The organism is Actinotignum schaalii (assembly GCF_028864145.1).
GTDB classification, from domain to species: Bacteria; Actinomycetota; Actinomycetes; order Actinomycetales; family Actinomycetaceae; genus Actinotignum; species Actinotignum schaalii_B.
Genome location: NZ_JARBHJ010000005.1, coordinates 1 through 57,671, shown reverse-complemented (window position 1 = coordinate 57,671; position 57,671 = coordinate 1). Strand labels below are relative to the sequence as shown.

At 61.9% G+C, this 57,671-nt stretch carries 46 protein-coding genes (1 of these 46 running past the window's edge); 14 read left to right on the top strand and 32 right to left on the bottom strand.

The features are described from left to right. The 8 genes from PWJ82_RS01990 to rpsP form a co-directional block, all read right to left on the bottom strand. Positions 1 to 165, bottom strand: partial view of a DUF2469 domain-containing protein gene (locus PWJ82_RS01990; protein ID WP_016442473.1) — the 5' portion only. Its footprint begins 159 nt before the window's first position; the window shows 165 of its 324 coding nt (coding positions 1-165); it begins with the start codon at positions 163 to 165; the stop codon falls past the left edge of the window. Next, on the bottom strand, positions 165 to 842 hold the full coding sequence (locus tag PWJ82_RS01985) for a ribonuclease HII (protein WP_274735080.1): 678 nt from the start codon (positions 840 to 842) through the stop codon (positions 165 to 167). Before PWJ82_RS01985 ends, PWJ82_RS01990 begins: the two co-directional genes overlap by 1 nt. A gap of 5 nt (positions 843 to 847) precedes the next feature. Next, complete coding sequence (lepB, locus tag PWJ82_RS01980; protein ID WP_274735079.1) at positions 848 to 2,059, bottom strand: signal peptidase I; 1,212 nt, start codon at positions 2,057 to 2,059, stop codon at positions 848 to 850. 402 nt (positions 2,060 to 2,461) lie between these two features. Next, complete coding sequence (rplS, locus tag PWJ82_RS01975; protein WP_016442470.1) at positions 2,462 to 2,815, bottom strand: 50S ribosomal protein L19; 354 nt, start codon at positions 2,813 to 2,815, stop codon at positions 2,462 to 2,464. 120 nt (positions 2,816 to 2,935) lie between these two features. Further along, positions 2,936 to 4,444 carry a tRNA (guanosine(37)-N1)-methyltransferase TrmD gene (trmD, locus tag PWJ82_RS01970; protein ID WP_274735096.1) on the bottom strand — a complete coding sequence of 503 codons (1,509 nt, stop codon included), beginning with the start codon at positions 4,442 to 4,444 and terminating at the stop codon, positions 2,936 to 2,938. A gap of 8 nt (positions 4,445 to 4,452) precedes the next feature. Beyond that, positions 4,453 to 5,115, bottom strand: coding sequence for a ribosome maturation factor RimM (gene rimM / locus PWJ82_RS01965; RefSeq protein WP_274735077.1), 663 nt, complete (start codon positions 5,113 to 5,115; stop codon positions 4,453 to 4,455). Between the two features lie 100 nt (positions 5,116 to 5,215). Continuing rightward, positions 5,216 to 5,455, bottom strand: coding sequence for an RNA-binding protein (locus tag PWJ82_RS01960; protein WP_016442467.1), 240 nt, complete (start codon positions 5,453 to 5,455; stop codon positions 5,216 to 5,218). After that, positions 5,455 to 5,934 carry a 30S ribosomal protein S16 gene (gene rpsP, locus PWJ82_RS01955; protein ID WP_016442466.1) on the bottom strand — a complete coding sequence of 160 codons (480 nt, stop codon included), beginning with the start codon at positions 5,932 to 5,934 and terminating at the stop codon, positions 5,455 to 5,457. Before rpsP ends, PWJ82_RS01960 begins: the two co-directional genes overlap by 1 nt. 292 nt (positions 5,935 to 6,226) lie before the next feature. On the opposite strand from rpsP, the gene PWJ82_RS01950 reads away from it, so the two are divergent. Further along, positions 6,227 to 7,300, top strand: a complete 1,074-nt coding sequence (locus PWJ82_RS01950; RefSeq protein WP_274735076.1) for a cation diffusion facilitator family transporter — start codon at positions 6,227 to 6,229, stop codon at positions 7,298 to 7,300. Positions 7,301 to 7,364: 64 nt separating this feature from the next. Here the strand turns inward: PWJ82_RS01950 and ffh are convergent, their stop codons facing one another. The 12 genes from ffh to PWJ82_RS01890 form a co-directional block, all read right to left on the bottom strand. After that, the gene (gene ffh / locus PWJ82_RS01945; protein WP_274735075.1) at positions 7,365 to 8,927 is read right to left on the bottom strand and encodes a signal recognition particle protein; all 1,563 of its coding nucleotides are present in this window, start codon (positions 8,925 to 8,927) and stop codon (positions 7,365 to 7,367) included. A 171-nt stretch (positions 8,928 to 9,098) separates the two neighbouring features. After that, positions 9,099 to 10,277, bottom strand: coding sequence for a signal recognition particle-docking protein FtsY (gene ftsY / locus PWJ82_RS01940; RefSeq protein WP_274735074.1), 1,179 nt, complete (start codon positions 10,275 to 10,277; stop codon positions 9,099 to 9,101). Between the two features lie 47 nt (positions 10,278 to 10,324). Then, entirely contained in the window at positions 10,325 to 10,951 is a 627-nt protein-coding gene (locus PWJ82_RS01935) for a hypothetical protein (protein ID WP_274735073.1), read from the bottom strand. A gap of 36 nt (positions 10,952 to 10,987) precedes the next feature. Next, positions 10,988 to 14,521 carry a chromosome segregation protein SMC gene (gene smc, locus PWJ82_RS01930; protein WP_417774589.1) on the bottom strand — a complete coding sequence of 1,178 codons (3,534 nt, stop codon included), beginning with the start codon at positions 14,519 to 14,521 and terminating at the stop codon, positions 10,988 to 10,990. Between the two features lie 141 nt (positions 14,522 to 14,662). Next, a complete protein-coding gene (locus PWJ82_RS01925) occupies positions 14,663 to 16,222 on the bottom strand; it encodes an aspartate:alanine exchanger family transporter (protein ID WP_274735069.1) in 1,560 nt (519 codons plus the stop codon). A gap of 95 nt (positions 16,223 to 16,317) precedes the next feature. After that, positions 16,318 to 17,856, bottom strand: a complete 1,539-nt coding sequence (locus PWJ82_RS01920; RefSeq protein ID WP_274735068.1) for a bifunctional folylpolyglutamate synthase/dihydrofolate synthase — start codon at positions 17,854 to 17,856, stop codon at positions 16,318 to 16,320. A gap of 124 nt (positions 17,857 to 17,980) precedes the next feature. Further along, positions 17,981 to 19,420, bottom strand: a complete 1,440-nt coding sequence (locus tag PWJ82_RS01915; RefSeq protein ID WP_274735067.1) for an MFS transporter — start codon at positions 19,418 to 19,420, stop codon at positions 17,981 to 17,983. 94 nt (positions 19,421 to 19,514) lie between these two features. Then, entirely contained in the window at positions 19,515 to 20,483 is a 969-nt protein-coding gene (locus PWJ82_RS01910; protein ID WP_274735066.1) for a nucleoside hydrolase, read from the bottom strand. Positions 20,484 to 20,588: 105 nt separating this feature from the next. Continuing rightward, positions 20,589 to 21,962, bottom strand: coding sequence for a branched-chain amino acid transport system II carrier protein (brnQ, locus tag PWJ82_RS01905; protein ID WP_274735064.1), 1,374 nt, complete (start codon positions 21,960 to 21,962; stop codon positions 20,589 to 20,591). Between the two features lie 129 nt (positions 21,963 to 22,091). Next, positions 22,092 to 25,301: an isoleucine--tRNA ligase gene (gene ileS / locus PWJ82_RS01900; RefSeq protein WP_274735095.1), complete on the bottom strand. Its 3,210-nt coding sequence runs from the start codon at positions 25,299 to 25,301 to the stop codon at positions 22,092 to 22,094. Between the two features lie 266 nt (positions 25,302 to 25,567). After that, positions 25,568 to 27,502: an alpha/beta hydrolase gene (locus tag PWJ82_RS01895; RefSeq protein WP_274735063.1), complete on the bottom strand. Its 1,935-nt coding sequence runs from the start codon at positions 27,500 to 27,502 to the stop codon at positions 25,568 to 25,570. Beyond that, a complete protein-coding gene (locus PWJ82_RS01890) occupies positions 27,499 to 27,837 on the bottom strand; it encodes a hypothetical protein (RefSeq protein WP_126134993.1) in 339 nt (112 codons plus the stop codon). Before PWJ82_RS01890 ends, PWJ82_RS01895 begins: the two co-directional genes overlap by 4 nt. A 208-nt stretch (positions 27,838 to 28,045) precedes the next feature. Here PWJ82_RS01890 and PWJ82_RS01885 point away from each other — a divergent pair, with 208 nt between their 5' ends. Continuing rightward, the gene (locus tag PWJ82_RS01885) at positions 28,046 to 28,774 is read left to right on the top strand and encodes a pyroglutamyl-peptidase I (RefSeq protein WP_274734008.1); all 729 of its coding nucleotides are present in this window, start codon (positions 28,046 to 28,048) and stop codon (positions 28,772 to 28,774) included. Between the two features lie 75 nt (positions 28,775 to 28,849). Here the strand turns inward: PWJ82_RS01885 and PWJ82_RS01880 are convergent, their stop codons facing one another. Continuing rightward, positions 28,850 to 29,632 (bottom strand): SDR family oxidoreductase, encoded by a 783-nt coding sequence (locus PWJ82_RS01880; protein WP_274734007.1) that lies wholly within the window; start codon positions 29,630 to 29,632, stop codon positions 28,850 to 28,852. Between the two features lie 146 nt (positions 29,633 to 29,778). On the opposite strand from PWJ82_RS01880, the gene proC reads away from it, so the two are divergent. From proC to valS, 10 genes are all read left to right on the top strand, one after another. Continuing rightward, a complete protein-coding gene (proC, locus tag PWJ82_RS01875; RefSeq protein ID WP_274734006.1) occupies positions 29,779 to 30,579 on the top strand; it encodes a pyrroline-5-carboxylate reductase in 801 nt (266 codons plus the stop codon). Beyond that, positions 30,580 to 30,921, top strand: coding sequence for a hypothetical protein (locus PWJ82_RS01870; RefSeq protein ID WP_126134989.1), 342 nt, complete (start codon positions 30,580 to 30,582; stop codon positions 30,919 to 30,921). Between the two features lie 123 nt (positions 30,922 to 31,044). Next, positions 31,045 to 32,574: an ABC transporter substrate-binding protein gene (locus PWJ82_RS01865; RefSeq protein WP_274734003.1), complete on the top strand. Its 1,530-nt coding sequence runs from the start codon at positions 31,045 to 31,047 to the stop codon at positions 32,572 to 32,574. After that, entirely contained in the window at positions 32,574 to 33,614 is a 1,041-nt protein-coding gene (locus PWJ82_RS01860; protein WP_274734001.1) for an ABC transporter permease, read from the top strand. Before PWJ82_RS01865 ends, PWJ82_RS01860 begins: the two co-directional genes overlap by 1 nt. Then, positions 33,611 to 34,495 (top strand): ABC transporter permease, encoded by an 885-nt coding sequence (locus tag PWJ82_RS01855; protein WP_274734000.1) that lies wholly within the window; start codon positions 33,611 to 33,613, stop codon positions 34,493 to 34,495. Before PWJ82_RS01860 ends, PWJ82_RS01855 begins: the two co-directional genes overlap by 4 nt. After that, positions 34,492 to 35,298, top strand: coding sequence for an ABC transporter ATP-binding protein (locus PWJ82_RS01850; RefSeq protein WP_274733999.1), 807 nt, complete (start codon positions 34,492 to 34,494; stop codon positions 35,296 to 35,298). Before PWJ82_RS01855 ends, PWJ82_RS01850 begins: the two co-directional genes overlap by 4 nt. Beyond that, entirely contained in the window at positions 35,295 to 36,200 is a 906-nt protein-coding gene (locus tag PWJ82_RS01845; RefSeq protein ID WP_274733997.1) for an ABC transporter ATP-binding protein, read from the top strand. Before PWJ82_RS01850 ends, PWJ82_RS01845 begins: the two co-directional genes overlap by 4 nt. Further along, positions 36,197 to 37,213 (top strand): metallophosphoesterase, encoded by a 1,017-nt coding sequence (locus PWJ82_RS01840; protein WP_274733995.1) that lies wholly within the window; start codon positions 36,197 to 36,199, stop codon positions 37,211 to 37,213. The genes PWJ82_RS01845 and PWJ82_RS01840 overlap by 4 nt, the downstream gene beginning before the upstream one ends. Beyond that, complete coding sequence (locus PWJ82_RS01835; protein ID WP_126134982.1) at positions 37,213 to 37,938, top strand: tyrosine-protein phosphatase; 726 nt, start codon at positions 37,213 to 37,215, stop codon at positions 37,936 to 37,938. The genes PWJ82_RS01840 and PWJ82_RS01835 overlap by 1 nt, the downstream gene beginning before the upstream one ends. A 159-nt stretch (positions 37,939 to 38,097) precedes the next feature. After that, positions 38,098 to 40,740, top strand: a complete 2,643-nt coding sequence (gene valS / locus PWJ82_RS01830) for a valine--tRNA ligase (protein WP_274733993.1) — start codon at positions 38,098 to 38,100, stop codon at positions 40,738 to 40,740. A gap of 33 nt (positions 40,741 to 40,773) precedes the next feature. Here the strand turns inward: valS and PWJ82_RS01825 are convergent, their stop codons facing one another. Continuing rightward, entirely contained in the window at positions 40,774 to 40,971 is a 198-nt protein-coding gene (locus tag PWJ82_RS01825; protein ID WP_274735061.1) for a hypothetical protein, read from the bottom strand. Here PWJ82_RS01825 and PWJ82_RS01820 point away from each other — a divergent pair. Continuing rightward, positions 40,970 to 41,524 (top strand): hypothetical protein, encoded by a 555-nt coding sequence (locus tag PWJ82_RS01820; RefSeq protein ID WP_274732788.1) that lies wholly within the window; start codon positions 40,970 to 40,972, stop codon positions 41,522 to 41,524. The genes PWJ82_RS01825 and PWJ82_RS01820 overlap by 2 nt on opposite strands. Positions 41,525 to 41,594: 70 nt before the next feature. Here the strand turns inward: PWJ82_RS01820 and PWJ82_RS01815 are convergent, their stop codons facing one another. The 5 genes from PWJ82_RS01815 to PWJ82_RS01795 form a co-directional block, all read right to left on the bottom strand. Further along, the gene (locus PWJ82_RS01815; protein WP_274735059.1) at positions 41,595 to 42,266 is read right to left on the bottom strand and encodes a response regulator transcription factor; all 672 of its coding nucleotides are present in this window, start codon (positions 42,264 to 42,266) and stop codon (positions 41,595 to 41,597) included. Between the two features lie 28 nt (positions 42,267 to 42,294). Beyond that, positions 42,295 to 43,713: a sensor histidine kinase gene (locus tag PWJ82_RS01810; RefSeq protein WP_274735058.1), complete on the bottom strand. Its 1,419-nt coding sequence runs from the start codon at positions 43,711 to 43,713 to the stop codon at positions 42,295 to 42,297. Beyond that, positions 43,710 to 44,936: a glycosyltransferase gene (locus PWJ82_RS01805; protein ID WP_274735056.1), complete on the bottom strand. Its 1,227-nt coding sequence runs from the start codon at positions 44,934 to 44,936 to the stop codon at positions 43,710 to 43,712. Before PWJ82_RS01805 ends, PWJ82_RS01810 begins: the two co-directional genes overlap by 4 nt. Further along, positions 44,933 to 45,907, bottom strand: a complete 975-nt coding sequence (locus PWJ82_RS01800) for a hypothetical protein (protein WP_274735054.1) — start codon at positions 45,905 to 45,907, stop codon at positions 44,933 to 44,935. Before PWJ82_RS01800 ends, PWJ82_RS01805 begins: the two co-directional genes overlap by 4 nt. A 214-nt stretch (positions 45,908 to 46,121) precedes the next feature. After that, a complete protein-coding gene (locus tag PWJ82_RS01795) occupies positions 46,122 to 47,027 on the bottom strand; it encodes a PIG-L deacetylase family protein (RefSeq protein ID WP_274735053.1) in 906 nt (301 codons plus the stop codon). Between the two features lie 130 nt (positions 47,028 to 47,157). Between PWJ82_RS01795 and PWJ82_RS01790 the strand changes: the two genes are divergently transcribed. After that, a complete protein-coding gene (locus PWJ82_RS01790) occupies positions 47,158 to 48,993 on the top strand; it encodes an AMP-dependent synthetase/ligase (RefSeq protein WP_274735052.1) in 1,836 nt (611 codons plus the stop codon). Positions 48,994 to 49,070: 77 nt separating this feature from the next. Here the strand turns inward: PWJ82_RS01790 and PWJ82_RS01785 are convergent, their stop codons facing one another. The 5 genes from PWJ82_RS01785 to PWJ82_RS01765 all read right to left on the bottom strand — a co-directional run bounded on the left by PWJ82_RS01785 (position 49,071) and on the right by PWJ82_RS01765 (position 57,286). Beyond that, positions 49,071 to 49,451, bottom strand: coding sequence for a chorismate mutase (locus PWJ82_RS01785; RefSeq protein ID WP_274735051.1), 381 nt, complete (start codon positions 49,449 to 49,451; stop codon positions 49,071 to 49,073). A 14-nt stretch (positions 49,452 to 49,465) separates the two neighbouring features. Further along, positions 49,466 to 50,725 (bottom strand): ATP-dependent Clp protease ATP-binding subunit ClpX, encoded by a 1,260-nt coding sequence (gene clpX, locus PWJ82_RS01780; RefSeq protein ID WP_274735049.1) that lies wholly within the window; start codon positions 50,723 to 50,725, stop codon positions 49,466 to 49,468. A 238-nt stretch (positions 50,726 to 50,963) separates the two neighbouring features. Continuing rightward, positions 50,964 to 51,653: an ATP-dependent Clp protease proteolytic subunit gene (locus tag PWJ82_RS01775; protein WP_081637309.1), complete on the bottom strand. Its 690-nt coding sequence runs from the start codon at positions 51,651 to 51,653 to the stop codon at positions 50,964 to 50,966. A gap of 38 nt (positions 51,654 to 51,691) precedes the next feature. Further along, the gene (locus PWJ82_RS01770; protein WP_039898292.1) at positions 51,692 to 52,339 is read right to left on the bottom strand and encodes a ClpP family protease; all 648 of its coding nucleotides are present in this window, start codon (positions 52,337 to 52,339) and stop codon (positions 51,692 to 51,694) included. A 243-nt stretch (positions 52,340 to 52,582) separates the two neighbouring features. After that, positions 52,583 to 57,286, bottom strand: a complete 4,704-nt coding sequence (locus PWJ82_RS01765; RefSeq protein ID WP_274735048.1) for a metallophosphoesterase — start codon at positions 57,284 to 57,286, stop codon at positions 52,583 to 52,585. Between the last annotated feature and the right edge of the window lie 385 nt (positions 57,287 to 57,671).

Here is a 57,671-nt window from a genome sequence, read left to right as displayed (position 1 = left end):
AAACACGTCACCTGCAGTTGAGGATCGTACTTTCACGTCTACGTCATTGGCCAAGTAAAAACGCCGTTCGGTTTCCACCACGTAGCGGAAAATCTTCACAACATCGCGGTACTCGCGATATAACGCGAGTTCCAATTCGGCTTCGTAGCCGTCAATCTCGCTCATTATTCACTCCTTACCGCGGGCAAATGCCACGACGTTCGATGATACGGGCTCGGCCCCACCTGCGCGATAGCATCGAGGTGAGCACGCGTACCGTACCCTTTATTATGTTCCCAATCGTAATCGGGGAATTCTTTTGCGAGTGCCTCCATATAGCGGTCTCGCTCAACTTTCGCGACGACGGATGCTGCGGCGATCCCCGCGCAGGAAGCATCCCCTTTAATCACGGTGGTGACCGGAAGCTGCGGGACCGTCTGTTCGGCATCGAAGAGGGAATCCTGGGCCCACCAATTGTGTTTTCCGTCTAAGAGAACAGCATCGGGGCATAATCCGGATTTCTCCAGCTGCGCGAGAGCATCCGCAGCCGCACATCGCAAGGCTTCAATAATTCCCACCGTGTCGACCACACTGGCGGCTGCGCTTCCCACCGCCACCGCGAGCGGCCAGTCGCGGGCCGCCTGGTAGATCGTTTCCCGCCGGTGCGCGCTCAGCATTTTCGAATCGCGTAATCCGGGCGGGAAGTCATCCGGGGTGCTCCTATCCAGGAGGGCTATACCGACGCAGACCGGTCCGGCGATGGCGCCGCGACCCACTTCATCCACGGCAGCGAGAATACCCCCGCCGTGTGCCTCGAGCCGAGCCAACAGTTCTTTTTCAACGGTACGATCAGGTTCCTGCACGGGTGCTACCCACCCTGCCCGGAGAACGCAGCAAGAGGGTTCCCGGTTTGGGTCGCCGTAGCCGCGTATAAGGAGCGTGGATCAACCGGGTTGTCCGGCAGTGCCACCCGCGCACCCGCGGGCGCGGCAGGTTCGGGGACACCGGCGAAAACATGGCTCATATCAGGTAGGCGCCCGTGGCGGCTCCACGGTGAGAAAACGTACCAGGCCCGGCCCACCACGTTTTCTACCGGCACGAATCCGTTTCCGGATTCACGCTGATGCCACCGCGAATCTTTGGAATTGGCGCGGTTATCCCCCATCATCCACAGGTACCCTTCCGGAACCTTCACCTCAAATTTCTGCAAGGAGGGCGACACCCCGTAATTGAGATATTCCTCCGTGATCGGCACGCCATTGACCTGCACGCGGCCGTCTTCCCCGCAGCAACTGACAGTATCTCCACCTTTCGCGATAATTCGTTTCACCAGGTAGTGACCAGAGTCTGCCGGAAGCAGCCCGATACCTTGCAGGATTCGAGTGCCGGTTTGAGCAATCCAGGAGCGGTTTTCTTCCACATCATCAAGCCACCCGCCCGGATCCACAAAGACCACGATATCGCCGCGGCGTAGCTCCTCGTTATCGGTCACCATCCGGTTGACGAAAAACTTATCCCCGGTACTCAACGTAGTTTCCATAGAACCGGAGGGCACATTAAAAGCTTGAATAAAGAAAGTTTTGATAATGACGGAGACGAGAAGAACGACGGCGACGGTGAGCGCCATCTCCACTACGCTACGCAGACGCGAGTTACGCACGGGGGCTTCCCGGGTGTCCGCCTCCGGGCGCACCGGGGCCACTTCGGGAGGGTAGGAGGGAGGCTGCTCCGTATTGGCAGCGGAGGAGTGACCGTCCGTTGTATTCATGGTTGTTCCTCCGTGGTTCACATGTGCTTCCGCTCGGGCCAGTTCATCTCGCAAAGCATCGGCATAGAGACCTTCATCCGCGTTCGAGAGCTGTTCCGTGAGCGTTAGCCGCAAGCGGGCTTCAGCTGCACTTATCTTAGCCGGCCCCTCCGACACGTTTTTTGTCTCGTTGGACTCCGGTGGTGCAGGCGGGCACGGCACCGGCTGCGGCTCTGACTCTGGAGCCGGTTGCTCCGCTGCGCTCACCGCAGTTTGCGGTGCCTGCGATTCCTCCCCATCAAAGAGGTCGTCAAGCTCGGGTAACTCATCCACGCCCGGTGCCGCGTGCAGGTTTTGTACCTCAGGTGCGGGAGCTGCCCGGCGGCCTCGGGCCTGGCTCCGGTGGGTCCGCCCTGCTGGCCACCGCGAGGCATCCTCCGACGCCCGTGACCCGCCTGACGTGCCCTCGCCCATACGCCCCTCCGCCCCTGCATTCGATAAAAGATACGCGTATTCCATGCTACCAGCGCACGTGAACGTACCTAAGGTTATCCGCGCCGTCACGCCACGTTATTTTGGCGGGGCTCCAGGAATACTCCAGCTCTTGCCCACGGTTATGGGCGGTTATCTTCGGTTAGTGGCTGCCGTCGGCTATTGGTCAAGATCCGCGCGGATAAAAAATGGACCCGCACCGGGGCGCGGGTCCATATGTGAACGAGAACTTCGTACCGTTCCTTACTTGGAATCGGTGCGACGTTCGCGAATCTTCGCTGCCTTACCGTGGCGATCACGCAGGTAGTACAGCTTGGCGCGACGCACCCGGCCGCGGGTAATCACTTCGATGGATTCGATGGAAGGCGAATGCACCGGGAACTTACGCTCCACGCCCACCCCGAAAGAAATCTTGCGGACATCGAAGGTGGCGCGCAGGCCATCACCCTGGCGGGCAATAACAACACCCTGGAACGCCTGGGTACGGGTGCGGTTACCTTCCACGACGCGCACGTTCACACGCACGGTGTCACCGGCGCGGAAATCGGGGATATCGTCGCGCAAACGCGAAGCATCAACTACATCAAGAGTCTGCATTATTCATTCACTTTCCGCCTCTGCACGCAGGCCAGGGGCGCTGTTATCGGTTAAGATCTCGCCGATGCGCGACCCCCTGCGGCAGGCACAGCGCATTATGAAAGCGAGGAAACTCCACTATTATGCCACAGTCAGCGGATAGGCAAAAATGAGATCCGAGTTGATTACCTCACCCACCCGGAATTCTCGGGTTGCTACCTTTCGGAAACCGCACCGTTTGTAGAATCGTTGCGCGCGTCGGTTGTCTTTATTTGTTCCGAGCCACAGGTACGGTGCGGACGCCACCTCGGCATCAAGTATTCTGTCTCGGCACGCCTCCACCGTTGCCCGCCAGAGCAGATCCGCTACCCCGCTCCCGTGCCAGCTGCGCTCCACGTAGAACTTTGAGAGCTCAAGCAACGGGCCCTTCCGCTCCGGGAGGTGCATAACTGGCGCACCGTCCTCACGCCCGGCGACGTCGTCGCCGCCCATTCCCACCGCGCTATCGGGAAGCAACGTGAGACTGTACCCCAGCAATTCCCCGCGCGACTCTCCGCTCGCGGCACGCACTACCACCGTCACCCAGTGGGGGTCGGCAAGATATTTTTCGAAAGCCTCCAAGGAAAGGTTCACCGCCGCGAACTCAGTAATATCCGCTTCACGAAGATAACGCGGGCACGCGTCCGGGAAGGTGCGGGTGGCCAGCTGCGCCAGCTCGGTTGCGGTGCGCCGCCGTGCTCCGTTGAGAACATCGCGGCCCGGTAGTACCCCGTTCTCGAGCGTCCCGCCCGAAAGCACTTCACCCGAGGACACCCCGTCCCCGGAACCAGCAGCGCCCGCCACCCCCAGGACCTCAGTATCCACCGCCACCGGGTGGGCGTCACTGGCGCGCCATACATAGCCCGCCGCCGCGAGCGCCGGCCGGTCGTATTTGTCCAGCTGCGAGGTATCTAACTCCGCGATCATATCGGGACGGCGCGCAGCGGTGCGCGTAAGAGCTTCGTCTCTACGGTAGCGCGCCACCGCCCCGTGATTGCCGCTGAGCAGTACTGCGGGCACCTCGAGCTCGCGCCAGCGCACCGGGCGGGTGTAGACACGGTATTCGAGCAAACCGGCCGCACCGTGCGATTCTTCCACCAGAGACTCCGGGTTCCCCACCATCCCGGGAATAAGACGGGTAACCGCCTCCACGAGGGCCACTGCCGCCACTTCCCCACCGTTGAGAACATAATCTCCTAGAGAAAACTCCTCTACGCGCACATCCCGCCCACGATAGTGCTCAGCTACCCGCGCATCAATTCCCTCATAGCGCCCGCAGGCGATAATGATGCGCTCCCGGGTGGCCAGGTCTTCCACGAGGCGCTGAGTGAGGGGCCGACCGGACGGGGTGGGCATCGCGAGAGTAATTGTTTCCGGAGAGCTCGGGCCGATGAGGTCATCGAGAGCACGACCCCAAACATCCGGTTTCATGACCATGCCAGCCCCGCCTCCGATGGGGGTATCGTCCACGGTGCGGTGGATGTCGCTGGTCCAGTCGCGCAGATTGTGGGTGCGAATATCGACGACGCCGCGACGGCGCGCCTTGCCCACCAGCGATAAATCGAGCACGTCGAAGAATTCTGGAAAAACGGAAACGAGGTCAATGCGCAAGCTCGCCATTACTTCACTTCCTCAGCGCTGTTTTCCTCCGTCACACTTTCTTCGACAGCGCTAAGGGCGCCTTCGGCCGCGCTGGGTGCATCTTCGGCAGAGGTGAGTTCGTCTTCAGCTGCGCTGAGGGCGCCGGCCAGGTCATCACCTTCCACCACGATCATGTCATCTTCGGAGAAAAGCCCGGCAGGAGCGTCCACCACAACGCAATGATCATCCAGATCCACCGCCGTCACGATCTCACGCACGAAGGGCACGCGGGTAATCCGGCCATCCGGCTCACGCACCACCAGGATATCCTGGGCGGGGCCGTTTTCTAAGCCGGTAATAATACCGAGCTCGTAGCCTTCTGGGTCGAGGACTTCCAGACCGCGTAGCTCATGGGCATAATAGGCATCTTCTTCGGGCTCATCCTCATCAGTTTCCACGACGAGACGCACCCCTCGCAGCGCTTCTGCGGTGTCACGAGTGGTGGATTCAGCGAAGAGCGCGTAGGTAATTCCCCGATATTCTCGAGTGCGGGTGATGGTGAGCGGCCCGAAATCCGCCGGATCTGTTTCCAGCTGGGCCCCCACAGCGAGGCGGCGGGCGGGCGAATCTGTGCGAACGTCCAAACGGACTTCCCCTTTAAGCCCGTGCGGCGCCCCGATAATAGCTACCGTCAGTTGCATCGTGTCCTTCTCTCAGTTCCCGCACGCGGTGGGGAACGGTGGTGGCTCATACAAAACCGGCCCGCAACCCCGAAAGGTTGAGGGCCGGTATGCCGCTACGTTAGTTACGGTCCGTTTCGATAACGTCCACGCGCACGGATCCTTCGTCCGAAAGCGCGTTGACGACGGTCCGCAGCGCCTTGGCGGTACGCCCGCCACGGCCGATCACCCGACCGAGATCGTCAGGGTTCACCCGAACTTCCAGAAGTTCGCCACGACGATTACGCGATGCCGAGACGTTGACATCATCCGGGTAATCAACAATTCCCTTGACCAGGTGTTCCAGAGCGTCCGTCAGCATTAGGCTTCCTCGGTTTCCGCTTCGGTAGCTTCACCGGTTTCGGCTTCCCCAGCTTCAGCGGCGGCAGCAGCTGCGGCTTCCGCTTCGGCCTTCGCCTTTGCTTCAGCGGCGGCAGCGCGGCGCTTTTCAGCGTCGTCCTGGACCTTCTTGACCGCTGCGGCGCGCGCTTCTTCAGCATTCACCGTTTCCGGAACACGCAGGCGACCTTCCTGGCCATCCTTGTATCCCTTGAACTTCTGCCAGTCACCGGTCACCTTAAGCTGCGCGAGCACGGCTTCGGTGGGCTGAGCACCCACGCCGAGCCAGTACTGAGCCCGATCAGAATCGATGCGGATGGTAGAGGGCTGCGTATTGGGATCGTAGTAACCGATTTCCTCAATAACCTTGCCGTCACGCTTGACGCGAGAATCCGCCACGACAATACGGTACTGGGCCGCACGGATCTTACCCATGCGCTTCAAACGAATTTTGACTGCCACTTTTGTGGTCAATCCTTTCTCATTGGGGTGGATTACCCGGCCGGTTGGGGGACGCGCACCGTGCAATCCGTGAACACGGACAATACCGGGTTGAGAGGGACCCGGCATCCTCCAAGTACATCTAGCCATTCTGCCAGAATTTTCCGGAGGAGGAAACAGGCATCGCACCGCTGCGCGGTGATATCACTTACGCCGTCGCTCCGCTGCGGTGCCGATGCGGACGGGGGGACAGCTACGGCGCGCACCCCTATCCCGCCGTTTCAACCTGACAAGCCCCGCCGCGCCTGGCAAGATGGGAGGCGTGAATAATCCCGCTCCCGCCACCGCAGCCTGCACCGTTGGCACCGTTAGCGCCGTGGGTTCGCCCGCGGTTGTGCCCGCACCTACCTCCAAGCTCGTGCGCTACGCCTGGCTCTCCGTTGCGGCCGCCCTCGTCACCATTGCGCTCAAAGCGGCTGGCTACTGGCTCACCGATTCGGTGGGCCTTCTCTCCGACGCCACAGAATCCTTAGTTAATCTGGCAGCGGCGGTGGTCGCGGTGCTGGCCCTCTCGGCGGCCGCGAAACCCGCAAATGCACGCTATACCTACGGACGCTCGAAAGCCGAGTACTTTTCTTCCGCCGTGGAAGGGGCCATGATTTTTGCGGCAGCCGGTTTTATTATTTTTTCCGCCATTGACCGCATTATTCACCCCCAGCCGCTGGCGGCGCTGGGATGGGGCTTGGGCATTGTGGCGCTCGCATCCTTAGTCAATGGAATTGTCGGTGTCGTGTTGCTGCGCGCCGGGGCGAAGCACCGTTCGCCCACCTTGCGTGCCGATGGTAAACACCTCCTCACGGATGTCATCACTTCCGTCGGGGTGATCGCGGGTGTGGGATTGGTGGCGCTCACCGATGAACCGCTGCTCGATCCCATCGTCGCTATCCTCGTTGCGGTCAATATTCTGGCCACCGGGGTTAAGCTGCTGCGCGAGTCACTCGCGGGACTCATGGACGCAGCCCTGTCTGAGCCGGATACCGAAAAAATCGTGGCTATTCTACGTTCGCACACCCGCCGTGAGGTACGTTTCCACGGGCTGCAGACCCGAGTGGCCGGGCGCGAGTCGTTTTGTAATTTTGATTTGTTGGTCCCCTCCACGTGGACGGTGCGCGAGGGCCACGAGCTCGCCGAAGATATCGCGGAGGAATTACGCGCCGCGGTGCCTCACCTCCGCGCCCTCATCCACGTGGAGCCACTGGAGGACCCGCGATCCTATGAGGATATTCCGGAAGGTTACGTGCCGCTGGGCGGTATTTCCGATGCGGTTCCGGATATTGTGGTGGAGGCTTTAACCACAGGGAAGAACGACGACGCCGCTACCTCCTAAAAATAACCACTCTGCCAAAACATCGCAGCGGGCAAGATTCCTCCTGCCCGCTGCGCCGTCGTCGTTACTTAAGGAAGCGCTTGAGCTCTTCCATGCTTGCCATATCGGGCGCCGCTGGAGCGGAGCCGGGAAGCTGGGCCCCCGTACCGAAAGCCGAGCCTCGTTCGGCACGCTGCCGTGCCGCCGCTGCTTCGGCTTCCTGGCGGGCGCGTTTCGCCGGATTACCCGAACGTCCCTTCTTACCGCCCGAAACATTCTTCTTCGCGCGTTTCTGCTTGCGTGATCCCCCGCCAACGCCGGGCATACCGGGCATTCCCGGCATGCCGCCGCCGCGGCTCATCTGCGTCATCATCTTGGCGGCGCCCTCAAAGCGCTGCACCAGTTGATTGACTTCCTGGACGGTGGTTCCCGAGCCGCGAGCGATGCGCTGGCGGCGCGAACCGTTGAGGATTTTCGGGGTACGGCGCTCAGCGGGCGTCATGGATTGGATAATAGCTTCCACGCGCCCCATCGAGGATTCATCCCACTGCTCGAGGGCTTCGCGGTACTGCCCCATTCCGGGCAGCATCCCCATGAGTTTCTTGAGCGAACCCATCCGCTTAATTTGGTTCATTTGCACGAGGAAGTCATTGAGGTCGAAGGACCCCTCGCTCATTTTCTCGGAAAGTTCGCGCTGCTGCTCTTGCGTCCAGGTGGCTTCAGCGCGTTCGATGAGGGAGAGAATATCGCCCATATCGAGGATACGGGAGGCCATGCGGTCGGCGTGGAAGCGTTCGAAATCTTCCAGTTTTTCACCGGTGGAGGCGAAAAGGATTGGTTTGCCGGTCACGCCGCGCACCGAGAGCGCCGCGCCACCGCGGGTGTCCCCGTCGAGCTTGGTAATAACCACGCCGGTGAAGCCCACCCCATCTTGGAAGGCCTTCGCGGTGGCGACCGCGTCCTGACCGATCATGGCATCGATAACGAAGAGGACTTCGTCGGGGTTGACGGCAGCCCGAATATCAGCGGCCTGCTGCATGAGAACATCGTCGATACCCAAGCGTCCGGCGGTATCCACCACGACGGCGCCGTAGCCGTTCGCGGCCGCGTAATCTACACCGCTGGCGGCCACCTGGATCGGGTCCCCCACCCCATTACCGGGTTCGGGAGCCCATACGTCCACACCGGCACGCTCGCCCACCACCTGGAGCTGCTGCACCGCATTAGGCCGCTGCAGATCGGAGGCGACGAGGAGCGCCTTGCGGCCCCCGCGCGCGAACCAGCGCCCGAGCTTACCTGCCAGCGTGGTTTTACCCGCACCTTGGAGGCCGGCGAGCATCACCACGGTGGGTCGCCCCTGCGCAAAATTCAGTTCCCGAGTCTCCCCACCGAGAATCTCGATGAGTTCGTCATTAACAATTTTGACGATCTGCTGAGAGGGGTTGAGAGCTTGGGAGCGTACCGCACCGGTGGCGCGTTCGCGCACCGCTGCGGTGAACTCGCGCACCACGGGAAGCGCGACGTCGGCGTCCAAGAGGGCACGCCGAATCTCGCTAATGGTGGTCTCTACATCCGCTTGGGTGAGCACACCCTTGGAGCGCAGATTCTTGAATGCACCGGAAATCCGGTCGGAAAGATTATTAAACACTGGCCAGCCTTCGCGTCAACAAACTCGTTCCATTGTAAAGCAGGGTGCGCGAGCACGCATATTCACCCATTATCGCGCGTCAAACTAGAATCTAACGGCGGTGGATCTGCTCCGCAGCACCGTCGCGCTATAGCTCAGCTATGCATGTCCTTGGCTCGGCTATGCATACCTTTAGCTGAGCAGCGAATCGACGAAAGCTTCCGGATCGAAGGGTGCCAGATCGTCCGGTCCCTCCCCCAGGCCCACCAGCTTGACGGGCACGCCGAGTTCGCGCTGCACCGAAATAACAATGCCGCCCTTGGCGGTGCCGTCCAGTTTGGTCAGCACGATCCCGGTTAGTCCTGTCACCTCCGCGAAAACACGGGCCTGCTGCATCCCGTTTTGTCCCGTCGTGGCGTCCAGAACAAGGAGAACTTCATTGACCGGCGTGGTGCGTTCCATGACACGCTTGATTTTTCCGAGCTCATCCATGAGTCCGGCCTTATTTTGGAGGCGCCCGGCGGTGTCCACGATAATCACGTCCACACCGGTTGCATCGGCCTGCGCCACCGCATCAAAAGCGACGGAGGCCGGATCTGCCCCTTCGCGATCCGAACGCACAACATCCACACCCACTCGATCGCCCCAGGTGACCAACTGATCGGCTGCGGCCGCGCGGAAAGTATCTGCCGCACCGAGCAGCACCGTGGTTCCCTGCGCGCGCAGCAAACGCGCGAGCTTACCGACCGTGGTGGTTTTCCCGGTGCCATTCACACCCACCATAAGAACCGCCGCGGGATGCACCGCCCCGGAATCCGTTTCACTGCGAGTGAGATTGAGGGAGCGATCCATATCTGGACCAACGTGGCGTAGCAGCTCCTCGCGCAAAATCTCACGGACCCGTTGCGGATCGGTGGTGCTTTCAATTTTCACCCGCGCGCGCAGGCCTTCCATAATCTCGGTGGTGGCATCCAGCCCCACATCGGCCATGATGAGGGTATCTTCCAGTTCTTCCCAGTCTGCCGCGGAGAGATCCCCGCGGGAAAGAATCGCCAAAAGAGCCTGCCCGAAGCCACCCGAGTGAGCCAGACGGGCGCGTAGACGCTGCATCCGGGAGGGAACTGATTCGGGCTGTTCAACCGCCGGAACCGTAACAATATCCGGGGTGGTTTCACCGGAGATTTCTCCGGCGCTTTCTTCATCGGCACCTTCCGAGGTTTCCGCGGTGGAATCCCCTTCGAGAACCGGGATGTTCCGACGTTCCAATTCCTCGCGCCGCTGGTTCTTCTTCACCAGGGAAATAACGAGGGGAACAAGGAGGAGGGCAACAACGCCCGCGATGACAAGTGCAAGAACTACAGGATTATCCACTCCTCCAGTCTTGCAGAGGGTGCCGGGTTTTTCCAGCTGGTCACCTATCAGGCGCTGCGCCGTTCGCGCGTTTCAGCGTCTTCACCCTCGACGCTTTCCTCAATATCAACGGTGCAGCTTTGGCCGCCAGCACCGTCAATGACCACGTCCGCTACCAGAGCACCATCCGGCTCCCCGGCGACATCCGCCACATGGATTCCTCCCGGTACACCCGTGGAAACATAAGCAACGTCCGCCTCCGTGCGAGTATCTTCTACAGCACTCTCAGCACGACGGCGCAACGGCGGGGCAGGAATACGCGCCCGCAGTTTCTCACTATTGCGGCGCACCGTTTCCGAGAGTTCACGCTCCGTTTCCCGAGCTCGATCAAAGTGCTCATCGAGGGTTTCGGAGGTGATATAGGCTTCGGATTCGTGCGCGAACGCTTCGAACATATCGTCCACCGCCGTATCGTGGTGGACGATGTCATAAGTGTCCATATCCAGTTCATCAGAGCGCCACGCGTCAAATGATTCCGCGACGGATGCTCCGGTACTTTTCCCGGAATTCCGCGCGAATGACAGGGCATACACCAGCGCCGCGGCAGCAATAATGATGGCGATAACAACGATGATAAGGGGCACGGTCTTATTATGAGAATTTTCGCGGCGGCCGGCTACCTCCGACCCGCGCACTTGCGCAATTGTTACCGAACTGCAACGTAACTCTCGCTATTCGCGCAGTTCAGACATGCGCTGGGACACCACGGTGGAAACCCCGTCCTCGCGCATCGCTACCCCGTATAGAGCATCGGCGATTTCCATTGTCCGCTTCTGGTGGGTGATGACCAGGAGCTGGGAAGAGCGCTGCAATTCCCGGAAAATCTCGAGAAGGCGCCCCAGATTGACATCATCGAGGGCTGCTTCTACTTCGTCCATGACGTAGAACGGGGAGGGACGCGCCATAAAGATTGCCACGAGGAAAGCAATGGCGGTGAGCGAGCGTTCCCCTCCCGACAGCAGGGACAGCCGCTTGACGCGCTTGCCGGGTGGCCGCGCTTCAATCTCCACCCCGGTAGTCAACACATTCTCCGGATCGGTGATGATAAGGCGCCCTTCCCCACCCGGGAAGAGGCGAGCAAAGACCTGCTCGAAACGGGCGCTAATATCGCTGAGCGCGGCTTTCATGACGAGGGTGACTCGTTCATCAAGCTCCGCCACAATATCGAGAAGATCGGCGCGGGTCTTCTTCAGGTCATCAAGTTGCTGCGCGAGGTACTTTTGACGTTCTTCCAGCGCGGCGTGCTCCTCCAGGGCGAGCGGGTTAATGGTGCCCAGCCGCGCGAGGGCTCGCTGCGCCGTCGCCAGGCGCCGTTCCTGTTCAGCCCGCACGTAGGGCACCGCACCGTCCCCGGTGGGAACCTGGATATGCGGTCCGAATTCCTCTACGAGGGTGGCACTATCGATGCCCAAATCTTCGAGGGAACGTGTGGCCAGCTGTTCGTATTCCATGCGGACACGGGCAGTCGCCAATTCACGGGCGTGGGTGGAATCTGCGAGGTCGCGTTCGCGGGTACGCAGCTGATCGACGCGTTCGCGTAGGTGCGTGAGCTGCCCCTCGGCGCCGTGTTGTTCTTCTTCTACCCGACGACGCTGCTCGGCCACCTCGGCACGTAGGCTGCGTACGTGCGCTAAGGCTCGCACCGCCGCGGCCGCGACCTGCCCTGCCAGCACCGCATGTTCGGTGCAAACCTGGCGGGTTCGTTCTTCCCGTTCAAGACGTTCGCGGGCCAATCGAGCCCGGTTATCCAGGGCATCAGCGCGTCCGCTCAACGCTCGGAAACGTTCTTCTGCGGTGCGCAGCGCCAATCGAGCCTCCGTTTCTTGTTTACGGGCGGCCACAGCGGCTTCGTGCGCGGTATCGCGCTGCCGGGAGAGACGCGTCAGTTCACCATCATCGGGAATCTCAGTAGCATTTTCTTCGGGCTCCGCGAAACTTTCTAGCTCTGCCTGCCGGGCGGCAATATCTTCCCGCAAGGAGGCGGCGCGTGTGACGGCGCGTTCTTCATCGGCACGGGCCGCAGCGAGGGCTTGGCGTAAAGCTCCTAATTGGGCAGTTGCGGCAGCCAGATTAGAGTCCCGCGCCGTCAGTTCGCTCCCGGAAGCCTCGGCGCGGGCCCGAGCCTCTTCCTCGGCACTCTCAGCTTTCCGCAGCGCCACGGCTGCTTCATCAGCTGCGGTGGCGGCGGCATCAAGCTGCTCGGAAGCGTCCTGATAGGCAGCTTGGCGGGTGAGGGTGGCAGCGGCGGTGGCTTCTCCCCCGGTAGCGGTGCACGCCGTGATAACGTCCCCGCTCGTTGTTACCGCACGGGGCGCCCCGGCTGCCACGAGCAGGCGGGCTGTAACAAGGTCAACGGTGAGTGCGGTGCCAGCTAGGAGCTGCTTGAGGAGGCCAACCAGGTCACTGCCCGTCCCGGACCAACTCACCACCGCTAATGCATGCACGGCGGCATCCGGATCCGGGCGCACCGTCTCGAAAGCGGCGCTGAGTGCAGCTTCGCGCGCGGCAGCTGCGGCGTCGTCGTTCTTCCCTTCCGTAATCGTGAGCGTGAGGCGCCCGGCCTGCGCCTGCGCGGCGCCACGCAAAATATCCACGGCGCTGTCGAGGTCATCCACCACCGCACCAGCGGCGGTTCCCGCCAGTGCATTTTCCGCCGCACTTTCCCAACCGCGTTCCACGTGGAGGTGGTCACGCAACAACGCTGCACCGTGCTCGATAGCCCACGCGGTGGCATCTTCCGGTTCCAAAGAGAGCGCGAGGGTATCAACAATTGCTTGTAAACGCGCCATCTCCTCGCGAGCACGTGCCTCGTTCGCGCGCGCCTCTTCCACGGCAGTGCGGGCCGCCAGATGAGCCCGGGTATGTTCCTCATGGGCGGAAGCAAGGGTATCGTCCCCGGCGGAGGTTGCAACAAGCTCCTCTTCGAGATCCGTTACCTGCACGCTGGTGGTCTGCACGCGCTGGCGCGCGGCCGCCACATCCTTGTCCACACGCTCAACTTCAGCCGCGAGCGCCTCAAGCCGCGAACGCACGGCGGAAACCTTCCCAGCACGGCGTGCGGCGTTCTCGCGAGCGTCGGCGCGCACTCGGCTCGCCTCGTTATAGGCGCGCTCGGCCACGGCTTCCGCAGTTTCAATTTCCTCCCGCTGGGTGAGGACGGCGCGCAGAGCATCCTGAGCATCGCGAACGCGCCCCTCCAGTTCTTCTTCTTCGGCCCGGGCCCGTACAGCGCGCGCATGGAGCTCCTCCGGGTCGTCTTGGCCGCCCCGTGCCGGCATGGTGCTCAGGGTGCGTTCACGTTCGCGCGCCAGTTCGTCCATGGCGCGAAATCGTTCCTCAAGGGAAGCCAGACGTTCGGAGCTATCCCGAAGAGCTGAGAGCTGCGGATTGAGGCGCGCGTGATGGTCTTCTGCCGCAGCGAGAGCAGCTCGGGCGTGAGTGAGGGCCACTTGGTTTTCTTCACGCAGCTGTGCGGTACGGTGGTCTTCGGCAGCCCCGGCTTCCAGCCTGGCCTGCGCCTGGGCCAGATCATCAGCGAGAAGACGAGCCCGCGCGTCGCGTTCGGTTGCCTGAATGATCTGGGCACGGCGGGCTGCCTCAGCCTGTTTGGCGAGCGGTCCGAGCTGACGGCGCAGCTCCGCAGTGAGGTCCTCCACCCGCGTGAACGAACCCTTCATTGCTTCGAGCTTGCGCAGAGTTTTTTCTTTACGGCGACGGTGCTTGAGCACTCCGGCAGCTTCTTCCACAATATTGCGGCGCTCTTCGGGACTCGAAGTGAGGACTTCATCGAGGCGGCCCTGCCCGATAATGACATGCATTTCCCGCCCCATGCCGGTATCTGAGAGCAGTTCTTGGACGTCAAGGAGGCGTGCCGGCGTACCATTAATGGCATATTCGGAACCGCCGGCACGGAAGAGGGTTCGGGTGATCGTCACTTCCGAATACTCAATGGGAAGCACACCATCAGAATTATCGATAGTGAGGGAGACTTCCGCGCGTCCGAGCGCGGGACGGCGCGACGTGCCAGCGAAAATAACATCCGCCATGGAGCCACCGCGCAAAGTTTTCGCACCCTGTTCGCCCATCACCCAGGCGAGAGCATCCACCACATTGGATTTCCCTGAGCCGTTGGGACCTACCACCGCATTAATCCCGGGTTCAAAGCGCACTGTGGTGGCGGTGGCAAAGGATTTGAATCCTCGCATGGTCAAGGTTTTTAAGTGCACGATTACAGATTATGCCAGACGACGCCACCGGTGGCGCTACGACGGGGCGTTACGACAGTTGCAACCGGTACCCGTGGTCGCGGTGGCACGCCAGCGACACATCGCACCGTTCCGGGACCGCTAGAACATGAAGGGGACGACGACGATCTTGTAGATAAGTGCAATCGCGAAGGTCGTAGCGTAACCGGTCATCACCCGGTTATCGGTGGTACGTGAGGTAGCGTAGGAAAGCACGGCCGGTTGGCCAAGCAGTCCTGCCACCGCTCCAGAAGAACGGGTGGCCGAGGAACCAAGCGCCCATGCGGCAGCCATCATGACTCCGCATCCGACAATGCTCACGGCCGCGGCCAGGAGCAGCGATTTCAAGCCCACCATTGTGAAGACGGTCGAGGCAAAAGCAGAACCGGAGTTGAGGCCCACCGCGGCGAGGAAAAGCATGAGGCCAAACTGGCGCAGGGTCAGATTCGCGGGGCGCGGGAGCTGCCAGGGTACCCGGCCGGTGCGGTGCACCGCTCCGAGGATCAGCCCCACCACAAGCGGACCACCTGCCGCCCCCAGGGAAAATGCCGCACCACCCGGCAGCGGAATTTCCACCAGCCCGAGAGCAAAGCCCAGGGCAAGGCCACCGGCTGCTGCCACCCAGTCGAGTTCGGATGAGCTGGAGACCGAATCACCGAAGTATTCTTCGAGTTCTTCTACCCGCGAGGTAGGTAAGGCGACTTCTACCACGTCGCCCATTTCCAGGTAGGTATCCGGGGTGGCGAGGATCTCGTCATCGGCACGGCGGATAACCGTCACCCGTGCTTCGAAACGGCGATAGAGCGGGAGGGAACCCACCGTGAGCCCAGCAATATCCCGATTGGATACCGTAAAACGGTGCACCGCCAGATAGGGATCAGTCAGCCGCCGATGACGCATCCGGCTACCCAGGCGTTCGATAGCTTCAGAAAGCGCCGCCCGGGAAGCGAAAATACGAACCCTATCCCCCGGTTCCAGAGCACGCTCCATATCGAGGATATGCCAACGGCGATTGCGCCGCATTGCTACGAATCGCACCTGTTGTCCGGCTATATCCCGCATCTGCTGCGCGGAGATCTCCCGATCCACGTACACGGTTGCCTGTTCCAGTTCCACATCATCCGGATCGAGTTGGTCATGACGGGCTTTCCATTCCCGGTTAATAAAAATAGCGACCATGACAATGGCGAGCGTGACCCCGACCGGGTAACCAATGGAGTAGCCCACCGCAGGATTATCCGGGTCGGTCATTTCCTGGGCGAGAGCAAGCGAGGGCGTCGAGGTGAGCGAACCTGCGAAAACACCCACGGCAGTACCGCGCAATAAACCGAGAAGCTCGCCCAGTCCCACCGCGGCCGCCGCACCGGCCGTAATCGCAATAATTGAGGCGAGCATAAGGCCCAGCTGTTTGCGGATCTCCTGGAAGAATGTTTCCCCGGCTTCCAATCCGATCATGTAAACAAAAATACCCAGGCCTAAATCTTGCAGGAGCACGAGGAGTGAGGTGGAGGGCGGAACCACCGCACCGACAAGCAAACCGATGAAAAGCGCTCCCGCTGCCCCGAATTTCAGGGGACCAAAAGGAATCGCCCCGAAGGCAGCGCCAAGCGCCACCACAATGAAAACAACGAGAACGGTATTGCTGGCAAGGATATCGAGCACAGTGCCACCTCGGGGTTGAAGACTGGTAGAACGTTGCCTACTCTACCAATTTGGTACACCGTGCCAGTGCTTTCGGGCCCGGTGCCCGCCCCGTCCTACTCGGTAGGAGCTTCGTCAGGAGCCCCTTTACCCATCATTTGACGCGCCATTCCTGCCAGATAAACCGATCCAACTACTGTCACCACCGGCGTGGCGAGCTCATCGCCCGCTTCGGCCTCGGCCCATCCGGCAGCTTCGTCAATCGCAGCGAGCAGATCGCGTTCCACCCGCACCCTTTCCGCACCGAAGACCGCCCGCGCCAGCTCTGCCAGGTCCTCGGCGTCCATGGCACGTTCACCGGGCATATCGGTGATGACAACAGCATCCAAGACCGGCTCGAACTGCCCGAGGGTTCCTTCCACATCCTTATCTGCCATCATGGCGAGCACCCCAACCCGCCGGCCGGGATAGTACTCTTCCAGCGCGGCGGCTGTATGTGCGGCGCCGTGGGGATTATGGGCCGCGTCCACGAGGACGGTGGGCGAGGTACGCACCACTTCGAGACGCCCGGGCGAAGTAACGGCCATAAGAGCATGTTCGACGACGTCACCCGCAAGCGCGCGCCCCCCGAAGAATGCTTCAACCGCAGTGATCGCCAGCGCCGCGTTCTCTGCCTGATACGAGCCGCGCAGTGCGAGAGGAATATCGTCGTAGCGGGCCGCGGGGGTGCGCACAGTCATAAGCTGACCACCCACCGCAGTCTCCCGCCCGAGGACCTGGATGTCTTTCCCGTAGACGGATACGTGGGCGCGGGCCCGGTGGGCTGCCTGAGCGATAGCCGCACCGGCTTCCTCGGGTTGGGAGGCGCTCACCACGCTGGCCCCGGGTTTAATAATCCCAACTTTTTCACCCGCGATCTGTGCGATGGTGTGCCCGAGCCATCGTTCATGGTCGAGAGCGATGGGGGTGAGAACAGCGACGTCGCCGTCAATCACATTGGTGGCGTCCCACCTTCCCCCCATGCCCACTTCGACCACCGCCACATCGATAGGTGCGGCGGCGAAAGCTACGTAGGCCATGACCACAAACACTTCGAAGAAGCTCATGCGCGGCCCACCCTCCGCTTGGGAGCGCTGGTCCACTAGTTCGACGAACGGCGCGACATCTTCCCATGCCTGAATGAAATCCGCGCGGGAAATATTATGTCCGTCGATAGCGATGCGCTCACGCACCGACACCAGGTGCGGGGAGGTGAAACGCCCGGTACGCAGACCGTGCTCGCGTAGCAGCGCTTCGATCATGCGTGCCGTCGAGGTTTTCCCATTGGTGCCCGTCACGTGCACGCACCGGTAGGAATGGTGCGGATTACCGAGTAAATCCAGGCACATCTGAACGCGCTCAAGGGAGGGCTGCACCTTATGTTCGGGGGCGCGGGTGAGGATATCCCGGTAGATCTCCTCCACCCGAGCTTCTTCTGCGGTGGTATCCGCGAGTTCAACGGTGGGATCAGGTGACTCCTTGACCTCTCGGAGCACCGCTTCGTCCCCGAAAATTCCAGAGTTGAGGACCTCGGAAAGCGCCGCGTCAAGTTCGGCTTCCCGCGCATCTTCACTGTCGTACCCCGCGCCATCGTACCCAGCGTTATTCGTACCCATACCTGCCCCTTTCACGGCACACCAGCATATACCACGGGGCCCACGGTGCGACTGGCGCTGCCAGCCCCGTGGGCCCCGTTCCCGCACACTACCGGTCCGCACGAACCCTCATGTACGGATGTATCTAGGAGGCTGATTCCTCCGCGTTCTCCACCGACGGGATGAGGGTGGAGAGGAGAAGCGCAATAATCACAAGGACCGCACCCACCGCAATTCCGGCCTGATAACCACCCACCAGGTTCTCAGTGCCACCCACGGCGGTGGCCACAGCGGTGAGGATCGCGAAGGAAAGCCCGGCTCCCAGGTTGAAGGCACCGGCATTCATTCCCGGTAGGTAGCCCTGGTTATCAGCCGGGGAGAGCACGATACCCAAGCCGTTGAGCATGATATTGACGGTACCGGCGTAGGTAATACCGATGGCCACGCACAGGAAGAAGATAAGCGACTTCGAGGGTGCCCCCACACCGAACACCGCGATCCCGAGGAAAATAACCGTGGAGAGGAGCCCCGCCTGGAGCACCTTCTTGTAGCCGAAACGCGAAGCGAGCTGCCCGGCGATCGGCCCCATAATAAGACCGGCAAGCGCGTAGGGCGTCAGCGTCACGAAGGAGACCGTTTCGGCCGGGAGCTCCAGACCACCGGCACTGGCTTCCAGCTGCGCCAGGTTCGGGATGAGACCGTTCATGACCGCGAATACCCCGGTCATGGTGAAGAGAGTGGTGGACAGGAGAGCCCAGGTGCGCCGTTGCTTGAGGTAGCGAGTGGCCACCAGCGGGTGTGCGCGCGAGGACTCGATCTTCCAGAAAATCACCGCGGAAACGGCGGCCACCAGGATTTCCACGCCGATGAGCCACCAGCGGGCATCCCCGAGCTTGCCTAACTCATTGAAAGCGAAATAGACGCAGCCAAAAACGATGAGGAGCGCGATAACGCCGGGCCAGTCCATCGGGGTGCGGTCGCCCTGGGATTCACGGGTCCCGAACACCGACGCCAGGAAAGCGACGGCGCACACAACTGCCATGCACACGAAAACGGAGCGGAAGCCCCAGTTCCCGGCGAGCCAGCCGCCCAACAGGGCGTCTACTCCTGCGATACCGCCGTTGACGGAGGTAAGAATAGCCATGTACTTGGCGTAACGGCGCGGTTCGGGCACTTCCTGGTGCAGCATCACAAGGGTGAGAGGCACCATCGGCCCCGCCGTCCCCTGAATCACACGCCCGATACCGAGGATCGTGACATTGGGAGCGAGTGCCGAGACTACGCATCCGATCCCGGTAGCCAGGAGCATGCCCAGCAGAATCTTCTTGCGCCCGATAAGGTCGCCCCAGCGCGGCAGGAAAAGGGAGAAGAGCGCAGCGGAAGCGAAGAAGGCCGTTTGGGTCACGCCAATTTCAACCTCGGTCGCATTGAGTTCCACGCTCATAGTATGCAGAGCTGGGGAAAGCATGGAGGCGTTGAGCTGGAAGGCGAAGACCGCGCAGAGCAGCGCGGCCATCAGCACGATAATATTCGTGCGCGAACCGGATTGCGCCCGGCCGGCACGTGTGGGAACGGACGATGCCATAGTTTTTCTTTCTCACCGGGGAGGACGACGCCGCACCGTGGCGGCACCGCCCTCCGTTCACAAAGGTTGGGTTGGACGGGGATTAGCCCCGTGGTTAGCCCAGGTAGTGGTGTTCACCCACGCGCTCCAGCGCATCGGCGATGAGATCCCAGAAACGCCCGTGATCGAGCCGGGTCGCAGCCCAGGTGTGGCAATCCTCGGGAATGGGTCCGCGGAAATCAGCCACTGTCATCCCCACGGTGAGGGTTCCGGTGAGTTCCACATCAATGGGGACCTGCACCGTTTCCACGATGGTGGGGTCAATAAGATAGGCAACCGCGCACGGATCATGCACCGGCGGGTAGTCGAAGCCCTGCGCGTCCTGGTAGGAAGCACGGAAGAAATCCATGAGTTCGTGGACGAAACGGGCCGGCTGGGTGCCCACCGCATCAATTTTCGCGTAGGCTTCCGGGGTGCAGAGCGCCTGGTGGGTGAGATCCAGGCCCACCATGACCACCTTCCATGGCTCGTTGAAAACGATATGCGCGGCTTCGGGGTCGATCTTAATATTGAATTCGGCCACCGCGGACCAGTTACCAACGTGGTACCCCCCACCCATGAGGACCACCTGCTTGACACGCTCGGCCAGGCGCGGTTCCTTACGTACCGCCAGCGCGATATTGGTGAGCGGGCCGGTGGGAACCAGGGTGACGGTTCCCGGTTCGTGCGCCATCACCGTGTCAATAATGAGGTCGACGGCGTGCCGGGAATCAAGCTCGATAGCCGGGGCTGGCAGTTCGGTGCCGTCCAAGCCTGTATCCCCGTGAATATCGGGGGCGACTTCCACCGGGCGTACCAGCGGTCGGTCGCATCCGGCCGCGAAAGGCACGCCGGTCATTTTCATGACGGTGCCCACGGCGAGGGCATTATTCGTAACCTTCTTCAGGGTTTGGTTGCCGCCCACCGTGGTGACGGCAAGCAGTTCAATCTGCGGATTCGCCCACGCCAGCAGCATCGCAACGGCGTCGTCATGACCGGGATCGCAATCCAAAATGATTTTTTCCGGGGTGTGCTGTGTTGCCATGTTTTTCTCCACATCCTTGGGGAACTCCCACGGAGTTCTACGTGGTTTCATTAAAACATAGAAACAATAGTTTCACCGCGAGCGTTCGCCGACACCCCGCAAATATCAGGCTACTGGCGCCTCCGCTGGCTCATCGGCTTTGGCTCGCACCAGAGTCGGTGGGAATAACCGCCCTTGGATCCCGTCTACCGCTAGCCCGAGAACAAAACCGAGCACCGCCGGCCCGGCCCAGGCGAGCCCTTCTGCACCCAGCGGGAATAGCGCCAAGAATTCCGCGACGGGAGCGAAAATATCCCATTCGGTGACAACCAGCCCGTCCAGGAGAGCGAGAGGTGCCGCAATCCAGGCGGAGGCTCGGTAAGCCCAATGCAGGCGCCCGGGAACCGCCAGATCAACAAGCGTCACGAAAATAAGAACAATCGCGATGGGATAAATAAAGCGATTGATCGGATTAATGAAATTGAGGATTCCTTCCAGTCCCAGCGTGGACATGGCAAAAGCAAACATTCCCTGCCCGATGAGGAGAGGACGGTACGCCAGCCCCGGAAGATAACTGCGATAAAACTGAGTGGCCGCGCCCAGCAGGCCAATCGCCGTCGTCAGGCACGCCAGAATCGTGATGGCACCGAAAATAAGCTGACCGCTGCGTCCGAAGAAACGCTCGGAAACAGCCGCCAGTGCATCCGCACCGTTGGCAAATCCCTCGGTGGCCACCCGGACCCCGATCTGGGACAGCCCCAGGTAGATCGCGGCGAGGATAATCGCGGCGATGAGGGCCACGCCCGCCGCTCCCCCGAAGAGCGCCCCGCGGGAGGTGAAACCTTTGGAGCGCAATGAGGACACGATGACCAACCCAAAGACGAAGGCCGCCAGCGCATCCATGGTCATATACCCGCTGAGCAGTCCACCGGTGAGCGCATTGGGCGCATACGGTGCCTGCGGAAGGGCAACCTGGGGCGGCAGATTGAGCACCACCACCGCAATAAGAATCGCCATGAGAATAACGAGGGCAGGGGTGAGGATTCCTCCCACTCGATCCACCATTTTGCCTGGGTTGAGGGCCACGAGCACAGCCACCACGAAGAACACGGCGGAGAAAACGAGGAGGGCGGGGCGGGCAGCGGCGTCGTCGTGCATCACGGGGCGGACCGCAACCTCGAAACTCACCGCGGCCACCCGCGGTACCGCGTACAAAACTCCGGTGGTGATAAAAATTGCCCACAGAAGCGCGTGACCGGGGATGCGACCGATACGGGTCGCAATATCCTGCGGGGTGCCATCGCGGCTAGAGGTGGCAGCGATGAGCCCAACGGCGGGGAGAATAACCCCGGTGCCGATAAATCCGGCGATAGCCAGCGGCGTATTTGTTCCGGCTTGGATGCCGAGCATCACCGGGAAAATCAGATTCCCCGCCCCGAAGAACATGGCGAAGAGCGCCAAACCGGTTACAGCGAGCGTGAGGACGCGCGAGTTTTTCATCCCTGACCTTCGTGTGAATTGTGAGGAGAGTGCGTGGGCCGCGGCGAAGACCATGGTCGTCCACCGCGGCCCGTGCAAGGCACCCTACTCTAGAGGATCACGGCGCGCCGTTACAGAGCGCGCCGGCCTTTAGTACGCGACTTTCGTCACCTCGATGCCGAGCGGTGCGCCTTCTGCACCCGCAGTCACCTGCGCCTGCACCGCGAGAGTTTCCTCCTGGATGAAGGGCAGATAGCGGGTAACCGCATCAACGCGCTCGGCGGGAACCGTGAGGTTGAGAGCGATCCGGTCGGCCACGTGCAGCTGCGCGTTCTTGCGTTCGTCCTGCACGGCGCGCACGACGTCGCGGGCGTAGCCTTCGGCTTCCAGTTCTTCATCCACCTCGGTATCCAGGGCGATAAAGGAACCGGAATCGAGCGCCGCGGCAACCGAACCCGGGTCGGCTTCCACCGATACGGTGATCTCGAACTGGCCGGGCGCCAGGCGCACCTCCGGCTCGGTGTGAAGCACCGCGTCCGCACCGTCTTCGCTCCAGTTCCCGGCCTTGGCGGCTTGGAAGAGCGCGGAGGTCATCTTGCGTAGCTGGGGATCCAGTTCACGCGGGAGAACCTTGAGGTCACGGCTGACCTTCATCCCCGATTGCGCCACGTCCTTGAGCTCAACATTCTTGACGTTCACTTCCAGAGCGATGAGCTCGGTGAAGGGCTCCAGGTCACGGTCGGTGACGATGGTGAGGGTACGCAGCGGTTGGCGCACCCGCAACTGGTGGGTTTTACGCAGGGAATGCGCAGCGGAGACGACGGCGCGCGCTTCGTCCATCGCTTCGCGCAGCGCATCATCCTTCCAGGAATCGGGTAGTTCGGGCCAGTCTTCCAAGTGGACGGAGCGTCCGCCGGTCAGCCCCTTCCAGATCTCTTCGGTCACGAGCGGCGCGAGGGGCGCCATGACCCGCATGAGCACTTCGAGCGCCGTGTAGAGGGTATCGAAGGCGGCGTGGTCCTCATTCCAGAAGCGATCCCGGGAGGTACGCACGTACCAGTTGGTCAGCACATCTAGGAAACCGCGCACCCGGTCGCAGGCGGCCGGAATATCGTAGTTATCCAGGTCGGTGCGCACCTTATCGGCCAGGTCCTTAATGCTGGCCAGCAGGTAGCGGTCCATCACATCCAAACCGGAGGTGTCGCTTACCGGCTGGGCGCGGTAGCCCTCCCCCTTCGAGCACGTCGAGGCGTAGAGCGCGAAGAAGTAGTAGGCATTCCACAGCGGCAGCAGCACCTGGCGCACCGTATCGCGCAGGGCACGTTCGGTCACGATGAGGTTCCCGCCGCGCACGATCGGTGAATTCATGAGGAAGAAACGCATCGCATCCGCGCCGACCTCGTCGAACATCTCGTAGACATCCGGGTAATTGCGCAGCGATTTCGACATCTTCTGACCGTCATCTCCCAGCACAATGCCGTGGGAAATACAGGTGCGGAAGGCCGGACGGTCAAAGAGCGCGGTGGCGAGCACGTGGAGGGTGTAGAACCAGCCGCGGGTCTGGCCGATGTATTCGACGATAAAGTCCCCCGGGTAGTGGTCCTCAAACCAGTCCTTATTCTCGAAGGGATAGTGGACCTGGGCGTAGGGCATGGAGCCGGATTCGAACCAGCAATCCAACACGTCGGTGATGCGCCGCATGGTGGACTTACCCGTCGGATCGTCCGGGTTAGGGCGGGTCAGCTCGTCAATATAGGGACGGTGGAGATCCACTTCGCCCTTCTCGTTACGCGGCAGGCGCCCGAAATCACGCTCGAGTTCTTCCAGGGAACCGTATACATCTTCGCGCGGATAGTTCGGATCGTCGGAACGCCATACCGGAATGGGGCTGCCCCAGAACCGGTTACGAGAAATGGACCAATCGCGCGCGCCGGCCAGCCAATTACCGAACTGGCCGTGCTTGATATGCGCCGGGGTCCATTCGATCTGCTCGTTAAGCTCCACCATCCGATCTCGGAAGGCACTCACCCGCACAAACCACGAGGACACTGCCTTGTAAATGAGCGGTTTACGGCAGCGCCAGCAATGCGGGTAAGAGTGCAGGTAGGAGCGTTCTTGCACAAGCACGGCGCGCTCGTTTTCCGGGCGGCGTGCCAGCGGTCCGGTTCCCTCGCGCAGATCGCGGGTGATGGGCAGATTGGCATCAAAGACCTGGGTGCCTTCGTAATCGGGCACCTCGGCGGTGAAACGCCCGGCGCCATCCACCGGAACCACGGGGCGGATGCCCACCTCCTGGCAGGCGAACATATCGTCCTCACCGAAAGCGGGGGCAATATGAACCAGCCCGGTACCGTCGTCGGTGGTCACGAAGCTCCCCGCGATCACGTGGTAGGCATGCGGGCCGGGTGCCTCATCGTCCGCACGATTCATGAAGTAATCGAAAATCGGGGCGTAAGCGCGACCCACTAGCCGCGAGCCGGGGAAACGATCCACAACTTCCGGATCTTCACCCAGTTCCTTCTCGTAAGATTCCAGGCGGGCTGCGGAGATAATCACTCGCTCGCCTTCCAGCTTGCCTTCGCGCGGAATGACGGTGAGGTACTCGATGTCCGGACCCACGGCAATGGCCAGATTGGAGGGCAGCGTCCAGGGCGTCGTCGTCCAAATAAGGGCGAGTTCACCCGTTTCCAGACGCAGCCCCACGGTCAAGCTGAGATCCTGCCGGTCCTTGTAGACGTCGTCATCCATCTTCAATTCGTGATTGGACAGCGGGGTTTCGTCATTCCAGCAGTAGGGCAGCACCCGGTAGCCATCGTAAGCCAGACCCTTGTCGTACAGAGTTTTGAAGGCCCACAGCACCGATTCCATATAGGTGGTGTCCAGAGTCTTGTAATCATGGGAAAAATCGACCCAACGTGCCTGGCGGGTCACGTATTCTTCCCATTCCTTGGTGTAGCGCAGCACCGAGGAACGGCAGGCCTCGTTAAATGTGGCGATACCCATATCCTCGATCTCATCGGTGGAATCGATGCCGAGGATACGCTGGGCTTCCAATTCGGCCGGCAGCCCGTGGGTATCCCAGCCAAAGCGGCGCTCGACTCGGCGCCCGCGCATGGTCTGGTAGCGCCCCACCACATCCTTGACGTAACCGGTGAGAAGGTGACCGTAATGGGGTAGGCCGTTGGCGAAGGGCGGACCGTCATAGAAAACGAATTCATTGGAGCCGTGCGGCCCGGATTCACGCTGCGCCACGGAGGACTGGAACGTATTGTCTTTCTTCCAGAAAGCGAGGGTGCCTTCTTCCATCTTCGGGAAGTTCGGGGAGGCGGGCACGCCGCCCTCGCGATGAAGCGGATACATATCCACGCGGTGTCTCCTCGTGTCTCAAACCTAATCGGATTGAGGACGACGCCGGAATTCCGGTACCGCGGTACCACCTCATTTGCTACTCACCGCACGCGTGGTACGGCGGGTAACCGCTTCATTAGGACGCTAACGGGTCCACCCGCTCGGTTCTACTGGGCTGCACGGCACGGGCCGCGCGGCTGTTCTTCCGAGAGCTCGCCGGTGATTGCCGGGTCAAAGCCAACGCCGCTCATTGTAGCCCTTCCTCGCGCGGGGCGCATCTAGCTTCCGGATGGCGGGCGCACCGGTACAGATCGGGGCGACGGCGCAGCTTCAGCCGGTAGCGCACCGGGCTCTGTAGTGATGCGAGCCAGTTCGCGCATCTGCGGGGAGTCTACGTTTTCCAAGTACTGCGAATGCTGGGAGAAGAGACCCCCGCGCCCCGCGAAATGATGCGCGGTGAAATCTGGATCCCGGCGCGGATTGAAACCTAGCGCATCGGTATGTCCACCCGAAACCGCTCCCCCGCCCACGGCATTGACCACGTTAATAATGTCTTTTTTATTGGAGAGGACGTGATTGGAGGCGGCGTTTCCAGCTCCGTGCGGCCCGGTATTCATATCCCAACCTTCGGCCACTACCCCGGGTGTTCCGTATACCACAAGGGTGTCGACGACGCCGGGCCTAGCCCGCTCCGCAGCCGCTGAAGCCGTCACCGAACCGTAGGAGTGCCCCAGCAGGTTAATACGCGGGCGATCCCCGCCCCGAACCTGGGCGATACCTTCCGCGAAACGCGCAAGGTTAGCTCCGCCTTCCCGGGCGCGCGCCGGGGTGTAGAGAGAGGAGTCCAACGCGCTTTGCGGGGCGGCGTAATCAAACCAGGTCACCACCGCGGGACTCCCTGTTTCGCCGCGGGCGGTGACAATTTCCTGCTGCAGAGCAGCTAGGCGGCCTGCCGCCCCCATATGGGAGTCGAGGGATGTGACCACATTGGTGGTCATTCCACCCACTTCAATGGTGACGGACGGGGCTGTATCGACATCGCCTTGGGCAAGGGCCACCTGGATAGTTCGCAATTCCGCGCCGGTTCCGGTGCGGGCCCGGTTCGGCCCGCGATAAACGAGAAGCTGACGGGGCTGCGCGGGGCCCACCCGCGAGGAGGAGCGCGCCGGGCCTGCGCGCCCCGAAGATGGCCGTGCCGGGGACGACGATGAGTGCCGCATCGCATCGTGATGCGAACCGGAGCGAGCCGGAGACGGGGAGAGGTGCTCACGCCAGTTGCGATCCAGGCCGCGCTGGGTGCGGATCGTGGCGTAAGCCGCCAGGTTGGCGGTGATAGTGGCATGGCGCAACTGAGCCGCACCGAGCTGGGCGGTGCGAAGTTCCCTATCGCTTTTCCCTAAGTTGCCCTCGAGATCTGCCTGGGCGCTGGCGATTTCTGCGGATAATTCGGTAAGAATAGGGTCGTAATAGGCGCGGGCCCTTTCTTCATCCTGGCGGGCCACGGCAATATTGGCGCGATCCCGCACCGCGTAGGGTATTCCGTCAAGATTACCGAGATCCTGCGGATAGTGAACAAGCATGTAGGAACGCTCGGCATCGCCCAGGGATGCCCACCACGCGTGCACATACGCCGCGCTTTTCCCGACCGGTACCCGCCCTACCGAACGATAGTGGTTGGTGCGAGCCTCCGGGGCGATCTGCCCGGCGGCCAGCTGGGTGAAAACCTTATCTAGATAGCTGAGTGTATTATCGGCCGACCTGTGGGCTACCTCTACCTCCGTCCTAATCTGGATCGCTATCTGACGGCGTTCCCACTCCGCTACCCCGGTGGTATCCGCGCCAGCGAGCGGGTCAATCACCTCACCGCCGGGCGTGATTTCCATGCCGGCAGCGTTGGCGCGGGAGAGCGCTTCACTCACGGCTGTTTGGGTACGGGTGATTTTATGCTGAGCTTCCCCCAAAGCCTGGATCAGGTGGTCAATACGGTCGGTGTGCGCGGCGGCACGTGCTGCCAGGGCCCGCACATCGGAGAGGAAGGCGCGCGCCCCGTAGCCTTCCCACGTGCCTGCAAGGGAGCGTGTGGCTAGCTGCCGTAGTTGCCAGCTGGCTTCTTCGCAGCGCCGGCGCGCGGAGGCTACTTCGCTGAGCACCGCCGTGAGTAAGGCACCGTTCCAGCGGCGCAGCTGAGCCCACGACACCGCTAGGTATCTCATTGTTTCACCCCCGCAATATCCGTAGCCGCAACGTTTTCTACGCCCTTGACACCAGTAAAATCCGCTGCGGCCTCGCCATCTGCCTCCTGATAGATACGCCAAGCTAGGGCGAGCGAATCGGCAAGCTCATCAGCTCGGGCCGCGATGCTACAGGTGCTCCTGTTGACCGCGGTGCATCCTGCGCTCACGGTTGCCGGCGGTGGGGTGCCGCCCAAGGCCGCACTCACTGCTCCCGGCACGTTATCGACCTGTACCGGAGCCAGTGCGGCGCTCACATCCGCGAGCGCCGCGCGCAGTTCCGCTGTGACAGATTCCGTGATGAGAACCCCGTCCACCGCTGCCTCCCCGTGTTGTTTCCGTTATCTTTGCGCTGGCACCGCTTGCTGAGCGCTCGAGTTCCTGTGTGTTAGCGCCGCTTGCTGAGCGCTTGAGCCGATGGTGCCAGGCATGGAAACATCCGTCCAGAGCCCATCCACAGGCAAGCTTTGACCCGTGCATTTATCCACAGGGAGGTCCGCGGTAGGGTGAAGTGTGCGTTTTTTAGTGACTTATTTTGAGCCTTTTGGTGCCGATACCGAAAACGCGAGCCGAGAGGCGGCCCTGCGATCTATCCCGCATCTTCACGATATGGTTCTTCCTTGCGAGGTGGAAGTCACGACGGTAATGCTGCCGGTGGTTTTCGCGCGCGCTGGGAAAGTGTTGGCTGAGGCAGTGGAGCGTATTCATCCCGATGCGGTCATATCCATCGGGGAGGCCGGTGGCCGCAGCGCCATCACCCCGGAGCTCCAAGCCTTTAATGAAAACCTCGCTCGGATTCCTGATAATGCAGGAGCCCAACCCCACGGCGAACCCATTATTCCCGGCGGTCCAGATATCGCCGTGAGCCCCGTGCGGGTGGCAGATATTACCCGCGCTATTAACGAGTCCGGTATTGCTGCGGAAACGAGCCAAGATCCGGGACGCTACCTCTGCAATAACGTTGCTTACCGGGTGGCCCGGCTTGCGGTTCCCGGCATCTTCATTCACGTGCCGGCCCTGCGCACCGTTGGGACGGCCACGGTGGGTGCGGAAACCGATGCGCCGCCCGCGCCGCAGCCGGCGCCACTAAGCGACACGGGGCGTGCCTCATTGCCCGAAACGGTGTGCAGCGCACCGTTAGGCGAAAGCGCCGCCCCGGTGCTCCCCCGGTGCGCCCGTACCTTCGATGATCTCAGCCTCGGGATTGCCGCGGCGATTGCTGAACTTGCCCGGCAGGTCGCCGAGGGGCGGTAATTTCCCCCACGATGCCCGCACATACTGGCACGGTGCTGGTACTACGCCGGCACCGTGCCAGCGCCCCGGTGCCCCCTACTCGCCGTCCAGCCCCGAGGAAGGCAACTCCACCACGTCGCTCCCGGCGCGGGCCACCGTCCAAGAATTCGCCTGGGCAACGGGGCGGATAACCACCGAATCAATATTGACGTGGGCGGGGCGGGAGAGCATCCACACCACCGTCTCAGCAATATCCTCGGCGAGGAGTGGCTCGGCAACCCCGGCATAAACGTTCTGGGCTGCGGCATCCGAGCCGAGCCGGTTCTTAGAAAACTCCTCCGTCATCACCATGCCAGGGCGCAGTTCCATGAGCCGGACCGGTTCTCCCACCAGTTCCAAACGCAGGGTGTCTTTTATCATGCGTTCGGCGTGCTTGGCCGCCGTGTATCCGGCCCCACCCACGTAGGTTTCCTGCGCCGCCGTGGAGGTCACAAAGAGGATACTCCCGCCATTCTCGCGCATATGTGGAAGCAGCGCCCGGGTAAGGCGCAAGGTACCGAGCACGTTCACGCGGTACATCCACTCCCAATCCTCGATTTTCGCGTCCGCCACGCGATCCTGCCCGCGTGCTCCACCGGCGTTATTGACCAGGGCGTCCACTCCGCCGGCTTCCGCCACGGTGGCGGCGAGCCGTGCGACGTCGGCCTCTTTGGTCACGTCCGCTACCACGTAGCTGCACCCGGTTTGCTCGGCGAGCTGGCGGAGCCGATCTTCGCGCCGCGCGGTGGCGATCACCTCCCATCCGGCCGCGCGCAAGGCACGGACGCTCGCCGCCCCAATTCCGCTGGATGCTCCGGTCACGAGTACTCGATGTGACATGTCAAACCCTCCGTTCTGCCGGGTGAGAGCCACGCCGGCCATAAAACACCTTTCTTCAGCCTAAAATAAAACGCGGAGAGCATACCCGGTGTTCGCTCAGCGCCGCTGCGGGAGCACCGGGCCTAGCTGGTAGAAAGGAAGTGCTCGTGATCGGCTTTATCGGAACCGGACATATGGGAGGAGCCCTGGCGCGCGGGGTGCTTGCCGCGGGTGCGGACCCGGCGTCCGTCGTCGTTTCTGCAAAAGATGCGCAGGCGGCGTGCGACTTCGCGAAGGAAACGGGGGCGCGCCCGGCCACCTCAAATACCGAGCTGGTCACGGCCGTGGGGGACGGAATCGTCGTCGTCGCGGTGAAACCGTACGCGGTTGCGGGCGTTCTGGAAGAAATTAGCGACGCCGCACGTGCCGCCGGCACCGTTATCGTCTCTATCGCGGCGGGCCTTGAACTTGCCACTCTCGCCCGCCATCTCGCCCCGGGGCAACCGCTCGTGCGCGCCATGCCGAATGTGGCCGCCAGTGTGCGCGCCTCCATGACGGCGCTGTGCTTCTCCAGCTCCGTCACCCCCGCTCAACAGGACGCGGTGCGGGAAGTTTTCGCCGCAGTGGGTGCCCATATCACCCTGGAAGAAAAGCATTTTTCCGTCTTTTCCGCGCTCGCCGGCTGCTCCCCGGCGTTCACCTTTACCTATATTGATGCCCTCAAACGCGCCGCCGTTGCTGATGGGCTCCCGGCCGCGCAGGCGGTGCGTATCGCCGCACAGGCGGTGGAAGGTGCGGCGCGCCTGGTGCTCGCAAGTGAACTATCTCCCGCCGACCTGGCCGATACGGTGCAGTCCCCGGGCGGCACCACCGTGGCCGGTGTGGTGGAATTGGAACGTGCCGGTTTCGGGGCGGCCGTCGTGCGCGGCGTGCAGGCCAGTATTGATAAAGATAGGAATCTCAGTTAAATGAACGGACTATCGATCCTCAGCTTCGCTGGGATTTTCCTGGTGGTGCTGATTCTGTGGGGAATTTCCATGCTGCGCGAGGCACGGTCACTACGTTTTATGCGCACCCACGAATGGACCGCGGAAGAAAAAGAACGCATTTTGGCGGCCGCGGCGGAGGGAACCGCCACCGCCATGCGCGCCGCGAAGAAAATCCACCCCATCTTGACCGCGCGCCACGCTCGCCTCGTGGTGCACGATCTGGAAAGCGAAGCCGCTGAGGCTCGCCGGCGCGCCAAGCACGCCAAACCCGGGACCCGCGCGTCCCGCTCTATCCGCGATACTGACGCAAAGGAGAGGTAGCTCGCCTTTTAACTCCACGTTTTCCAACGGTTCACATTGACTCGATAGATACATATATGGTGAAGCGTCCGCGCTGCGATGCGCCGAGCCATATTTTGACTTCACTACCTGATGGGAACAGATATGAAGCGTTTTGCGGGCGTCGCCCTGCTCGTTGCCGGACTCGCGCTGTCCGGATGCTCAACCAACCCGCCCTCCGGTGAGGCTTCCTCCCCCGCCAGTGGCCCGGCCCCGGTTCAGAATGCGAACCCGGATGCCTCGGTGCACGTTGGTTTTATTTTGGAACCCACCGGGCTGGATCCAACCTCGGTCTCCGGCGCAGCTCTCGATCAACTTGTTATCGATAATGTTTACGAAGGCCTCACCCGCCGCGCTGAAAATGGTGATATTTTGCCAGCTCTGGCCACTTCCTGGGATATTTCCGAAGATGGGCTCAGCTACACTTTCCATCTGCGCGAGGGCGTGAAATTCCACGACGGTTCTGATTTTGATGCCGCGGATGTGGTTGCCACCCTGGAAGCTTCAGCTGCCGAAGGTTCGAAGAATCCCGATCATAAGCTCATGCGCACTTTTAAATCCGCGCAGGCTTCCGACCCGCATACCGTCGTCGTCACCCTATCCGAACCGAATATGAATTTCTTGGACAGCATGTCCACGGATGCCGCCATGATGGTGCCCTCTGATAACACGGTCGATTTGAATAAGGAATCGAATGGCACCGGGCCCTTCACCATCGGTGAATGGAAGACCGGCTCCACCATCACCCTCGAACGCAATGACAATTACTGGGGCGATCCGGCCGGCACCAAGGAAGTGGTCTACCACTATTACGCGGATCAGACCGCCGCTGCGAACGCGCTTGCCTCGGGACAAATTGATATTCTCACCACCCAAAACACCGATACGGTGGAGCGTTTCGCGGCCGACCCGGCAATTATTACCTCGCAGGGCACGGAAACTTCATGGATGACGCTCGGCTTCAATCACAGCAATCCTGCGCTGGCAAATAAGGATGTGCGCACCGCTATCCGCAAGGGCATCGATAAGGATGGTCTCATTACCGCGCTGGGTGGAAATATGGTGCGGGTCGGCTCCATGGTCTCCCCCGAGATGGCCTGGTGGAGCGATTCCCTCAACGATATTGATTCCTATGATCCGCAAGCCGCCCGTGAACTGCTCAAGAAGGCCGGTGCTGAAAATCTTTCTCTCAACCTGCGGGTAGCCAATAATTACGATTCCGCTATTTCCGAATATATAGCGGCCCAGCTCAAGGAAATCGGCATTAATGTGACGATTGACCGGATGGAGTTTTCCAGCTGGCTCGATGAGGTCTACCGCGGGGGCAATTACGATATGACGATGGTGCTCCACGTGGATCCGTGGACGCTCACCTACTACTCCAATCCCAGCTACTACTGGCATTACGACAGCGCGGATGCTCAACGCCTCAATAAGGAGGCGATGACCGCCAGCTCGCTGGAGGAACGTGATAAGAAGCTCGGTGAGCTCGCCACCTTCGTGTCCGAAGATGCGGCCTCGGATTGGCTCTACAGCCCCAAGGCCATTATTTTCTCCCGGGAAGGGGTCTCCGGATTCCCGACCAACCGGACCGGTTCTCGCTTCTACGCCGCTGATATTCAGGTTGCGCGTTAATGGCTGAACCACTCGCGCTCGCGCAGGTGCCGGGGGCTAGTGCAGCTCCCGGCACCGTGGACCGCGAAACGGTGCTCCGTACCACGACGTCGCGTACCGCCCGCATCGTGCTCTCCGCGCTGGGGTGGGCGGTGGCGGCGTTGCTCCTCGCCTCCTTCGTGATTTTCTTCGCGCTTCACACCCTGCCCGGCGATCCGGCCGTTATCATGGGTGGCCTCGACGCCACCGACGCGCAAATTGAAGCAATCCGGGCCGAGCACGGCTGGGATCGTCCCCTCATCGTCCAGTATTTGAGCTGGCTCAGCGCCGCCCTCACCGGCGATTTCGGCACCTCTCCCTTTTCTTCCCTCTCGGTGACCCACGAGCTCGTGACGAAACTCCAGGTCACCGTGCCGCTTGCGCTGATGTCTTTGAGTTTGGCAGTTATTTTTGCTCTGGTGATCGGGGTATATGCCGCGGCTCGCTCCACCACTCTGGCCGGGCGCCTGGTCTCCTGGCTTTCCCAGTTGGGCATCGCCATCCCCACCTTCATCTTGGGAATGCTTCTCGTCATGTACCTGGCAACCCCGCTTCATCTTCCCTCCACCGGATTCCCGCGCGAGGGATGGGGCGATCCGGGAGCGGCGCTCCGTAGTCTCATCCTGCCCGCCATTACCTTGGCGATCCCGCAAACGGCGGGACTGGTGCGCTACGTGCGTTCCGCCGTATTGGAACAGCTTGGCCAAGATTATGTGCGCACCGCCCGTGCCCAGGGGATGAGCCGCCGACGCGCCCTGCTCACCCAGGCGCTGCGGAATGCCTGGCTCCCCCTCCTGGCTGTTATCGCCCTCGATGCAGCGGCCCTCCTCATGGGCACCGTGGTGGTCGAGCAGGTCTTTGCGCTTCCCGGTATCGGGCACCACCTGGTCGCGAGTGTATCTACCCGCGATATTGTTACCGTCCAAGGCTTCCTCATGGTGCTCTCCGGAGCGGTTATTCTCCTGATGATGCTCTCGAATGTGGCCTCCCGGCTCCTTGACCCGAGAGTGAGGTTGCGATGAGTATTCCTTCTCCAGCCCTGCGGGCCCTCTCCGCTACTTCTCCGTGGCGGGCCCGCTTGCGGGCCCTGCTGCGCAATCCTGCCGGCCTTATCGGCACCGCGGTGGTGCTGGCGGTACTGGCCACCTTTGTTCTTTCTTTCATCTGGGTGCCCTACGATCCGGAAAGCGTGGATTCGCGTGCCTCCTGGGCCCGCCCGAGCGGGGCGCACTGGTTTGGCGCCGATCAGCTGGGGCGCGATATTTTCTCCCTCATGGTGCTGGGTTCGCGGGTCACGGTGCTCACCAGCGTCGGAGGAGCTGTGGTGGCTCTGGTGGTCGGGCTGCTCCTCGCCTCGATTATTGTTTATGCCCCGCGGTGGCTCGGTTCCCTGACGGAGCGTCTCACCGATGTGTGGGTGGCTTTCCCCACCCTCATCATCGCCCTCATTCTCGTTACCGCATTTTCCGGTTCTACCCTCACGTCCACCGTTGCCATCGGGTTGGGCTCCGCTCCGGCGGTTACCCGCACCGTGCTGCCTGAATTGCGCCGTGCTACCGCCTCCGATCACGTGCTCCTGGCCGTGGCGGCCGGGGCGCGCTCCTGGTGGATTCTCTCGCGGCATATTTTCCCGGCGATCACTCCCACGCTTATTGTGCGCGTCACCCAAATCATGGGAACAGCCACGCTCGCGGAAGCCGGCCTGTCCTACCTGGGGCTGGGCACCCCTCCCCCCACTCCGTCCTGGGGGCGCATGCTCTCCACCTACCAGAGCTTCATGTATTCCCACCCGACCGTTATTCTTATCCCGGCCACCGCGATTGTCCTGACGATTATCGGATTCAACCTGTTGGGGGACGGACTGCGTGATGTGCTAGATCCGCGCGGAAGGGAAACGCGATGAGTCTTCTTGAGGTACGTAATCTCACCGTGGCTTTCGGTTCCACCGAGGTGGTGCGCGGAGTTTCCTTCACGGTGGAGGCCGGCGAACGGGTCTGCCTCATCGGTGAATCCGGGTCCGGAAAATCGATGACGGCAATGGCAATCCAAGGGCTGCTCCCCCGCGGGGCGCACGTGACCGGTTCGATTCGTTTTGAGGGGCGCGAATTGGTGGGCGCCTCCGATGCGCAGTTCCAGAAAATTCGGGGGCGCCGCATCGGCTGTATTTTCCAAGAACCGCATACGGCGCTCAACCCGGTGGTGCGTATTAAGCACCAATTGGTGGCGGCCTCGCGTATTCACGCGGGATTAAAAAAATCGGCGACGACGCAGCGGGCCAGCGAGCTGGCCCGCATGGTGGAGCTCCCTAGCCCGGAAAGCATTATTAACCGCTTTCCCCATGAGCTTTCCGGGGGCCAACGCCAGCGCGTGGTTATTGCCATGGCGATGAGTTTGGCACCCGCCCTCCTCATTGCGGACGAGCCGACAACCGCACTGGATGCCACGGTGCAGTCCCATATTTTGCAGCTCATGGATGATGCCGCCCGCGAACATAGCACCGCGGTTCTCATGATTACCCACGATATGGCGGTGGCCTACCACACCTCCGAACGCATCCTCGTACTGCGCCGCGGCGAACTGGTAGAAGAAGGGAGCGCCGCGGATATTTTGCTCCGTCCCGCGCATCCTTATACCCACGATCTTGTAGCAGCGGCCCGCGCCACCAGCTTGCAACGTCCCACGGTGCACGGAGGTGACCAGTCATGACAAGCACATCGGAAAAAACTTGGGATCCACGTGAGGCCGCCCTGCGGATGACTTCTCGGGCGCCGCTGGAAAAAGACTGGCCTGTCGAACGCGGGGAGGTCCTATTTAGCTGCCAGAATGTCACCAAATCCTACGGAAGCACCGTGGCTCTGGCACCCACGTCGTTCGAAGTGCGAGCGGGGCGGTCGCTGGGGATTATCGGCGAATCCGGCTCGGGGAAAACCACCTTGAGCCGCATGATGCTCGGCTTACTCGAGCCGAGCGGCGGCTCAATCACCTACCGGGGCCAGGAGGTGCGCTACGGAAAGTTGGGTGTTACCCGCCTGCGCCACGAAGTCCAATTAGTGCTGCAAGATCCTTTTGCTTCCCTCAACCCGCGGATGACGGTGGGCCAGATTATTGAAGAACCGCTGCGCCTGCTGCGCGTGCCGGGCAAGCACCGGGAGATGGTGCGTGATGCGCTGGCCGCCGTGGATCTCAACCCGGAATGGGGCTCACGCTATCCGCACGAGCTTTCTGGAGGGCAGCGCCAGCGGGTCGCTATTGCGCGCGCCGTGGGTTGCCAACCCAAGGTTCTTATTGCCGATGAACCGGTTTCCGCCCTCGATGTTTCGGTACGAGCCACCGTCCTGGAGCTTCTCCACGACCTGCGTGCCCGCCTGAACCTCACCCTCATTGTGATCTCTCATGATTTGGGCATTGTCCAGAATCTGTGTGAGGACACCCTGGTGCTGCGCGGGGGCACCGTCGTCGAATATGCTCCCACGGCGCAGGTTCTGGAGCATCCGCGTCACCCGGCCACCCGTGAACTTATCGCGGCAGTTCCGCTGCTACCTGAGCCACCGCAGCCCGAGACTGCCGCCCCGTCTATCACGCCATCCGAGGGAGACGATGACCTATGAGCTTGCGAATCCTGCACCTCTCCGATACCCATGTGCGGGCCGAGCGTGCCCGCCACTACGGAAAAATTGACACTTCCGGGCTATTAGAAGCGGCTGTTGCGGCCGCCGGCGAGCTCGCGCCCTGCCAGGCCATCGTGGTCTCCGGAGACATTTCCGATGACGGCACCCCCGCTTCCTACGATTTCGCTGCGCGAACCCTTGCACCACTGGCGGAACGGTGGGATGCGCCAGTGGTCTGGGCCTGCGGGAATCACGACCGGCGCCCCGCCATGCGCGAGGCCCTCGACCTGCCCGGCGCACCCATGGACCCTATCTTTTCCGTCACCGATATCACCGTGGCAGAAACACGTTGGCGTTTCGTTGCGGCTGACAGCTCCGTTCCCGGGCGCGGTTTCGGTTACCTCGGTGAACAAATCCACCGCATCGAGGACGCCATCACGAATGCTGATAGCACACCGGGGGTGGAGGGCGTGCCCTGCCCCGGTATCGACACCGCGCCCATCCACTCCGTTCTTGTCCTCCACCACCCGCCGTTGGCTGCCCCGACGGTGCTCCACGGGGCGCTGCGTCTCATGGATGCCCCGCGCCTGGCGCAGGGCCTGCAATCCTGGGAAGTGGCGCCCGCCGTGGTGCTGGCAGGGCATTACCACCTGGCCGGACGCGGGCGCGCAGGAGGGGTTCCCGTGGTGGTCGGCCCGGCCCTCGCCAACGAAACAACGCTCGGAAGGGGCCCCGAATGGGAAAGCGCACGAGCCCGCTCGGCTTTTTCGGTGGTGCAGATCAGCGAGGCCAGTATCCACCAGGACATCACCTACCTGGACGACGTCGCGGCCGCACTGCCCAGCGACATAGAGCCGGGCGAGGAGATCTTTGCCTATAGCCCGGAGGAGGTTGTAGCTATCGGCCGGCGAGCCGGGCGGCCCGGGTGGAGCCCGAGCGATCCGCTCGCCTGGGACGGGCCCGGCTCCTACCTGCTAGAAAATACGCTTTACGCCAGTTCGAAAGGACAGTGATGACTTCCCCACGCTTGCCCCTCGGCCTGCATAATCTTCGTTCCCTGGGAGGAACTCCAGTGGCCGGCGGGCATATCCGCGAGCGCGCCCTGCTACGTTCCTCAGCGGCTTTCCGCCACGATGAGAGCCTGGGAGATTTTTTGAGAGCGCAGGGCATCACCGGCGTGATTGATTTGCGCGACGACGCCGAACGCGCCGGCACCACCAATTGGGCAGACTACGGGGTGAGCGTTGCCTCCGTGCCTATTTTCAATAATCAGCTTGCCCACCTGGAATGGTCCGAACTTGCCGATTTGTATATGCAGATGGCCCGCAATTTCGGTGGGCAATTAGCGCAGGCGGTCACCGCGGTGGCAGAGCTATCCGCGGAAGGCGGGGTGCTTATCCACTGCACCGCCGGTAAAGACCGCACCGGGGTGGTCACCGGGCTGATCCTCTCCATCCTCGGAGCAAGCCGCGAAACAATCCTGGCGGATTACCTCACCTCCGCCACGGCGCTGGGCGAAAGCTACCAGGAGGACCTTGCCTTCGTCATGGGGCGCGAATATATCCCGGGGGCGGCCGCGCACCGCGCCGTCTACGTGACCGAAGAAGCCTTGAGCGCCGCCACGGTGCGCATTGAGGCGGCCGGCGGGGCGCGCGAATACCTCCTCGGGCACGGGATCGACCCGGCTGTTTTTAATCTGCTGCACGCCCACCTGGTGGAACCGGATACCGGCCTCTAACGGGGCGGTGCGCCATTCTGATAACGGGGCGGTGCGCCATTCTGACGGCCTCGGATACCAGCTACGGCGCCCGAAGCACCGCGCGCCGTAGCTGCGCCGTCGCCCCTCTCACGTACGGCGCAGTTTCCCGCAGCGCACGGGGCGTGAAACAATAGCCCCATGACTAGTTTTAACCAAGAGTCCAAACTCCTCGATCACACGGAGGTACCGGATCGTGCCACTCTCGACGGTCTTGAAACTACCTGGGGCGAACGGTGGGAGGCGGAAGGCACCTACGCCTTTGACCGCACCGCTACCCGTTCCGAAGTCTTTTCTGTAGATACCCCGCCGCCCACGGTCTCCGGCTCGCTGCATATCGGCCACGTTTTTTCCTATACGCACACCGATACCGTGGCCCGCTACCAGCGTATGCGCGGCAAATCAGTGTTCTATCCCATGGGCTGGGATGATAACGGCCTCCCCACCGAACGGCGCGTCCAGAACTACTACGGGGTGCGCGGGGATGCCTCTCTGCCCTACGACCCGAATTTTGTGCCGCCGCACCAGGGAGGCGCAAAATCCATTAAGTACGCGGACCAGGTGCCCATTTCACGGCGTAATTTCATTGAGCTGTGCTGGAAACTCTCCGAAGAGGACGAAAAGCAATTCGAGGCATTGTGGCGCCACCTGGGGCTATCCGTGGATTGGAAGCAGAATTACCAAACCATCGGAGCAAAAGCCCAGAAGGTAGCCCAAACCGCGTTCTTGCGTAATCTTGCGCGCGGGGAAGCCTACCAGGCGCAGGCCCCGGGCCTGTGGGATATTACGTTCCAGACCGCGGTGGCGCAGGCTGAACTTGAGGCCCGCGATTATCCGGGCGCCTATCATGCCCTTGCTTTCCACGGGGAGGGCGAGGATGTGGTGATCGAAACCACCCGCCCGGAACTGCTGCCCGCCTGCGTGGCACTCATCGCCCATCCTGATGATGAGCGCTACCAGCACCTCTTCGGCACCACCGTGCGCGTGCCCGTGTTCGAGATGGAGGTGCCCGTTCTCGCCCACCCGAAGGCGGAGATGGATAAGGGTGCCGGTATCGCCATGTGCTGTACCTTCGGCGACGTCACGGACGTGGAGTGGTGGCGCGAATTGCAGCTGCCGCTACGCAGCGTGCTCGGTAAGGATGGCCGGCTCGTGCGCGATATCCCCGAGTGGATTACTTCGGAGGCCGGGCACGCCATGTACGCGGAGATGGCTGGGAAAACCACGTTCTCGGCGCGCAAGGCTCTGGTGGAGAAACTCAAGGAAACCGGGGAAATGATCGGCGAGGAAAAGCCGACCATGCGTAAAACAAACTTCTTCGAAAAGGGCGATAAGCCTCTCGAAATTGTGACCTCGCGCCAGTGGTACATCCGCAACGGCGGGCGCTCCCACGTGGAGAAAAACGGCAAGGAGCTGCGCGATAACCTCATTGAGGCCGGCAATCAGCTGGCCTTCCACCCCGATTTCATGCACGTGCGCTACGACAACTGGGTCAAGGGCCTCAACTCTGACTGGCTTGTTTCGCGCCAGCGTTTCTTCGGGGTGCCGATTCCGGTGTGGTACGAGATTTCGGAGAACGGTGAAGTGAAGTACGACGCCGTCATCACCCCGGATGAGGCGAGCCTGCCCGTAGATCCTTCCAGCGATGTGCCGGCCGGGTACACCGAAGATCAACGCGGTAAGCCGGGCGGTTTCGCCGGGGAAACCGATATCTTGGATACCTGGGCAACCTCCTCCCTCTCCCCGCAAATCGCGGGCGGGTGGCTCACCGATGAGGATCTTTTCGAGCGCGTGTACCCCATGGATGTGCGCCCGCAAGGTCAGGATATTATCCGCACCTGGCTCTTCTCCACGGTGGTGCGCGCACACCTCGAATTCGGGGAACTGCCGTGGAAGCACGCGGCGATCTCGGGGTGGATTCTCGATCCGGATCATAAGAAGATGTCCAAATCCAAGGGCAATGTGGTCACCCCCATGGATCTGCTCGTCAAGCACGGTGCGGATGCGGTGCGCTACTGGGCGGCCTCCGCGCGCCTGGGCGTGGACGCTGCCTTTGACGAAAAGCAGATGAAGGTGGGGCGCCGTCTGGCGATGAAGGTGCTCAATGCCTCGAAGTTCGCGCTCGGTATGGGCGGGGCGGGTGCTCCGGTGTGTCTGGATGCTTCCCGCGTAACCGAACCGATTGACCGTGCCCTACTGGCAGATCTGGCGCACGTGGTGGAGGAAGCGACCGCCGCTTTTGATGCCTTTGATCACACTCGTGCTCTCGAAGTGGCAGAAACGGCTTTCTGGACCTTCTGTGATGATTACCTGGAGCTGGTCAAGGACCGTGCCTACTCGGATAGCCCCGAGGCGCAGAGCGCCCGGGTGACGCTGGCGCTTGCGGTGGATACCTTCCTGCGCTTGCTGGCGCCCTTTATCCCCTACGCCACCGCTGAGGTGTGGAGCTGGTACCGTACCGGCTCGGTGCACCGGGCGGCGTGGCCGGAGGCGGCGCCTTTGCGCGAGGCGGCTGGTTCCGGGAATGCGGAACTGCTCGAGATCGCCGGCCAGGCCCTCACGGTGCTGCGCGGCGTGAAATCCGCAGCGAAGGTGTCGCAGCGCACCAGCTTCGCTCGGGTCGAGCTACGTGGGAATACCTCCCTGCTGGAGGAGGTGCGCGCTGATCTGGTGCGCGCCGCCCACGTGCGCGGGGAGCTCCGCTTCACCCCGGATACGGAGGCCAGTGACCAGATCACCATTGGTGATTACGAACTGGATGAGCCGGAGCCGAAGCGGAAGTAGTACCGTAAGCGCCACGGCGCATCACGCGTAGCGCTACGTACAACTGAGCGAATTCGGGTGGCGGGTCTGCGAGAGCGGGCCCGCCACCCCCGTATTCGCGCTAGAACGCGCCACCAGGTAGCCTTCACCACCACACCGTGTCTTGCGCCCCCACAGGTAGGTCCCGATGATGAGAAGATTCTCATCATTGTTTCCTAGCCCCGTCATCTCGCTCCGGTGTACTAAAGGCATGACAACTCGTGTGAAACTTCTTGCCGTGCTTCTCGGGCTGGCGCTCCTCGGTTTCTTGGGGATGCAGCTTGCTCACGCCGTGAGCGGGAGCGGTACCCAGTCTGTGGGCCCCGCAGTTACCGTCACGGCGCCTTCCTCCACTTCCGCTACCACCACCGGTGCTGGCAGCGCCGCTTCGGTTGCTTCGCCCGCACCGACGCGCCCTCCGCTCAACAACGCACAGCGTGCTACCCTGCGCAGTCTTTTGATTGATGTGGCCGAAAATGCGCACCAATTCGCCAGTGGCGCTTCAGATAGTACGACGACGGCGCCCGCGGGCACCGTACCAGCCCCCGCGAACGTTGCTCCGGCACCGGCTCCTTCTCCGGAACCGGCTGCGCTGGCTCCCGCCCCGCAGCGGGTAGCTCCCGCCCCGCAGCGGGTAGCTCCCGCGCCCGCACGCCCCGTCCCGCCCCAGTACTCCGATGATGATTGGGGCAGCGACGATGACGATGCCGACGATGATTGGGATGATAACGACGACGATGACGATTGGGATGATGGCGACGACTAAATCATCTGAATACCTCGGTGCTACCGCCTGAGCTAGCAGCCCGATCCTTCTCTGAGAAGGCCCCGCTGCTCTAGCTCAGGCGGTAGCCCATTCCACGCACCGTTTCGATGCGGTCCCGCCCGATTTTCCCACGCAGGTAGCGCACGTACACATCCACCACATTGGAACCGGGATCGAAATCGTAGCCCCAGACCCGGGAGAGGAGTTGTTCGCGGGAAAGCACCTGCCCCGGGTGGCGCATAAAGGTTTCCAGCAGGGTAAATTCGCGGGCGGAGAGCTCCACCTGTTTCCCGCCTACGTGGGCGTGGTGGGAGAGTAAATCCAGGATGATGCCGCCGTGGGAAAGCTGGGTGGCGGAGCTAGCTGGCGCCGGGGTGGCTGCGGCGTCGCGCAAACGCAAACGGATACGCGCGAGGAGCTCTTCAAAAGAAAAAGGCTTCGCCATGTAATCATCGGCCCCGCCCTCGAGCCCGGCTACGCGGTCCGTCACGGAGGTGCGGGCGGTGAGGAGAATAACCGGGGTGTCCAGGCCCTGCCCGCGCAGGCGCTCGAGCACCGCGAATCCATCGATATCGGGCAGGCCAATATCCAAAATAATCAGGTCAAAAGGAGTGTGAACAGCCAGATCAACGGCCTGCCCACCGTTTGACGCGGTGGTGGAAGTGTAGCCGGCTGCTTTCAGGCCTTTCGCAATAAAGCGGGCAATGCGCTCTTCGTCCTCGACGATGAGGATGGTGCTCATCTTGCTCCCTTCTCCGGTTGTGAGGCTATCACGATTCCAGGTAAACGCTGGGCAAACTCAAGGTGAATACGGAACCTTCCCCCAACCGCGAGCGCACCGTGACTTCCCCACCGTGAGCCCGCGCGATGGAGCTAACAATCGCGAGCCCGAGCCCGGAGCCTTCCGAACGCCCAGTATTACGCCCACGCGCAAAACGCTCCATAATACGTTCGGTATCCTCCGGGGCGATCCCGCAGCCGGCATCTTCCACCGTGAAACTCACCCGCCCCGCTACCACGCTTGAAGAAATCTCCACCGGGGTGCCTTCGTCGGAGTATTTGACCGCATTCGCCGCCAATTGCAGCACCGCCTGGGTGATACGCTCCGGGTCCAGATACGCCTGCCCACTGGCCACGGCGCCCAGGTTCCAGGCACGCGGGCCCAACCCGGTGGCTTTATCGAAAATCCGCTCCGTGAGCGCGGCTAGGTCAATCTCGCGGGGCGCCACAAAATCGGATCGTTCGGCTTTCGCGAGGGTGAGTAAATCCCCGACCAGTGAATTCATGCGGTCGAGTTCTTCGAGGGCCAGGGCGCGGGTATCCGCGGCATCACTCGGGTCGTTGGCATCCATGAGCTCCAGGTGCCCGCGCACAATCGTGATGGGGGTACGTAGCTCGTGCCCGACGTCGTCTAAAAGTTGGCGCTGATCGGCGTCCATGGTTTCCAGGGAATCGAGCATGGTGTTCATCGCTGTTGATAGCCGCGCCAGGTCGTCGCGCCCTTCCACCGGGACCCGTCGGGACAAATCAGCATTGGCGGTAATATTTTCGGCCGTGGCGCGCAGCTGCTCCACGGGGCGCAGCAGTTGCCCCACCAGCCGCCACGCGATGGCGACGACGCCGATGACCGCCACCAGGTAGACCACCGCCAGCACCGTCATGAGATTCCAGATACGGGCGCTGATGACGTCAAGAAGGTACACGTGCACGAGGGCGCCGGGCTGCGAGCCGGAAAACTGTACCGGGACCACGATATAGCGGTATTCGCGCTGGGCCCCCGCGTAGGTCCCCATCGTGATCTCTCCGCTGCGGGTGAGTGGGAGGAGGTGGCGCACCAGTCCGGTGTCTTCCTCGGGGCGCACCGGGCTGGTATCGCCCCCTACCCAGGCGACTCGCCCGTCCACAATCCCCATTTCCCCTTCGGCTTCGGAGAGCACGGTGCGCGAGAGGTAGGTTTCGATGAGCTGGGATGGCCCAGCGAAGGGCTGCCCGGTTTCCGGATCGACTCCGTTCTCGGCCAGTACCCGAAACTCATCCGCCACTCGCACCAAGGTGGCGTCCACCTGGGCACGCCACATGCGGCTCTCGGTGAGGACGACGGCTACGCCGGTTGCCGCCAGCACGACCGCGACGAGCGCGACCATGGTGGCGGCAATTCGAAAACGAATCGTAATAGGACGTGATGTCACATTGTTTCCCGTTCGACGGCGGCGGTCGGGAGCGGCACGGTGTGCACGCCCGTTCGTTCCAGCTTATTCCATTCACTGGCTTTTCCGCGTATTTCTAGCCAGATAGCGCGCACCGTGGCGGCGCTCATCATCCAGGAGAAGGGGAGCCACAAAGGCAAGGCGGGTAGGAGGCGCAGGTCGCGCCAGGCGCGATCAAGGATAAGGGAGAGCACCGTTACCACGAGGGCGACCACCAGTCCTGCCCCCACCAGTACATTCATCCAGTGCGGTGCCGCGCCACTGAGTGCTGCCACCGCCCACACCGCGAGGGTGACGACCTGGAACACCGGGGCAACAAGGAGTGAGAAAAGATTGATAGGCAGGTAGGCATCAATGGGGCGCCGCCACGGGGAGGTGAGGCGGGAGCGGTGGATGCGAGCGGTCTGGATGAGGCCGCGTTGCCAGCGCACCCGCTGTTTCCACAAGGCCGGCAGGGTGGCGGGAACTTCAGCCAGCACGAGGGCATGGGGCGCAAATTCCACGTCCCAACCAGCAAAGTGAATCCGCCAGGTAAGCTCCAGATCCTCCCCCAGGGTATCTTCCCGGAAGCCACCTACCCGGCGCACCGCATCAGCACGGAAAGCCCCGGAATTTCCCGCCACGATGGGGAGCATCCCCAGCAAGGCGAGCGCACGGCGCGTCATCCCTGTCCCGACGTGAGTCATAAGGGCGAGCAGCGCGGTGAGCGGACCGGTAATATTGACCGGCTGGTCGTTCCCGCACACAGCACCCACCCCGGGGTGGCGGAATCCGGCCAGGAGCTCCGGAATGGTGGTGGAAGTGAAAAGCCCGTCGGCATCCACAAAAATGAGGATCTCCCCGGTGGCATGGGCAATACCGAGATTGAGGGCGCTGCCTTTCCCACCATTGGTCTTGCTCAGGAAGGTGACGCGTGGATCGCTGGTGAAAGGTGCCGCAACGGCGGCAGTGGCGTCCGTGGAGCCATCGTCGACGACGATTACTTCCAGCCGGCGCCAGCCAGTGGCAAGGATGGAGCGCAGGCAGGCACCGAGTACCACTTCCTCGTTATAGGCCGGGATAATAATCGACACTTTCGTGTGGGCACCGTAGAGCGGACGGGGCTGCTGGCGCATCTCCCCCAGGATCGCAGCCGGGTACATCATCCAGGTCACCGCGGTGAGGATGAGGGTAGGAACGGCAAGAATGAGGAGCAGGGTGGTCATGCGGTCACCTCGACGGTGCTGCACGGTGCCAAAGTAGCCTGCGCGGGTGCGTAAGCGTCCAGGAGCGCTTCCAGCAATTCGGGTGCGTGAGCGCTATGCGCGCCAAAACGGGCATTGATTTCGATGAGGGCGGGGCGGCCTTGGGTATCGCGGCGGATATCAACGTCGGCCGCTCCGTTCAGGCCCACCGCCCGAGCCGCAGCGAGCGCCAGCTCGGCAACGTCCGGGGCCTCCACGCGCCGAACCCCGGTCGCGTTTCCGTGCTGACCGGAAGCCAAGCTAGTTTTTTCTAGTACGACGACGGTGGGGCAACGCCGCGCGTTATCTCCCGCGCCGTTCGCGGCCCCGTTCCGTCGCCGGCTTCCCGGGGCAGGCAGATACAGCTGCGCGCAGTATTCGGTTCCGGGGAGGAAGGCGGAAACTATCTCGGTCTCGCGCAGTGGCACGGTGGGCGGGAATGATGTTTCCAGGCGTACCCCGCGCCCGCCGCGTGCCACCCGCGGGCGTACCACGTAGGGGAAACCGAGCCAGTATGCGCCTTCTTCGGTGAGGGCAGGGCCCTCCAGGCTGCGAGGCACGGCCAGGCCACTACTCTCCGCTACCCGATGGGTGAGCCATTTATCGGCAGCAATCGCCACCGCTGCGGTGGGGGCTACCGCAATGCGAGCGCGGTGAAGCAGCGCGGTACGGAGCGGGGCGAGAACGGAGAGTTCTTCATCCACCGTGGGGATAAGGAGATCAATCGAGTGTTCCTCACAGATAGCGGCCAGAGCACTCACAAAATCCGGGGCGGTGGCGGGCGGGCACCGGAGGATCGTCGCGCCATCGGCGCGGGGACGGGGCGCCATATCGACACCAAGCACCGAAATTCCCCTGGCTCTCAGCTGGGTGAGGAGGGAGGATCCAGCCGGGCCACTGGCGCCGGTGACAAGCATGCGCGGGCGGGAGCTGAGAGGTGAATGATTCATCATAATGGTCCTTCGATAGAAGATGGAGGGGACGGGGCAACGGGGCGGGGTGGTGCGACGGTGCTAGTGGTGCGTGCGGTATAGCAGACCACGCACGGGGCAACGGTGCCCACGGCGCGCGCAGGCGCACGGAGCGACGGCGCTCGCGGTGCGGGCAGTGCAACGGCGCAGGCACGGTGCAGGCAGGCACCCCGGGCTGAGAGCACGCCACGATGATCTAAAGCACGCCCCGGAAAGCGGGAATGCGTACCGCTTCAAAAGCTTCCGCGGCCTCCATTTTGGCTTGTTCGCCCCGGAAATTAGCTTTGGCGGTGAGGACGTCACCGGCCATATACGGCTTGTCCATCTGGTCGGCGTGGATGGCTACCCCGGCGCTTTTCACCCCGGTGTAATCGGTGATATCCACGAAGACCTGCGGGGAAAAGTTCGCGGTGGCGGAGGGTGATTCGTAGCAGAGAATCGCCGGGTGGCGCCGTCCGGCCCGCATGGTGGCGCGGTGCACGGCGGTGTGGTCCTGGTGCTGGTCGTGGGCTGAATGGGTGAAAATAATATCCGGGTTGAGGACGCGGATTTTTTCTTCAATAGCGGCGGTGAGAGTATTTTCGTGTTCGGCGAGGCAGGTATCGGGTAGGCCGAGGGTGCGCAATGAGGTCACCCCGAGGAACGTACCGGCGCGCTGGGCTTCCCCGGCCCGCTCCCCGGCATTACCTCCCACCGCACCGTCCGCCACCACGATGGCATGAATCTCATGCCCCGCATCGGCCAAGCGCGCCAGAGTACCCCCACATGCCAATTCCAGATCATCAGGATGCGCCCCGACGGCGAGAATACGGCGCGTGGGCGCCGCCGCCCCCACCGGAATCCAGCCACTTACCAAGAGAAGGAGCTGGGTGGCCAGCGCCGCAACGGAGCCCAGGCTCACCCACCGCTCCAGGTTCGCGGGCGCATTCCCGCCCAGCAGGGCGATATTAGCCGGAACGAGAAGGAAAGCGCTTCCCAGCGTGAAAAGCTGGAGAGGCCGGAAGGCACGGATGCGTCGTCGTACTGAAGTTTCAAGAAGGACAACGGACAGTGCCGCCACAAGTAGCAGCACGGCAAGCAGAGCATTCAAGGAGATCGTCATGGCTCCAGTGTTCCGCCCCGTGTTAATATCGCGGTGAGGAGGTAATGAGAACTCTCTCATCGTGCCTCCACCCCCGTTTCCCGCGCGTGCCGTACACTTTACTTACTCACGCGTAACCTTGAGGAGAATCATGGCCGAAATCGAGCGGACTGAAGTTTTCACTCCCGGAAAGATTCATATCACCGATGAAATGACGATTCCGTGGGTTTTCCGTAATATCGCACGCGAACAGCCCGAGCGCACCGTGGTGGCGCGCAAAGCCTCGCTGGGGCAATGGGTGCCGGTGGCATGGAGGACTTTCGAATCCGAATATCGCGCGCTGGCACGCGGTTTTATCGCGATGGGCGTCCAGCCCGGGGATCGTATCGCTCTCATGTGTCACACCCGCTATGAATTCTGCGTGGTTGATTTCGCGCTGTGGTCCATTGGTGCGATGGCCGTCACCGTGTACGAAACTGATTCCACGGAGCAGGCTCGCTGGATTGTAGAAGATGCACACTGCCGTTTTGCCGTCGTCGAAAACCAGCAGATGGCCGCCGTTATGGCGCCTTTCCGTTCCGATTTTGATTTCTTTAGCGATATTTTCGTTATTTCTGATGATGACCTGGCCCGGATTTCCGCGCGCGGCACCATGGATCTCGATGCTGAGATTGACCGCCGTATCGATGCGATGCATGCCGACGACGAAGCTACCGTCATCTACACCTCTGGCTCGACCGGTCGGCCTAAGGGCGTGGTTCTCAGCCACCGCAACCTGCTGCACGTGGTTATTAACGGGCCGCTGGATGATAACCTCGCCCCGATCCTCTCCGGCGAGAAGCGCACCCTGCTCTTCCTCCCCATGGCCCATGTTTTCGCGCGCTTTATTAACCTGGTGGCTTTCTACGCGGGCAATACCATCGGGCACTGCCCTGATACTCATAACCTCGTCGAAGATATGAAGTCTTTCAAGCCGCATTACATTTTGGCAGTGCCGCGTGTTTTCGAAAAGATTTACAACGCGGCGGATGCCCAGGCCACCGGCGTGAAACAGAAGATTTTCCGCTACTACGCCAAGGTGGCTATCGCCTATTCGCGGGCCCTCGATAGCGCAGCCGGGCCTTCGCTAGCGCTGCGAGCCCAGCATGAAGTAGGCGAACGCCTCGTCTACTCCAAGATTAAGGACATTACCGGCGGGAACCTGGAGAATGTGATTTCGGGTGGCGCGCCGCTGGGTGCGCGACTCGGGCATTTCTTCCGCGGCATCGGGATTAATATTTTCGAAGGCTACGGCGCAACGGAAACATCCGCACCGACCACGGTGAACCGCTTCAACCACCAGCGAATCGGCTCGGTGGGACCGGCCTATCCCGGATGCCACGTGGCGATTGATACCGACGGCGAGGTGCTTGTCAAGGGCGATCACGTTTTCCACAAGTACCTGAATAATCCGGAAGAAACCGCCAAAGCTTTCACTGAGGACGGCTGGTATCGCACCGGTGACCTCGGCAAGATCGAAGATGGCTTCGTGTGGATTACCGGGCGGAAGAAGGAACTTATTGTGACCGCCGGGGGGAAGAACGTCTCTCCCGCAATCCTGGAAGACCGACTGCGTGGACACCCGCTTATTTCGCAGGTGGTTGTAGTGGGTGATCAGCGGCCTTTCGTGGGTGCGCTTATCACCTTGGACGCGGAGATGCTGCCTATCTGGCTGAAGAATAAGAATCTGCCGGCCATGTCCGTTTCGGAGGCCGTGCACGATCCGCAGATTATCGCCGCGGTGGATCGCGCCATTAAGCGCACCAACGAAGCGGTTTCCCGCGCAGAATCCATCCGTAAATTCGTTATTCTGCCTATCGACTTCACCCCGGAGAACGGCTACCTCACCGCCTCCCTCAAGGTGAAGCGCACCGCGGTGCTCCGCGATTTCGCCACCGTGATCGGGCGCGATATTTACGGGGATAAGGGCGATAAGAACCGCGATTAGGTCATAGTTCGGCTGGGAGCGGGGCGTGGGCTACCTTAGTCCGCGCCCCGACTCGTTTTTCCTTGTGCGGGGCGAAGCTAGTGCGCGCCTTCATCGCCAGCTTCACGCTCAGCGCGCTGAGCCTGAACAACACGGCGAGCCTGCGCAGCACGAGAAGCGCGGGAAATACGCTGGTGATCCTCGACGGCCCGCGAGGTGATGACATTATGCACCCGCACCGCGAAGTCGGGATCTAGCCCCGCCCCGCGCGCCAGCTCGGCAATTCGAGCGTGCTGGACACCTTCGCGCGCCATATCGCGAGCGGGAAGCCGGTAGCGGTCCTTGAGGCTCCCCACGGCATCGGTCACCTGCTTGCGTTGCCCCAGCAGCTCAATAAGCTGGGCATCCAAAACGTCGAGGCGCGCCCGCAAAGCCCCGAGTTCCGCGGCGCAGCGTTCTGCATCCGGATGGCGCCGCATCCCTTCGCCGCCCACTAAGCGCTCTTCCGTTGCGCAGCGGAAACAATCTCCACAGGTGCACCGTCCGTGACCGCCGCGCGGGTCACAATCACTTCCCGGACATCCTTGCGGGAAGGCACATCAAACATGGCCGGGCCGAGTACCCGTTCCATAATGGAGCGCAGCCCGCGGGCCCCGGTGCCCCGTTCCATAGCTTCACGTGCCATGGCACGCAGCGCCTCGTCCTGTAAGGTCAGGTGCACCCCGTCCAGCTCGAACATTCGGGTGTACTGCTTGACGAGGGCATTGCGCGGCTCGGTGAGGATCTGCACCAGGTCGTCTTCGCCCAGCGCTTCCACCGTGGCAATAACGGGCAGGCGCCCCACCAGCTCCGGGATGAGGCCGTATTTGTGGAGGTCCTCCGGGGTGACCTGCGAGAGCATATCCGAATGGGCGTCGGCGTCGTGCAATTGTGCCCCGAAACCGATACCGTGGCGCCCTACGCGGGTAGATATAACATCTTCCAAACCCGCAAACGCACCGGCGCAAATAAAAAGAATATTCGAGGTATTGATCTGGAGATAGTCCTGCTGGGGGTGCTTGCGCCCGCCCTGCGGCGGCACCGCCGCGACCGTCCCCTCCACAATTTTGAGGAGTGCCTGCTGCACGCCCTCCCCCGACACGTCGCGGGTAATGGAAGGATTTTCAGATTTGCGCGTGATTTTATCGATTTCATCGATGTAAATAATGCCGGATTCGGCCTTTTTCACATCATCACCGGCAGCCTGCACGAGCCGCAATAAAATATTCTCGACATCTTCGCCCACGTACCCGGCTTCGGTGAGAGAGGTGGCATCCGCGATCGCGAAGGGCACATCAAGCATCCGCGCCAGCGACTGGGCAAGATACGTTTTCCCAGTTCCGGTGGGTCCAAGCAGCAAAATATTGGACTTGCCGAGCTCAACGGTATCCTCACCATCGGCGGGGCGCGGCGCAGCTTTGGCGCGCAAACGCTTGTAGTGGTTATACACGGCAACGGCGAGCGTGCGCTTCGCGGCATCCTGCCCCACCACATACTCATTCAAAAACGCGTAAATATCAGCGGGAACGGGAAGCTCATTCGGGGAAAAACCATCGTTTTCCTTCCCGAATTCCTCGGCGATAATCTCATTGCATAGCTCAATGCATTCATTGCAGATATATACACCCGAGCCGGTGATGAGTTTCTTTACCTGGCGTTGGGTTTTCTGGCAGAACGAACACTTGAGAGCTTCTGCTGCATCGACGGTCGCCATGTTCCTCCTTGCCTCGCGGCCGCGCCGTACGCGCGTCTTCCCTATTTCACCGCATCTTCGCCCAAAGGTCACGTTCCCACGCGGGGCGCCAGGTCAGTGAGATGTACGACGACGCAGCTCCCGCGCCGTGCCCCGCCGCCCCATGCACGTGGGCGGGCAGGAGCACCTGGCCCCTACCCGCCCATGATACGCGCTACTGCCCAGAGCTACAGCCTGGAGCACAAGAGCGCGAATTTTATTAACCGTTGGTTACGGTATCCGCATTTTTACGCGATTCGAGCACGTTGTCCACCAGGCCGTATTCCTTGGCCTGCTGGGCGGTGAGGATCTTATCGCGCTGGATATCTGCCCGTACCTGATCGGGAGATTTCCCGCTGTGGTGCGCCAAGGTGTTGACCAACCATTCCGTCATGCGATCAAGCTCATCGGCCACGATAGAAATATCGGTGGCTTGGCCTTGCATGCCCTCCATGGCGGGCTGGTGGATGAGCACCCGAGCATTGGGAAGCGCCAGGCGCCGGCCCGGAGAGCCGGCAGCCAGCAGCACCGCCGCCGCGGAGGCCGCCTGCCCCAGGCACACGGTCTGAATCTGCGGCTTGATGTACTGCATGGTGTCGTAAATAGCGGTGAGCGCGGTGAAGGAACCACCCGGGGAGTTGATGTACATGGTCACCGGGGAGTTCGGGTCCATCGATTCGAGGACGAGCAACTGGGCCATCACATCATCGGCCGAAGCGTCATCCACCTGCACCCCGAGGAAAATAATGCGATCCTCGAAAAGCTTCGTGTAGGGGTTGGAGCGCTTGTACCCGTAAGGGGTGCGTTCTTCGAAATCGGGAAGGACGTAGCGGTTGGAAGGCATCGGGCCCGCGCTACCGTAGCCGAAACCGGCGCTGGGAGCGTTGCCAGCACCGTAGCCGGCAGCCATCATGGCGGGCAGGTTACCCGCGGCTCGGAAATTCATCGTCATGAGAGCTCCTCCCCCGCGTGGCTGGCTTCGAGTGCGCCGTCGTTATTATCGCTATTCGGCTTCTTGAGCATGACCTGCGAATTGGAAATAATGTGATCCACGAAGCCGTATTCCAATGCTTCCTGCGCGGTGAACCAGTGATCCCGTTCGGAATCCTCCAGGATCTGTTCCAGTGATTTGCCGGTGTGCTTAGCGTTAAGTCCGGCAAGTTCTTCCTTCATCTGCAAGATGAGATTGGCGTTGATACGAATATCAGCGGCTACCCCGCCGGCGCCGCCCGAAGGCTGGTGCATAAGAACGCGGGTATGCGGGGTGATATAACGCTTACCCTTGGTACCAGCTGAGAGTAAGAATTGGCCCATCGAGGCCGCCATACCCATAGCCACCGTCACAACATCCGGTTGCACATACTGCATGGTGTCAAAAATGGCCATACCCGCGGTGACCGAGCCACCCGGAGAATTAATGTATAGGTAAATATCGCTCTCCGGATCCTCCGCGGCAAGGAGCATCATCTGGGCGCAAATCTGATTCGCATTATCATCGCGAACCTCCGAGCCGAGCCAAATGATGCGTTCCTTGAGGAGGCGCTGGTAAACAGCATCGCCGAATGCTGAAGGCTGGTTATTATCCCGGCCTTCCATGCGAGGTGATGTGGTCACGGTTTTCCTTCCTCGGAACCCCCACGCGGAGATTCCATACTCGTATGCGACTTTAACGCCCGCGGGCCACCGCGATCATCCTGGCTCGAGACTTTTTCGCTGATGGCGCATGGTTGGCGCCGCCACGGCGCCGCCACTGAGAAAAAGAGCGGGAGGGCATCGAGGTGATTCTCGCTGCCCTCCCGCTGGGGAGCTGGCTAGCTACTAGCCGCTGGTAGCGGACTGCTAGCGGTTGACGGCCGGGCGGTCAGCACCCGCACCGTTCCAGTCACCGGCGAGGAAGATATCGCCGGCGCGGCCGAAGCCGAAGCTGGCCACCGCGGCGCCTTCACCCACGTTCTCACGCAAGTGCCACACGTTGCCGCGGACCACGCCAATGCCATCCACACCGTCTCCATTCCAGTCGCCGGCGAGGAAGACGTCACCGGGCCGGCCGTAGGAGGAGGTGAACTTGGCCTGGGTGTCAGCGAAGGAACCCTGAGCGAAGACAGTGTTCCCACGCCGCACCGCGAGTTCATCGCGCCCGTTGCCATCCCAGTCACCGGCCACGATCTGGTCACCGTGGCGCCCGAAGGCGACCGCGGCCGTGTGGTTGCCACCCGCCAGGTCATCGCGCACGTACACCGTGTTACCGCGCCGCACCCCGATGGTGTCCTTACCATCCCCGTTCCAGTCGCCGATAACGATCTCGTCATCCGCGCGGCCGAAGGAGAACTGCATCTGGGCATTACCGGTGGCGGCATTGGTCAGCAGGAAGGTGTTACCGCGGCGCACCCCGGGGGTGTCCACGCCGTCGCCGTCCCAATCGCCCACGAAGATGGTTTCACCGGCACGGCCGTAGCTGGTCACGCGGTCGGCATTACCACCCGCCAGGGCGGTGGAGCTGAAGAGCAGGTTACCCTGCGGCGCCGCCGGCTTGCTCGGTTCTTCACTGGGCTTATCGCCCGGTTCCGTAGGCTCCGTGCCCCGCGTGCTCGGCTCCGTCGGCTCAACGCTCGGCTCGGTACCCGGTTCTTCGCCACCGGGTTGCTCGCCGCCCGGGGTTTCCCCGGCGCGCGCGGTCAGCCACTTGCTCGAATCAAGCGGTTCGCCCACGAGGCGGACTTCACCAACGCAGCCCTGGAAACCGGATTCACGCACACCGGCGTAGGAGCCCGCGCCAAGGACCCACGGCAGGCCCTGGGTGCCCACGCCCACGGTACCCGGCGAATTACGCAGCACCGGCACCCCATCCACGTACATGGTGGTCATCTTGGTTTCCGGATCGTTGACCACCGCGAGGTGGAGCCACTGATCGCGCGCCACAATTTCACCCGACCACGCCGAAGATTCAGCCGGGGTGGGCTTCTGAGAATCCACGAAGGAGAACTGGATTTCAGCCAAATTGGACATTGCCCACGCGAAGGGCGGTTCTTCACCCTCGGTGTTGTTGTAGCCAGCGATGTTCTGGCGCTGACCATCGCGGGAGAGCCAGGCCATCCAGGCGTTGTTCTTGTTATCGAACTTCGGGGAGATCTTGATGAAGGTCTCGAAGGTGAAACCGTTCTCGAAGGTCTCATTATTGACGGCGGCATCAGCGGCGGTCACGAAGTTATTCCACCGTGCGTTATCACGCCCACCATTGGCGAAGCACACCGCGCCGGCATTGGCCGAGAGCGGGTGGTGGTCACGGGTCCATACGACGTCGCCTTCTTCGGCTCCCTTGGAACCGGGCTGGTCCAGCGGGGCCCGGGTGAAGTTATCCCCACCCACGGCATCCACGATGGCTTCACCCACGGCAACCGGGGTGCCCTCGGCCTTATCCACCGGCATCTTCCAGTGGGCCACGGTGCTGTCCACCTTCGGGTAGTCCTCCGAACCGGTCGGGGCGGTGGGGGTAACCTGGGTCGGCGCATCGTAGCTGGCAAGCCACTCGCGCAGCTGCGGCGTCGTCAAAGAAGCCTTCGTATCAGCAATAACGAGGTTCGGGAAACGTTCCGCGAAGTTGAAGTCGAGCTCAAAGGTTTGGCCCGGGCCGGTGAGAATGGCCTGGTCGTCGGGAACAAGGGTGTCCTTAGCCTTGGTCATGACCCAGGGCGAGAAGGACGTCTGGTAAATCTTATTACCCGGCAGGTCGAATTCCACCATGCCCATGTAGCCGTTTCCACCCATGTAGGCCATCTGGTAGTCCATGAGGACCTGGTAAACGGGATGGCCGGCGTCGTTCGTGCGCGTCCAGGTGGTCGCGCCGTGATGGTGGCCGTTGAAGGTGAGGAACACCTGGTCGTGATGACGGATGACCTTGTTCCATACCTTTTCACCGAACTCGGTGGCCAGCGGCGTCACGCCGTCGCCCTCCACGTTAATGAGCTGGTGGGAATTGACGATCGTGGGGGTATTCGGGTGCTTATCGAGCACATCGGAAGCCCACTGCAAGGCATCATCCTGAGCCTGCCAGGACAGGTTCATCACCAGGAAATCTTGACCGTTCACCTTGAGAATGTGGTATTCGTGCGCCCCGGACGGATCACGTTCCACGAAGGTGGAATTCTTGGCGGCACGCTCACCGCTGAACCATTCCTTATAGGTGCCGTAGCCGACCGGGTCGGTATCCGAGGCGTCGGCCCCGACGTCGTGATTACCGGCAAGAATCGAGTACGGGTGTCCCGCGTCTTCCAGAATCTTCATCGCCTTATCGGCGATTTCCCACTGCTGGGGACGGTTGTACTGATCGACGATATCGCCCAGGTGCATGGACATCTTAATGCCGTATTTCTCAGCGTTCTGCGCGATCCAGGAGGTCTGGGCGGAGAAGGGTTCGCTTCCGTACATGGCACCGAATTGGTTACCGGTTTCCGCGGTGGCGTAGCGCGAGTAGAACTGGGTATCAGGAATGACGCCGAGGGAGAAGTTCGAGAGCGGGGTCTTCTCTTCCGCCTCGCCGGTGCCGTCCTGCGGGGTGCCAGCCAGCGGATTACCTTCCGCATCCAGGTACACGGTGAACTGCCCGGAGAGCAGCTCGCGGCGTTCCACCTTTTCCACCTCGTAAGTGTCATCGAGGACCGGGAAGAGTGAGATGGGGGTCATCACCATTTCCGCGGCCGGTTTCGCTCCGGAATCGAGGGCCGGACCGGCGTAGGGCTGAATCTTGATATCCAGGTGTCCGTAGTGCTTTCCACCGGAGATGAGCTTCTTCACGCCCGCCTCGTTGGTCTTCCACATTTCCGGTTCGTTGGCCTGCGCCATCCACACGGAGTGGGAGTTGAAACGCAGCGGTTCGAAGGCACCGCCCTCCCCCGTCTTGACCATTTTTTCGCCGCGCAGGCCGTCGGAAGCTACGCCAACGTCCCAGTGGTAGACGCCCACGCCGTCGCCCGCTTCGTCCACGTAGGAGGCCTGGAACATTTCGTCATGGCCGGAGAATACGGAGGCGACATTGTACTTTTCGAAAAGCGGCTGGAGGTGGCGCATGGGCACACCCGGCTGGCTGTCGTGGAACTTGTGCCCCATCGGGGTGCCGTGCACGCCGTTGGAGTAGGCCACGTGGTGGTACTGCACGATGATGATCTGGCCCTTGGCGCGAGCATCAGCCAGCTGTTCCTCGAGCCAGCGGTACTGATCCGAACCGGGCATAAAGCTGGGCTGGTCCACCGAATCCGGGGCCGCATCCGGGCCCCACCAGCCGGCCGCCACCGACTTGGGGAAGTCCCGGGCGTATTCCTCGTACGGGAAAACGCCCTGGGTATCAGTCCCGAGCTGAGCGGCGGTAATGCCTTCGTCATTGCCTTCGATCTTGGCTTCTTCGGGCATCTTATCCGGTGTCTGATCGGTGCCGTTAGTCGAATCGAGGCTGATAATGGTTACCGGTCCCATATCGGTGCGGTGGTAGGCATCGCGAGCATTCGCATTATCCGAGCCGTTGGTATCAAAAACCTGGTTGTAGGCGGCGCGCGCCCTCGCTACCGCGGTGCGATCATCCGGGCTGCCGTAGCCGTACACTTCGTGGTTGCCCAGCGAGGTGATAACCGGAATCGAATCGAGGAGCTGGCCTTTATCACCGGCGAAGTAGCGGAACCATTCATCCCAGTGGCTTTGCGAGGAAGCACGTTCGGCGATATCGCCGGGCAGCAGCACCAGGTCCGGTTTAGCGGCGGCAATGGCGGCGTTATTGATTTCCTGCGCCTTATCCTCGGTGAGCATGTAATTGACGGCGTACTTGCCGTTACGGGTGGCGCCACCGAATTTCTTATCCCAGGCCGAGTCCTTCCCCGGGCGTTCTTCGGAGCCCTCGGCCAGGTTGAGGGTCTGTTCCCATTCGCGGTAGGTCACGCGCCCGATGGGATCAGTTTCGGTATCAGAGAAGGCAATGAGATGAAGCGGTTCCGTAATCCCGGCTTTTCCGTCCGGGAGGGTACGGAGCGTGGCGGAATGCGCGTAGCCGTCCACCGTGACCGTGTAGGTGTAGGTGGAGCTGGGCTGGAGCTCTTCCACGCGCTGGCTGTACTTGTAGGGATGATCGGCGCGAATCCAGGCGCCCTGAGGTACCGATAGCGCCTTCCCGCGGCTGAGGGTACCCTGCTTGAGTTCGTAGTCCTGGTAATCATTGACCGGGTTCTGCACGCCGGCCACCGTATAGGTACGCCCTTCGGCGGGCAGGCCCGGGCCGGTGATGGTGAGAACGGCATTATGGCCCAGTTCCGTAAACCAGTTAATCGTCATCTCGTGGGCACCGGGGCGCTGCAGATAGGGCAGCACCCGGAAACCGGGACGCGGATCCATGGGCTGAGTCACTCCGTCAACGACGACGGGATTCTCATTCGTAGAGGCGAGAGCCGGAGAATCGACTCCCGGGAGTACTGGGTCGGCTACGGCTGGCACGGTAAATGCCACCCCGACCGGCACTAGCGTAGCGGCAGCTAGAGCCGCTACTGCTCGACGCACGTGTCGCATGAATATCCTTCGCTTTGAGCTAGTCGGGGCGCGGATTGGCCCGACTCGGAAACACGCGTTTCCATTGCTCAAACTATTGAATTCGCCTTAATGAGCCGTAAACATCCTCTTAATTTAAGGAGCCCCGATTGAATATCACATTGCGACGTTACTACGGTGCGGCTGTGCGGCGGGGCATGGCGGCACGGTGCGGCGCACCGTATGCGCCGTGGTGGTACGACGACGGCGCAGCTGCGCTGCGCGAATACGCGTGTGGGGGGGGGGGGGGGGGCGCCCCCCCCCCCCCCCCCCCCCCCCCCCCCCCCCCCCCCCCCCCCCCCCCCCCCCCCCCCCCCCCCCCCCCCCCCCCCCCCCCCCCCCCCCCCCCCCCCCCCCCCCCCCCCCC

Bases quoted from the DNA above. Each gene is read 5' to 3' on its own strand.
- rplS (WP_016442470.1), bottom strand. From the start codon at position 2,815: ATGCAGACTCTTGATGTAGTTGATGCTTCGCGTTTGCGCGACGATATC.
- rimM (WP_274735077.1), bottom strand. From the start codon at position 5,115: ATGCAACTGACGGTAGCTATTATCGGGGCGCCGCACGGGCTTAAAGGG.
- PWJ82_RS01960 (WP_016442467.1), bottom strand. From the start codon at position 5,455: ATGCTGACGGACGCTCTGGAACACCTGGTCAAGGGAATTGTTGATTAC.
- PWJ82_RS01950 (WP_274735076.1), top strand. From the start codon at position 6,227: ATGGGAGGCGTGAATAATCCCGCTCCCGCCACCGCAGCCTGCACCGTT.
- smc (WP_417774589.1), bottom strand. From the start codon at position 14,521: ATGCGAGGATTCAAATCCTTTGCCACCGCCACCACAGTGCGCTTTGAA.
- PWJ82_RS01920 (WP_274735068.1), bottom strand. From the start codon at position 17,856: ATGGGTACGAATAACGCTGGGTACGATGGCGCGGGGTACGACAGTGAA.
- PWJ82_RS01915 (WP_274735067.1), bottom strand. From the start codon at position 19,420: ATGGCATCGTCCGTTCCCACACGTGCCGGCCGGGCGCAATCCGGTTCG.
- PWJ82_RS01910 (WP_274735066.1), bottom strand. From the start codon at position 20,483: ATGGCAACACAGCACACCCCGGAAAAAATCATTTTGGATTGCGATCCC.
- brnQ (WP_274735064.1), bottom strand. From the start codon at position 21,962: ATGAAAAACTCGCGCGTCCTCACGCTCGCTGTAACCGGTTTGGCGCTC.
- ileS (WP_274735095.1), bottom strand. From the start codon at position 25,301: ATGTATCCGCTTCATCGCGAGGGCGGCGTGCCCGCCTCCCCGAACTTC.
- PWJ82_RS01895 (WP_274735063.1), bottom strand. From the start codon at position 27,502: ATGAGATACCTAGCGGTGTCGTGGGCTCAGCTGCGCCGCTGGAACGGT.
- PWJ82_RS01880 (WP_274734007.1), bottom strand. From the start codon at position 29,632: ATGTCACATCGAGTACTCGTGACCGGAGCATCCAGCGGAATTGGGGCG.
- PWJ82_RS01870 (WP_126134989.1), top strand. From the start codon at position 30,580: ATGAACGGACTATCGATCCTCAGCTTCGCTGGGATTTTCCTGGTGGTG.
- PWJ82_RS01865 (WP_274734003.1), top strand. From the start codon at position 31,045: ATGAAGCGTTTTGCGGGCGTCGCCCTGCTCGTTGCCGGACTCGCGCTG.
- PWJ82_RS01860 (WP_274734001.1), top strand. From the start codon at position 32,574: ATGGCTGAACCACTCGCGCTCGCGCAGGTGCCGGGGGCTAGTGCAGCT.
- PWJ82_RS01855 (WP_274734000.1), top strand. From the start codon at position 33,611: ATGAGTATTCCTTCTCCAGCCCTGCGGGCCCTCTCCGCTACTTCTCCG.
- PWJ82_RS01850 (WP_274733999.1), top strand. From the start codon at position 34,492: ATGAGTCTTCTTGAGGTACGTAATCTCACCGTGGCTTTCGGTTCCACC.
- PWJ82_RS01845 (WP_274733997.1), top strand. From the start codon at position 35,295: ATGACAAGCACATCGGAAAAAACTTGGGATCCACGTGAGGCCGCCCTG.
- PWJ82_RS01840 (WP_274733995.1), top strand. From the start codon at position 36,197: ATGAGCTTGCGAATCCTGCACCTCTCCGATACCCATGTGCGGGCCGAG.
- PWJ82_RS01835 (WP_126134982.1), top strand. From the start codon at position 37,213: ATGACTTCCCCACGCTTGCCCCTCGGCCTGCATAATCTTCGTTCCCTG.
- valS (WP_274733993.1), top strand. From the start codon at position 38,098: ATGACTAGTTTTAACCAAGAGTCCAAACTCCTCGATCACACGGAGGTA.
- PWJ82_RS01820 (WP_274732788.1), top strand. From the start codon at position 40,970: ATGACAACTCGTGTGAAACTTCTTGCCGTGCTTCTCGGGCTGGCGCTC.
- PWJ82_RS01825 (WP_274735061.1), bottom strand. From the start codon at position 40,971: ATGCCTTTAGTACACCGGAGCGAGATGACGGGGCTAGGAAACAATGAT.
- PWJ82_RS01815 (WP_274735059.1), bottom strand. From the start codon at position 42,266: ATGAGCACCATCCTCATCGTCGAGGACGAAGAGCGCATTGCCCGCTTT.
- PWJ82_RS01805 (WP_274735056.1), bottom strand. From the start codon at position 44,936: ATGACCACCCTGCTCCTCATTCTTGCCGTTCCTACCCTCATCCTCACC.
- PWJ82_RS01800 (WP_274735054.1), bottom strand. From the start codon at position 45,907: ATGATGAATCATTCACCTCTCAGCTCCCGCCCGCGCATGCTTGTCACC.
- PWJ82_RS01795 (WP_274735053.1), bottom strand. From the start codon at position 47,027: ATGACGATCTCCTTGAATGCTCTGCTTGCCGTGCTGCTACTTGTGGCG.
- PWJ82_RS01790 (WP_274735052.1), top strand. From the start codon at position 47,158: ATGGCCGAAATCGAGCGGACTGAAGTTTTCACTCCCGGAAAGATTCAT.
- PWJ82_RS01785 (WP_274735051.1), bottom strand. From the start codon at position 49,451: ATGCGGCGCCATCCGGATGCAGAACGCTGCGCCGCGGAACTCGGGGCT.
- clpX (WP_274735049.1), bottom strand. From the start codon at position 50,725: ATGGCGACCGTCGATGCAGCAGAAGCTCTCAAGTGTTCGTTCTGCCAG.
- PWJ82_RS01775 (WP_081637309.1), bottom strand. From the start codon at position 51,653: ATGGCTGCCGGCTACGGTGCTGGCAACGCTCCCAGCGCCGGTTTCGGC.
- PWJ82_RS01770 (WP_039898292.1), bottom strand. From the start codon at position 52,339: ATGGAAGGCCGGGATAATAACCAGCCTTCAGCATTCGGCGATGCTGTT.
- PWJ82_RS01765 (WP_274735048.1), bottom strand. From the start codon at position 57,286: ATGCGACACGTGCGTCGAGCAGTAGCGGCTCTAGCTGCCGCTACGCTA.